The sequence below is a fragment of the Kluyvera genomosp. 2 genome (genome assembly GCF_036759865.1).
Taxonomy (GTDB): domain Bacteria; phylum Pseudomonadota; class Gammaproteobacteria; order Enterobacterales; family Enterobacteriaceae; genus Kluyvera; species Kluyvera ascorbata_B.
In genome coordinates this window covers 55,380-100,916 of sequence record NZ_JAPKIA010000010.1, presented here as the reverse complement: position 1 = coordinate 100,916, position 45,537 = coordinate 55,380, and the positions used below count along the sequence as shown (strand labels likewise).

Below are 45,537 nucleotides of genomic sequence, written 5' to 3'. Positions count from 1 at the left end.
GCGCAGCGCCCCCGGCAATGCGCCGGATGGCGGCGTAAACGCCTTATCCGGCCTACGAGCTGTGAACCTGTAGGCCGGGCAAGCGCAGCGCCCCCGGCTATGTCGTTACGGGCGTTCGCCCTTCGCCAGACGCGCGTTGATATCGGCAATTACCCCCGGCAGTTCCACCAGCGAATCCACTACATAGTGCGCCCCGGCGGCATACAGTTTGCTGGCCGCCAGTTCGCGGCGGCTGGCAATCTCTTCTGGCGACATCGCCTGATACGCCTCCCAGGTGGCACCAAATTCATTACCCGATACCGCCAGACCCACCGTCCACATCCCGGCGTTAAGCCCTTCGGTAATACCCGGCGCAGCGTCATCGACCTTCACACAGTGGGCAACGGCATCAATCCCCAGGGTAATCACGTTTTGCAGCGCCATCCACGGCCCTGGGCGCCCACCCGCCGCAAGGTCATCCGTCGCCACCCAGTGATCGGGGCGATAGCCGTGCCCGGCGGCGGCGGGGACCAGCCGCTCCATCACCGCGCGCGGGTAGCCGGAGCAGGAACCAATTTTAATCCCCTCTGCACGAAGCGCGGCGATCGTATCGATAACCCCGGCAATTGGTGCGGAAAAATCGACAACTTTGGCAATTTGTAGCGGCATAAAGGCGGCGTAAATGGCATCAATATCTGCCGCCGTCATCGCGCGGCCAAATTTCGCCTGCCAGCGCGCGTCCACCGTCGGTAATTTGCCTAGCGCTTCAATATGTTGCCACTTTCCCAGCCCCATCGGCACCCGGGCCTCAGCGAGCGTGATCTCGACATCAAACGCCTGATGAAAAGCTTCGACAAAAATCTGCGTCGGCGCGAAGGAACCGAAATCGACGGTGGTGCCCGCCCAATCGAGAATAACAGCGTTAATACGATTCATGATGGCTCCTTATTTCGTCCAGTACATGGCATTACGAATGGCGGTAAGCAGGGCGGAAATATCGGCATCGTACACCTCGCCAATGTTGCCGATACGGAAGCAGTCGCTCTGTGACACCTTGCCGGGATAGATAACAAACCCCTGATCTTTCAGTCGGCTATAAAATTCTTTAAAGCGGTACTGTGGGTTCTCGGGTGAATAGAACGCGGTGATGATCGGCGAATGCAGCGCATCGTCCAGCAGGGTGGTAAAGCCCAATTCCCGCATACCGGCAACCAGGCGGTGCTGGTTTTGCTGATAGCGCTGAAAACGCGCCGCCACGCCGCCTTCTTCCGCCAGCTCCTTCAGCGCCTGGGCAAAAGCCAGTACAGTATGGGTGGGCGAGGTAAAACGCCACTTGCCGTGGTTATCTTCCATGCAGCGCCACTGGGCGTAGAGGTCCAGCGACAGCGAGCGGGAGCGGCCTTTGCAGGCGGCAAGTTTTTCCGCGCGGGCAATCACGAAGGCAAAGCCCGGTACGCCCTGAATACATTTATTGGCGGAGCTGATCAAAAAATCGATATGCAGTTCAGCGATATCCATGGGAATGCCGCCAAAGCTGCTCATGGCATCAACGATATAGGTTTTGCCGTATTGCTGCGCCAGCGCACCCACTTCCGCAATCGGGTTGAGCATGCCGGTGGTGGTTTCGCTGTGTACCATTGCGATATGGGTGATCGCCGGGTCAGCATTGAGGATCGCGTCGATCGCCTGCGCATCCGGGCGGGCGACTTCACCGCAGTCATAGGCATGGTGAGCGATGCCCATCAGGTTTGCCATTTCTACCATCCGCGCGCCGTAGGCACCGTTGCTGACAATCAGCACCTTGTCCTTTGAGCTCAGCGCGCTGCCCAAAACCGCTTCGACGGCATAGCTGCCGCTGCCTTGCAGTAATACGGAAGTGTAGCCTTCAGACGCTGTTGCCAGCGCGGTCAGCTGCTGGCGGATCTGCTCCACCACGCCGATATTGTAGTCATCATCCCAGGTACAGCTATCGAACAGCATCGCTTCTTTCACGGTGCGTGAGGTGGTCAATGGGCCAGGAGTCAGCAGCAGATAGTTACGCGAAGTCATGTTATTTACCTTTGGTCTATACCAGATTTGTTATTATCATGACGATCTTCCTTGCGATGGGTCAAAGGAAAAATCGTGTTGCAACAAAAAATTCATCTGCGTCTGTATAATGGCGGCAACAAAATTGGAAACGAGCAAGCATGAAATCTCTCCCCGGCGATCTCCCGCAGTACCAGCTCATCAAGGCGCAGCTTCAGGCACGCATTCAGAGCGGCGCGCTGAAAAGCGGCGATAAGCTGCCGTCTGAACGTGAACTGTGCGCGATCTTTAACACCACGCGCATTACCCTTCGCGAAAGCCTGGCGCAGCTAGAGGCCAGCGGGCTTATCTGGCGCGCCGATCGCCGCGGCTGGTTCGTGACGCCCGAACGTCTGTGGCTTGATCCGACTCAGAACACCAACTTCCATAAGCTGTGCCGCGAGCAGGGGCGGGAGCCAAAAACGGCGCTGCTGAGCGGCGCGTTAACCACCGTGCCGGTAGAGGCAATGGAGCCGCTTCAGCTCCAGCCGTTCGATCAAATTTATCTGTTGACCCGCCTGCGTTCTGCTGACGGTCGTGCGGTTTGCTATTGCGAAAACCATTGCCTGCCGGCCCGGGTACCGGAGCTATTGCAGTACGATCTCAACGGCAGCCTGACCGAGGTATACGAGTCACACTACAACCTTGTCTATACCAGTATGCATCTGTCGTTCTATCCCACCGCGATGCCCGCGCAGGCCGCGCAGGCGCTGGGGGTGATGGAAGGGCGCCCGGCGCTGCTGCTGCGCCGCCTGAACTACGATCAGTACGGTCGTGTGCTCGATCTGGATATCGAATACTGGCGCCATGACAGCCTGCGCATTGAGGTCGATACGCACTAGCGCCATCCGGCATTTCACAGATTTATGCCGTCATTCATCGTTTTGTCACATTAGCCGTTTAGCGTAAAAAGCAAATCTGGTATAGGCCAGAAAAATGCAACGAACGCTATGAGGCTATTACGATGAAACTTACCCGACTTGCTTTGCTGTCTGTTTTTGCCCTCGCCAGCGCCCCATCCTGGGCGGAATCGGTGGTGACGGTTTACTCTATCGACGGCTTACACGACGGTGATAACAGCTGGTACCAGGCGCAGTTTGATGCGTTCACCAAAGCCACCGGCATTACCGTGCGTTACGTTGAAGGCGGCGGTGGTGTGGTGGTTGAGCGTCTGGCGAAAGAGCACACCAACCCGCAGGCTGATGTCCTGGTGACTGCACCGCCGTTTATTCAGCGTGCTGCTGCCGGCAAGCTACTGGCCAACTTCAAAACCGACGCCGCTGCTGCCATTCCGGGTGCCAACGACTTCTATTCACCGCTGGTGAAAAACTACCTGAGCTTTATCTACAACGAGAAGCTGCTGAAAACCGCGCCGGCCAGCTGGCAGGATCTGCTCGACGGTAAGTTCAAGAATAAGCTCCAGTACTCCACGCCGGGCCAGGCCGCAGACGGCACCGCGGTGATGCTGCAAGCCTTCCACAGCTTCGGCAGCAAAGACGCCGGTTTTGACTATCTCGGCAAGCTGCAGGCTAACAACGTTGGGCCATCCGCCTCAACCGGCAAGCTGACCGCGCTGGTCAATAAAGGTGAAATCTACGTCGCTAACGGCGACCTGCAAATGAACCTCGCGCAGAGGGAACGTAACCCGAACGTGAAGATCTTCTGGCCCGCCAATGACAAAGGCGAGCGCAGCGCGCTGGCGATTCCTTACGTCATTGGTTTAGTCCAGGGTGCGCCGCAAAGTGAAAACGGCAAAAAACTGATTAACTTCCTGCTCAGCAAAGAGGCGCAGACCAGCGTCAGCGCGTTGTCCTGGGGAATGCCGGTGCGTAGTGACGTGACGCCGAGTGATGCGCACTACAAGGCCGCCACCGCTGCGCTGGAAGGCGTACAGAGCTGGCAGCCGAACTGGGACGACGTGGCCGTCTCGCTGTCGGCGGATATTTCCCGCTGGCATAAAGTGACCGAAAGCGAGTAATTCCGATGTTGATGAAAACGACCGCTATTCCCGCCCCTGTTGCTCAAGGGGCGTCGGGGATTGTCCTCGACTCGCTGCGCGTGGCGTATCACGGCAACGTGGTGCTTAAACCGCTCTCTTTGACCATTGAACCCGGCGAAGTGCTGGCGCTGATTGGCCCTTCCGGTTCGGGAAAAACCACGGTACTGCGCGCGGTGGCAGGATTTGTCCAGCCTGCGGGCGGTCGTATTCTTATCGGTGACGCGGACGTCACGCATCTGCCGCCCTATCAGCGGGGTCTGGCGATGGTGGTACAAAACTACGCGCTGTTCCCGCATATGAAGGTAGAGGATAACGTTGCTTTCGGCCTGCGCGCGCAGAAGCAGCCGAAGGCCCTGATTAAAGAACGGGTGACCGAGGCGCTAAAAACCGTTGGTATGAGCGAGTATGCCACCCGCTATCCGCATCAGCTGTCCGGCGGCCAGCAGCAGCGCGTGGCCATTGCCCGTGCGATTGCCGTGCGCCCGCGCGTGCTGCTGCTGGACGAGCCGCTTTCAGCGCTGGATGCGCAAATTCGCCATAACATGGTGGAAGAGATTGCCCGTCTGCACCGCGAACTGCCGGAGCTGACCATTCTCTACGTGACTCACGATCAGACCGAAGCGCTAACTTTGGCCGATAAAATCGGCATCATGAAGGACGGCTCCATGATTGCCCATGGTGAAACCCGGGCGCTGTACCAGCATCCGCCGAATCGCTTTGCCGCCGAGTTTTTAGGCCGCGCGAATATTCTCAGCGCCACCTCGCTTGGTGCGGGTGAAACGCCGGGGCTGGTGGATGTGAGCTGCGGCGGCGCGATCGTTCGCGCGTTCAGCCAGGGCAGCCATCATGGGCATCATAAACTGCTGTGCATTCGCCCGCAGCACCTGAGCCTGACGCCGCGCTCGGCGTGCAGCAATCGCTTTAACGCCACGTTGCAATCGGTGCACTGGCAGGGGGATTTAACCCACCTGCTGTGCGACGTAGCCGGTGAGGCGGTGCGGATAGTCATGACGCACGTGAATCCGCTACCGCGCCCCGGCGATACGCTGGCGCTGTGGTTCGAACCGGATGATGCCGTCCTGATCGAGGTATAGCCATGTCGCTTTCATTCACGCTCGATAAACCGGCGCGTCGCCTGCGCCCGCTTCTGTGGCTGCTGCTGCCGTTGTTTGTGCTGGCAACGCTGTTCTTCTGGCCTTTGTCGCTGATAGTGGACCAGGCGCTGCGCGATACCAGCGGCCAGCTCGGCCTGGAGACATTCTGGCAGGTGGTTGACTCAAAACGCTTTGTGGGGGCGCTGCTCAATACGCTGCAAATTGCCTTTTTCGCCACCGCTGGCTGCCTGTTGCTCGGCAGCGTAATGTCTCTGATTCTGGTGTTTATTCCTTTCCCCGGTAGCGAACTGATTAGCCGGGTGGTGGATACCTTTATCGCGCTGCCTACTTTCCTCATTACCCTGGCATTCACCTTTATCTATGGCTCGGCGGGGCTGCTCAACGGCTTGCTGATGCGGCTGTTCAGTTTTGAACTGCCGCCGGTTGATTTTCTCTACTCCCTGCAAGGGGTGATTCTGGCGGAAATTACGGTGTTTACGCCGCTGGTGATGCGCCCGCTGATGGCGGCGCTGCGGCAAATCGACAAAAGCCAGCTGGAGGCTGCCAGCATTCTGGGCGCGCGTCCGCTGCGGGTTATTGCCCAGGTGATTTTCCCGGCGGCGCTGCCAGCGCTAATGGCCGGCGGCAGCCTGTGTTTGCTGCTGACCACCAATGAGTTCGGCATCGTACTGTTCATCGGCGCAAAAGGGGTGAATACCCTGCCGATGATGGTCTATAGCAAAGCGATTCTGGAGTCAGACTACGGCGTCGCTTGTACGATCGCATTAATCAACATTGTGCTGTCGCTGGGGCTGTTCTCCCTGTATCGCCTGGCGGCCTCGCGCACCGGTATAAGGAGCTAACCATGCTGATTTGGTCACGCAAAGGGCGTGCGGCGGCAGGTGCTGTCGCCACCGTGCTGTTTACCGCGTTCTTCTTGCTGCCGTTGGCGGTGATTCTGATGTCGAGCCTTAGCCAGCAGTGGAACGGCATTCTGCCGAGCGGTTTTACCCTGAATCACTTTGTGAACGCTCTGCGCGGCGCGGCGTGGGACGCGCTGCTCGCCAGCCTGACGATCGGGTTTTGTGCCAGCCTGTTTGCGCTGCTGTGCGGCGTCTGGGCCGCGCTGGTGCTGCGTCAGTACAGGGAAAAAACGCAAAAGTGGCTAAGCATGATGTTCTATCTGCCGAGCGCCATCCCATCGGTGTCCGTGGGGCTGGGGATTCTGGTGGCCTTCAGCCAGGGGCCGCTGCAGATGAACGGTACGCTGTGGATTGTGCTGACGGCGCACTTTGTTTTGATTTCTGCTTTTACCTTCAGCAACGTGTCGACGGGGCTGGCGCGGGTGTCCGCCGATATCGAAAACGTCGCCTCAAGCCTGGGCGCTTCGCCGTGGTATCGCCTGCGTCACGTCACGCTACCGCTGCTGATGCCGTGGATGGTTTCCGCGCTGGCGCTGAGCTTATCGCTGTCGATGGGGGAACTGGGCGCGACGATGATGATTTATCCGCCTGGCTGGACCACGCTTCCGGTCACCATATTTAGCCTGACCGATCGCGGTAATATTGCCGACGGTGCGGCGCTGACGATTGTGCTAGTGGCGATGACGCTGCTGTTGATGATGAAGCTGGAGCGCATCGCGAAAAGGCTGGGGCAAAAATAAAAAGGTAGGCCGGATAAGGTGTTTACGCCGCCATCCGGCAATCTGCACAGATTCCGCCGGATGGCGCTCCGCTTATCCGGCCTACAAAAAGGTTCCCTCTCCCCTAGGGAGAGGGTTAGGGTGAGGGGTTAACTTAGAACCACGCCTCAAACATACCGCCCACGTTCAGCGAATCCAACTGCTCGTCTTCAGTGCCGTTCACCCTCGCCGTACGCTTGTTATCAACCTGACCGCCGGTCACGTAGAAGCGCAGCATCGGGCGGAACTCCGGGCCCATGCCGATGGCGATGTTTTGCGACAGCGTCAGCTTCCAGCCGTGGTTATCCCCGCCCTGGTCGTAATCAACGCGCTGATAGCCCGCTTCCAGCCAGGTGGAGTGCACGTCGTTCCAGAAATACATCGGGCGGATAATCGCGCCGTAGTTTTTACGGTTATCGGTTTTGTCCTTGCTGTTGTCGTAGTCGTGGAAGGCCAGCAGATATTCGACCTGCGCCTGCTGGGTAAACTTATAGTTCCCCTCGAAGCTGGCGTAGATGGCGGTCAGACCGTCGGTTTTGTTGTAAACGCTGTTATCCGCGTTATCGGAGTAGCGCAGGATCACTTTGTTGACGCCGCTGTCGTCACTGTTGGTGTGGCTCAGCAGCAGGCCTCCCTGCCAGGCATCAAGCTGCGCGTCGTTATCCACCGCTTTGGAATCAAAGCCGTAGTTGGCGTACACCTCAACGTCGATTGGCCCGGCTTTGATGTTATGGGTTTTGGTCGTCAGCGCGTAGTGGCCGTTATCGCCGGTATCCGAACTGCCGGTACAGGTAATGCGTGATGGGTTGGTTTCATCGGCCATCACTTCCGGGCTACAGGATTTCACCTGCGATACGGCCGCGACGTCAAACTGCACGCCGCCAATATCAAAGTTTTTCACCCCGGCACCCTGACCGTCGTGGTTCATCCAGAAGTAATCGTTAATACCCTGCTGCGGACGCTGGTGGAAGTCGCGACCGGCCCAGATATAGGCGTTCGGGTTCGACTCCAGCACGTTGGTGACGCCGACGTAGGCCTTTTTCAGGTTCACCTCGTCGCTCCAGTGATCGAACATCACGTTGATATCCCAGATGGCGCCTTTGCTGCTCTTAAAGGCTTTGGTTATCTGGAATTCACCGCCGTTGCTTTCGTTGCCGAGACGGCCAATCGCCGAGGCGCCGTTGTAGGAGCCGTCGACGCCGACGTATTTCTGATCGCCGGTCTGGAAGTGGGCGCCGTAGCGCGCGTAGCCGCTGAATTTAAGGCCGAACGGGACCGCCATATCCGGCGACTGGGCGGCGGTCTGTGGGTTGGTTTCCAGGTCGACCTTTTTCGCGGCGGCGGCGTCCATTTTGGCCTGGCGGTCGGCCAGCGCTTTATCGACGGCCTTGGCCACAATGGCGTCGATTTGTTCCTGAGTAAATTCTTGCGCCAGGGCTGAAGAAAGCGGGCAAAGTGCGGCCACAACCGCCATGGCTAATGGAAGTTTTTTAACAGTTTTCATGGTTATCTCAAATTAATTAATTATATTTTCAGACAATAACCATCCCGTTTCGGTGCAATATAAAAGACGCCACCAAAACAAGCTGATTTTATTTTTATCTCGTAGAGGCACAGTTAAATAATTATCGTCAGTAATATCTCCGTAGTCAGGATAATTAAAAGTTAACGTTGATAAAGGTGAATAATCTCTTCCGAAAGTTCGCGCGCCAGCAGGGAGTTCATCAGATGATCCTGCGCGTGCACCATAATCAAGGTCATTGGCTGGCGGGCTTCGCCGGCATCCTGCTCAATCAGCTGGGTCTGCCTCTGGTGCGCCTGGCGAGCGTAGCCGTCGGCCTCACGCAGCAGGTTTTTGGCTTCCGTTATTTCGCCTTTTCGCGCGGCGTGCAGCGCTTCAAAGCACAGCGATCTGGATTGACCGGCGTTAATGATAATTTCCATTACCGCATCTTCTAACCTAACCATAATAGGTCCCCCTGACTCGTGAAAGTCATCGTGTAATAAAGGGTTAAAGATAAATGATTACGTAATATTAAATATTTCTTATTCAGCTAGCGGTTTCGGCCAGCGGTGCAGTCGATCTTAATTTCTGTTCTTCTGTTTTCATTAATGAACGTTCATAGGCGCGGAGGAACGGTAAATACATTGCCGCCGAAACGAGCATACAAATAATACACATGATGACCGGACTTAACGCCCAGTTCGCGGCCCAGGATGCGCCAATCGGTGCTGGCGTGGTCCACGGCGTCAGAGAAACGACCTGCGCCAGCCAGCCGAGGCGGGTCGCGGTATAGGCAAGAATCGCGTTAACCATAGGAATGCAGACGAACGGAATAAACATCATCGGGTTCATAATAATCGGCGCGCCGAACAGAATCGGTTCGTTGATGTTAAAGAAGCTTGGTACGACGCCCATTTTGCCAATGGTCCGCAGATGCGCGACGCGGCTACGCAACAGCAGGAATGCCAGCGGCAGGGTGCAGCCTACGCCGCCAATCAGCAGATAGTGATCCCAGAAACCTTGCAGGTAAACGTGCGGCAGCACGGTGCCAGCGGCCAGCGCGGCCTGGTTGGCGGAAAGGTTGGCCATCCAGAACGGGTTCATGATCCCGGTAACAATCAGCGATCCGTGAATCCCGGCAAACCAGAAGATCTGGCACATCAGTACCGACAGCAGAATCGCCGGCAGGGAGTCAGAGGCGGAAACCAGCGGTGCCAGCACGTGCATAATCGCCTGTGGCAAAATCATGCCGGTCTGCGCTTCGATAAACAGGTTCAGTGGGTGCAGGGTGCCGATGACCACCAGCACGGGAATCAGGATCTCGAACGAGCGCGCCACGCCGGTCGGGACTTCTTTCGGCAGGCGAATCGTGACGTTATGCTGCTTCAGCCAGGCGTACACGCGGGTGGCGTAAATGGCGGTAATCAGCGCGGTGAAGATCCCCTGACCGGAGAGGTACTGGGTGGAAATCTTACCGTCGGCGTACGGCGCGGCCACCAGCAGAAACGCCATAAACGCCAGCAGGCCGGACATCACCGGGTCGAGGTTAAACTGCCGGCCGAGGCTCGCGCCAATCCCCACGGAAATGAAGAACGTCATCACGCCCATGCTGAGGTTAAACGGCAGCATCAGCTGATCGCGGTACTGCGTGGAGAAGTCGAGCCAGCCACGCGCGAAGCCGTTGGTGGTATCCGGGGAGAACGGCGGGAAAATAAACACCAGCATAAATGAGCCGATGATCATAAACGGCAGCGCGGCGGTAAAGCCGTCGCGAATGGCGATGACGTATTTTTGTTGCCCAAGACGGCCGGCCAACGGGGTAATGGATTGCTCAATCACGGCAACCATTGACTGATAAAGAGAACTCATCTGGAAACCCTTTTAGTGCGTCGCGGAAATCAGCGACAGAGCGTAATCGAGTACCTTGTCACCCCGTTGCATGCCGTAATCCATGGTATCAATCGGCTGGACGGGAATATTCTGGGCGGCGGCCTTATCAGACAGGGTTTTTAACATGTACTTCACCTGCGGGCCCAACAACACCACCTGATACTGCGGGTACTGGATATCAAATTCGGACACGCCGTAGGCATCAATTTTCACCGGCAAGTCCCGTTCTTTCGCGGCTTCCACCATTTTTCTGACCAGCATGCTGGTCGACATTCCGGCGGAGCAGCACAGCATAATTTTGTACATCGATAACCCTCCTCTAAATGTAAAAAGTTGTTGCGAGTTTGATTTGATATGAAACTGAAACCGGTTTCTATTCATAAAAACAGGATCTGTGATAGCCATCAATTTCTCCTGCTTATGAGGCTAATTATTTCGTCCTGGCTCACAAAAATTCGCCGTTTTGCGTTCATATGGACATCATATGGATAATCGGTTTCCACGAAAAAAGAGAAACGGATATACTGGGAGATGGAATCATTTAAGCCGTTGCGGTGCAGTGGTTTTTTGCGGCAGGCAGTACGCTTTTTCAGGGGAGAAAGATGTCTACAATCAACGATGTATCACGTCTGGCCGGGGTATCTAAGGCCACGGTTTCACGTGTGTTGAGCGGTTCACGAGGGGTAAAGGAAGCCAGCCGGCTGGCGGTGCTGCGGGCCGTTGATGAGCTGAACTACCGGCCAAATGTGATTGCCCAATCGCTGCTGAGCCAGTCGACCGGCTGCATTGGCGTTATCTGTGCGATGGAGAATATCAACCAGACGACCGGGTATCTGTATGCGCTGGAAAAACAGTTCAGCCAGCATCAGAAACATTTGCTGCTGCGTTTTGCCAACACGCGTACGGGGGTGATGTCGGCGTTGGACGAGCTCTCCGGCGGCCTGTGTGACGATGTGCTGATTATCGGCGCGCGTTTTCCGCTGGAGATCGAAAGCGACAACGTGGTGTTGATCGACTGCCCGGAGGCCGATACGGCCAACAGCATTCAGTTTGACCACGTGTTTGCGGCGGAAACCGCCTGCAACTACCTCGCCAGCCAGGGACGTCGGCAGATTGCGCTGATTCAACCTCAGAGCTGTGGTTTTGCCGACGACGTGCTGCTGGGCTACAAACACGGGCTGGAGAAAAACTTCCTGCCGTTTAATCGCAACCTGGTGTTTATGGACAGCGTCTCGTCCACCGTAGCGCTGCAAGAGCTGCTGAATAATGCCGGTATCGTCAGCTTTAATGCCCTGCTGGTGGCTGACGATCAAGAGGCGCAGCGGGTTATTCCGCAGCTTATGGCCTTCAACAGGCGGGTGCCGGAGGATGTGATGGTCTTTAGCCTTGCCGGTTCGCTACATCTGCCGGGGATCCCCACCATCCCGGCGATTGAATATTCCATGGACGCTATTGCTGCGCGGATTGTCCACTGGCTGGAAGAGAAAACGCAGACGTCCGTCCACACCGCGTTTCGCGGCGATCTCATTCTCCCGGGCGTTCGCCAGCGCTAACTTTTACCGCCCGCCGCGCTGTCGTCGGCGGGCCATTTCCGGCTCCCTCTTTTTGCCACCCCGCTCACAATATAAAAATAACTCATACCCACCCCCGGATTTTCGAACCAGACAGCGCCGGGCGACTGCCTTAACGTGAGTTGAACGTTCAGCCAATAACATAAACCAGAACATTCATACCTCCCTTTAAGGAAGTGACCCTATGAGTCTCTCTACCGGTGTAGATGTAAAAGCGTGGATTGATGCCCGACCGATCTCGCGCTTTCAGTGGAAAATTCTGTTTCTCTGCTTCGTTATTATTATGCTCGACGGCTACGACGCCGCCGTCATGGGCTTTATTGCGCCTGCGCTGCTGGAAGACTGGGGCATTAGCCGCGCGGCGCTGGGGCCGATTCTCGGTGCGGCGATGTTTGGCGTCGCGCTGGGCGCGCTGATCGCCGGGCCGATGGCCGACCGCTACGGGCGTAAGCGTATTCTGCTGGCCTCGGTGGCCCTGTTTGCCGTCTTCAGCCTGGCGGCGGCGATGGCGCAAACGCCGACTCAGCTGGCGCTGCTGCGCTTTCTTACCGGGCTGGGGCTGGGGGCGGTGATGCCAAACTGTGTGACGCTGGTGGCGGAATACATGCCGGAACGGCGTAAAGGGCTGATGATTACGCTAATGTACAGCGGGTTTAACGTCGGCTCTGGGCTGGGCGGATTTATCGCCGCCGCGCTGTTGTCCCACTACAGCTGGCACTCGGCGCTGATTTTTGGCGGCGCGCTGCCGCTGCTTGTACTGCCATTTATGATGGTGATGCTGCCGGAATCGGCGATGAACATGGTGGCACGGCGGGTGCCCACGGCCGACATTGCCCGCGTGCTGAATCGCCTGGGCGGCCAGTTTGCTGCCAACACGCTGTTTACACTCAGTACGCCGGAAATTTCCCGTCATGCAAAGGTGATTCAGCTGTTCCGCGGCGGCTACGCGCGCGGCACGGTGGCGCTGTGGTTGACCTACTTTATGGGCCTGTTTGTGATTTATCTGCTGAACGGCTGGCTGCCGACCATTCTGCGCTCTGGCGGGCTGTCATTACAGCAGGCGGCAATCATCACCGGCCTGTTCCAGCTTGGCGGCCCGCTGGGCGGTATTCTGGTCGGTTACCTGATGGATCGTACGTCGGCGAAAGGGGTGATCGCGGCGACCTATTTCCTCGGCTGTCTGTGCCTGCTGTCGCAAGGGCTGATGGACTTTGGCTCTGCGGCGCTGTCGGTGCTGATTTTCATCAGCGGGATGTGTATCAACGGGGCGCAGAACGGCCTGCAGGCTTATTCACCGGCCTATTACCAGACTGAAATTCGCGCGACCGGCGTAAGCTGGATGCACGGTATCGGTCGTACCGGGGCGATTTTAAGCTCCACCTTAGGCGGGGTGATTATGCTGGCGGTGCCGGGGCACTCGTCGATTTTCCTGGTGCTGGCCTTACCGGCCTGTCTGGCGGCGGGCTGCATTCTGTTACACCGCATGAATTCGCGTAACGTGGCGCAAGCGCCGCGTGTGGCGGGCGATGTCGCGTTATCGCAGACCGCCTCTCATCGATAAGTGGAGTCAACCATGGCCAGAATTATTGGCGGAATCGCCGTCTCTCATACCCCGACCATCGGTTTTGCGGTCGATAATCATAAGCAGCACGATGCGGCGTGGGCGCCGATCTTTGAGAGCTTCGAGCCGTTGCAACGCTGGCTCGACGAGAAAAAACCGGATGCGCTGGTGTATATCTTTAACGATCACGTGACCGCCTTTTTCTTCGACCACTACTCCACGTTTGCGCTGGGGATTGATAATGAATACGGCGTGGCCGACGAAGGCGGCGGCCCGCGCGGCCTGCCGCCCATCAAAGGCAATGCCGCGCTTTCAAGGCATATCGGCAGCAGCCTGATGGCCGATGAGTTTGATATGTCGTTCTTTATGAACAAAAAGCTCGACCATGGTCTGTTCTCGCCGCTGTCGGCGCTGCTGCCGTGGCAAAGCGGGGAATGGCCGACCAAAGTGGTGCCGCTGCAAATTGGCGTGCTGCAATTCCCGGTGCCGAGCGCGCGGCGTTGCTATAAGCTCGGCCAGGCGCTGCGTCGGGCCATTGAGAGCTTTCCGGAGGATATCAACGTCGCCATTGTGGCGACCGGCGGTCTGTCGCATCAGGTGCACGGCGAACGCTGCGGCTTCAACAACCCGGAATGGGACGCGCAGTTCGTCGATATGTTGGTGAACGACCCGGAATCGCTGGCCGAGATGACGCTGGCGGAGTATGCTGAACTGGGCGGCATGGAAGGGTCGGAGGTCATCATGTGGCTGGTGATGCGCGGTGCGCTATCGGCCAACGTCACGGAAACCTGGCGCGACTACTACCTGCCATCAATGACCGGCATCGCCACTCTGATTCTGGAAAATAATGCGCGTCAGCCGCCGGTGGATACGCTGACGCGGCATCGCCAGCACATGGCGCGCCAGCTGGCGGGCGTCGAAAAGCTGCCCGGCACTTACCCGTTCACCCATGAGCGCAGCCTTAACGGGATGCGGCTGAATACCTTCCTGCATAAACTGACGCAGCCCGCGTGGCGCGAGCGCTTCCTGCATGCGCCGCAGGCGTTGTACGACGAGGCGGCGCTGAGTGAGAAAGAACAGCAGCTGCTGACGGCGCGCGACTGGCGAGGCCTGATTCAGTACGGCGCCAGCTTCTTCCTGCTGGAAAAAATGGGCGCGGTGATCGGCGTGTCGAACCTGCATATTTACGCGGCGATGCGCGGGCAAACGCTGGAAGAATTCCAGAAAACCCGTAACCAGCAGGTGACCTACTCGGTGGCGGGTATCCAAACCCCGGCCAACTAGCATTGTGCGGCGTTTATGCCGGGTGGCGGCTGCGGCTTACCCGGCCTGCTTTTTTGTAGGCCTGATAAGCGTAGCGCCATCAGGCGCAGGGGGCCGCTACCCGTTGACGGATAACGTTCACCAGCGCCTGGGTGGCGGGCGAGGGCAGGCTGCCCTCGCGGAAGGTCAGCCCGATTCGCCGTTGCGTATTGGGCAGCTTCACCGGCAGTACGGTCAGCAGATGGTTGTCGATTTCAAATCGCATCTGGCTGGCGGAAACGGCGGCCAGCAGCGGTGAGTCGAGCAGCAACCCGCGCACCATTGCCGCATCGCCGGTTTCCACCACCGGCAGCGGTTGCGGCAGGCCCAGTGCGGTAAACGCTTTGTCCAGCAGGTGCCGCGCCGGAGCGTTACTGCGCGGCAGCACCCACTGCGCGTTGGCCAGCTGGCTGAGCGGATCCGGATGGCTGAGCAATGGGTGATCGTTGCGCACCAGGATCAGCATCTCTTCTTCAAACAGCGCCTCGCAGGTCAGCTCCGGCAGGGCGTCGTGCTGGCGCAGCGCGCCGATAATAAAATCAATATTCCCCGCCCGCATGTCCGACACCAGGGACTCATACGGACTCTCATTGGTCAGGACCCGAATGCCGGGATGCTGCGCCAGAAACGCGCCGATGGCGGCGGGCAGCAATTGCGTGCGGCTAAGCGGAAGCGCCCCAATACGTACATTTCCCACCAGAACGCCGCGTCTTGCCGCCAGATCGTCCCAGATGTGCGCCAGTTCGTTCAGCGCACGGCTGATGTTCGGGTACAGCGCATCGGCGGCGGGCGTTGGGCGAACGCCTTCCGGCGTGCGGCGAAACAGCGCAAATCCGGCCCCTTTCTCCAGAATCTTCAGCGCCGCGCTGATCGCGGGCTGCGTGACGCCAAGCTGGCTGGCGACGGTCTGGGTATGATTGATGTGATAGAGCTGGATAAAAATCTCCAGCCGCCGGGTGTTAAACAGCCAGCCGGGATCGGGCAGTTCTTTATGCGGAACGGCGCGCTCTTTTAGCCGGTGCATCAGTGCCGGAATGGCCTGTAAATCGCCTATCGCCCGCAGCGCGCGCGGCAAAATGCATTTGCCGTATTCGGTCAGCACCATGCCGCTGTAATGGCGTTCAAACAGCGTCACGTCAAGCGTCGCTTCCAGATCGCGAATGGCGCGGGTAATGGCCGACTGAGTGCGGAATAAATCGTCGGCGGCGCGGGAGACGCTCCCGCGGCTGGCAACCTGGCAGAAAAATCGCAACTGCATGATATTCATGTCTTTGTTGTGTTTTTTATTCATCGAGCCTGTGGTCGCCTCTTGCCGGGTGATTTGTCATCAACATAAATAAAAATCATAGCCTTCGCAAGTTAACGAATTACCCGCGGCGTTGTGGACATGACAAGCTGGAAAAAAACCAAGAAGGAAGCCCACATGTCTACTCTGATTACCCCAAAAAGCGCCCTTGTCGTCAGTGCTCACTCGGCGGATTTCGTCTGGCGCGCGGGCGGCGCTATTGCACTGCACGCAGAGCAAGGCTACCAGGTGCATATTGTTTGCCTGTCATTCGGCGAGCGCGGCGAGTCTGCGAAGCTGTGGCGCAAGGGCAATATGAACGAAGAGAAAGTGAAGCAGCATCGCCAGCAGGAAGCGCAGGCAGCGGCCGATATACTCGGTGCCAGCGTGGAGTTTTTTGATATTGGCGACTACCCACTGCGTGCCGACAAAGAGACGCTGTTCCGCCTGGCGGACGTCTATCGCCGCGTGCAGCCGCACTTCGTTCTGACACACTCGATGCACGACCCTTACAACTACGATCACCCGCTGGCCTCCAATCTGGCTCAGGAAGCGCGCATTATCGCCCAGGCCGAAGGCTATCGCCCCGGCGAGCCGGTAGTGGCCGCGCCGCCGGTGTACTGCTTTGAGCCGCATCAGCCGGAGCAGTGCAACTGGAAGCCGGACGTTCTGCTGGATATCACCCGCGTGTGGGAGAAAAAGTACCGCGCTATCCAGTGCATGCAGGGACAAGAACACCTGTGGGAGTACTACACCCGTGTGGCCCTGCAGCGCGGCGTGCAGGCGAAGCGCAATATCGGTATTACCGCCGCGCGTGATATCAGTCATGCGGAAGGTTTCCAGAGCATCTTCCCGCGTGTGACGGGAGATCTGTCATGAGTTTACTTAATAAAAAAGGCCTCGCCATTCGCCATATTCCGCGTACCGACGGCAGCAAACTGCGCCAGTTTGCCGCTGCGGGGGTGGCGACAATTCATGAATCCCACGAACGCCAGGGGCTGATGAACCCGGATATTCGGCCGATTCAGCAGGACGTAAGCCGCGCGGGCAACGCCGTGACGGTGCTGGTGACGCCGGGCGATAACTGGATGTTCCACGTCGCTGTTGAGCTGTGCCAGCCGGGCGATATTCTGGTGGTGGCGCCGACCTCGCCCTGCGGCGACGGTTTTTTCGGCGATCTGCTGGCAACTTCGCTGCAGGCGCGCGGCGTGATTGGCCTGGTGGGCGATATCGGTATTCGCGACTCGCAGACGCTGCGCGAGATGGGCTTTGCGGTATGGTCGCGCCAGGTGTACGCCCAGGGCACGGTGAAAGAGACGCTCGGCTCGGTGAACGTGCCGCTCACCTGCGGCGGGCAACTGGTGACGCCGGGCGATGTGGTGGTGGCGGATGATGACGGTGTGGTGGTGGTGCCGCACGCGCTGGCCGACACGGTGCTGGCAAGAGCACAAAGCCGTATCGCCAATGAAACGGCCAAACGCGATCGGATGCGCAACGGTGAGCTGGGGCTGGATATCTACACCATGCGCCCGCGGCTGGCGGAAAAAGGGCTACGCTACTTCGACTCGCCCGAAGACGTGAGGGATTAACATGTCTCAGCGCAGAATTCCCTGCTTATGGATGCGCGGCGGCACGTCAAAGGCGGCCTGCTTTCTGGCGTCTGACTTGCCTGCCGACGCGAAACAGCGCGATGCCGTACTGCTGGCGGTGATGGGATCGCCGGACGTCAGGCAGATTGACGGCATTGGCGGCGCCGACCCGCTCACCAGCAAGGTCGCCATTATCCAGCGCTCAATGCGCCCGGACGCCGATGTGGATTATCTTTTTGCCCAGGTGAACGTCGATCGCGCGGTGGTCGACTACGGCCAGAACTGCGGCAATATTCTCGCGGCGGTGGGGCCGTTTGCCATCGAACGCGGGCTGGTGCCGTTAACTGCGCCGGTGACTCAGGTGCGGGTGCATATGGTGAATACCGGGCAAATTGCGGTGGCGGAGGTGCGTTGCTCGGCGGAAGGGGTGGAATACGGCGGCGAAGCGCGCATCGATGGCGTGCCGGGCACCGCCAGCCCCATCATTCTCAACTTCCTGGATATTGCCGGTTCAACCTGCGGCGCGCTGCTGCCGACCGGCAACGTGATTGACCGCTTTGACGGCGTCGACGTCACCTGTATTGATAACGGTATGCCGGTGATCCTGTTACGTGCCAGCGATCTCGGGATATCGGGTTATGAAACCCGCGAGCAGCTTGACGCCAATAACGAACTGAAACAGCGGCTTGAGTCCATCCGCCTTCAGGCCGGGCCGCGCATGAATCTGGGTGATGTGGCCCAGCGCAGCGTACCAAAAATGACGCTCATCGCCGAACCGCGCGACGGTGGGGCCATCACCAGCCGCACCTTTATTCCTCACCGCTGCCATGCGTCGATCGGTGTATTCGGCGCGGTTAGCGTGGCCAGCGCCTGCCTGCTGCAAGGCTCGGTGGCGCAGGGGCTAGCGAAGGTGGCTGACGCGCGTGAACTGATGGTCAGCGTTGAACATCCAACCGGTGAGTTTAGCGTGGCGCTTCAGCGTGGCGATGACGGCGAGCTGGCGGGCTGCGGGCTGCTGCGTACCGCCAGGCTGCTGTTTGCCGGCGACGTATTTATTCCGGCTGCAAAGGAGTGACAATGAGACATATTGCGTTTATCGGTTTTGGCGAAGCGGGGACCATTCTGGCAAGCGAGCTGGCGCATCAGCATCGCGTTGTCGTGTGGGATTGCAAGCTCCGCGGGGGCGACCGTGAGGCCATGCTGGCAAAAGCCGAGCGGGCGGGTGTTCAGGCGGCGGGGTCGCTGGCGGAGGCGCTTGACGGCGCGGCGTGGGTGTTTTCGACCGTCACCGCCGGCGCCGCGCGGGAAGTGGCATTGCACAGTGCGGCACTCATGCAGGCCGGACAATATTTTCTCGACCTTAACTCCGTTGCACCGGATACCAAACGGCAGGCGTCTGAAGCCTTTGCACCCGGTGTTTACGTGGACGTTGCGGTAATGGCCCCCGTTCCCCCGGCGCGGATGAAAACCCCGCTGCTAGTGGGCGGCCCGCAGGCGCAGGTGGTCACCGATGTGCTTAACCAGCTCGGGTTTAACGCCCGCTACGGCGCTGATGCGGTAGGCAGCGTCTCGGCGATCAAAATGTGCCGTAGCGTGATGATTAAAGGGCTGGAGGCGCTGACCACCGAATGCCTGTTTGCTGCGCGAGCCTACGGCGTGGAGGCGGAAGTGCTGGCCTCGTTGCACGCCAGTTTTCCTTCGCTGGGCTGGGACGCTGCGTTTCCGGGCTACCTGATAAGCCGCGTCGCCGAGCACGGCGTGCGTCGTAGTGAAGAGATGGAAGAGGTGGTCAAAACCCTGCGCGATGTGGGCGGTGAAGGGCTGATGAGTCAGTCGACATCCCGCGTTCAGCGGGGGGTGCCGCAACAGATGCAGGCATACGGGCTTGATTATGCCGGGCTTGAGCCGTTCAGCTGGCAGCGGCTGGCGGATACGCTTAAGGGGCGGTGATACATGAGGCAGGCCTGATAAGCGTAGCGCCATCAGGCAATATTACCGCACATTGCCGGATGGCGGCTTCGCCTTATCCGGCCTACGATTTCAAGGTTATTTTGTCGGGCACTGAATGTCTTTAATCGCCTTTTCATAGGCCGCGCGGTCGTTCTTATCCAGCGCCCGCGTTGCGCTCTGCACCGCCGTTTTGTTGACAGCGGAGTCCAGAATCCGGTTGGCAAACTGGGTGTCGCTCAGCCCGGCGTGGGTCGGGCAGTTTTGCTTCACGTCTTTCACCACCTGCTGCTTTTGCTGCTCGAACTTCAGCCCTTCGAGCGGCGAAGCGACTACCGGCAGCGCCAGGCAGGCGGCCAACGAAATCGCGATACGGATTGTCTTCATCTCGGATGTCCTTATGTTGATACGCACCGTTAACTATAGCTGTATCCGTTATTTTGCGCCGCCGCTTCCAGCTACAGGTAGACGTTGCATCCATCCATCGAAATCCTCCGTGGTGGCTCGCAAAGAGGCGAAAACACGGCGGTGACTCGCCTGTGTCGGGCGTAGAGTGCGTCTATTCGCTTTTTGGGTGACGATGGAACGCCATGACGACGCGCGCAGCTTCAACGCCGCACGATGCGGTTTTTAAACAATTTTTGTGCCACCCGGAAACGGCGCGTGATTTTCTCGCCATTCACCTGCCGATATCGCTACAGGCGCTCTGCAACCTGCAAACGCTCAGGCTGGAATCTGCGAGTTTTGTTGAACCGGATCTCCGCGCGCGTTATTCCGACGTGCTATGGTCACTGCAAACGACGGCGGGTGACGGTTACATCTACGTGGTGATTGAGCATCAGAGTTCGGCGGATGCGCACATGGCGTTTCGGTTGTTGCGCTATGGATTATCGGCCATGCAGCGGCATCTGGATGCCGGGCATAAAGACTTGCCGCTGGTGATCCCGATGCTGTTTTATCACGGTCTGCAAAGCCCTTATCCCTTTTCATTGTGCTGGCTGGATGAATTTGCCGATCCCACGGTAGCGCGCCGTTTGTATAGCTCGGCATTTCCGCTGGTTGATATCACCGTGGTGCCGGATGATGAGATTATGCAGCATCGCCGCGTGGCGCTGCTGGAGCTGGTGCAGAAGCATATTCGCCAGCGCGATCTGTTCGCGTTAGTCGACCAGATTGCCCAGCTGCTGGTTACGGGATGTGCTACTGACAGCCAAATGAAAGCGTTGTTTAATTATCTGCTGAGATCGGGAGATGCGGTTCGTTTTCACGAGTTTCTCCAGGCGACGGTTGAATGTGCACCAGAACAGAAGGATAAGATAATGACCATTGCAGATAGGTTGCGGGAAGAGGGGCATTGGGAGGGAGTGCAGCAGGGGGTACGTCAGGAGGCGTTACGCATTGCTCAAACGATGCTGGAAAACGGTATTGACAGCGCCATGGTTCAACTTATCACCGGTCTTTCCGCCGACGAACTGGCTGCTCTTCGTCACTAAATTTTAACCCGATAACCGACGTTATCGGGCCATTTCACTACACCGTTTTCACCCTGCGTCGCGAATCCAGCGAAATCAGCACCACCGAGGATAAAATCAGCAGCGTGCCCAGCCAGTCTGGCAGGGTAAAGCTGATGCCGAGCAGCAGCAGCGATAAAAACGCGCTGCTGAGCGGTTCGGCACAGCTGAGAATGCTGGCTTTCGGCCCGCCGATCATCTGTGCGCCTTTCAGGTACAGGCTGAAGGTGAGAGACGTGCCGATCACCACCAGGTAGAAAAAGGCCAGCAGCAGGTTACCGGTAATCACGATATGGGTGCCCTGACCGGCGTAGAACGGCAGCAGCATTGCGCCGCCGAGCAGCATGCTCCAGCCGACGATCGGCAGCGTACCGTAGCGGGCAATCAGCGTTGAGGGATAGGTGGTGTAGAAGGCGGCGGCAAAGGCGGAAGCAATCCCCCAGAACAGCGCCGCGCCGGAGATAGACAGCGAGGTGGGGTCGCCGTGGGTCACCAGCAGAAAAGTCCCGATTAGCGAGGTGGCGATAGCGGCGAAGACAAACGCGCCCGGTCGTGCCTTACGCACGATGGCAAACCAGGCCACGATGATCGTCGGCGATAAAAATTGCAAAATGGTCGCGGTGGCGGCGTTCGATTTTTCAATCGCCAGCAGGAAGGTCAGCTGCACGGTCATTGCGCCTACCAGCGAAAAAATCAGCAGGCTGAAGGTATCTTTGCGGTTGCGGAAGAGGCGAAAAATACCGTCGCCGTGCAGGAAAGAGAAGGTGAGGAGAATAAAACCGCCGGAGAGCAGGCGGATCATCGTCAGAAACGGCGACCCCATCTGGCTATGTTCCATAATGTACTGCGCGCAAACGCCGGAACTTCCCCACAATATCGCGGCAATTAAGACGTTAAGCATCCCTTTTCTGGTGGCACCCATTTTCCTCAACCCTGTCATCGTATTTTGTTGTGACGGGCATCATAGCATGGTGGAAAGCTTGCCCCCAGCGGCGTGCCGGGGGCAAAAGGGTTAGCTGAGATCGACGTTTTTGCTGCCGAACAGCCAGGTCAGCAGGAAGCCGCCAAGGTAGGCGACGGCGAGGCCCGCGGCGTAAACCGCCATCCCCGCATAGATGCCGCTGTTTGAGGTCATCAACGGGATGGCCACCAGGCCGGACGGACCGAAGACCGTATTCAGGCCAACCGGCAGCCCCATCCAGGCGACAAGGCCAATGAAGAAGCCGCCGCAGGCACCGCCGAGGCAGGCGGTGATAAACGGCTTCATACGCGGCAGCGTCACGCCATAAATCAGCGGTTCGCCCACGCCGAGCAGGCCGGGAATGATCGCTCCTTTAATCTGCGTACGCAGCAGTGAGCCCTGCTTCGCCCGATAGTACAGCGCCAGCGCCGCGCCTACCTGGCCCGCCCCCGCCATGGCCAGAATGGTAAACAGCGAGTTGAAGCCCTGCGCTTCCATCAGCGCAAAATAGACCGGCACAAAGCCCTGATGCACGCCAAACATCACCGCCAACAGGAACAGACCGGCCAGCACCGCAGAGCCGAACGGGTTACCGTTGAGGTGCAGGAACAGCCAGGACATCCCGGTAAACAGATAGCCGCCAATAGGCATAATGACCACGAAGGTAACCGCGCCCATGATCAGCAGCGTCACTGCCGACGTGAGGATCATGTCGAGGTTGGCGGGCATGATGCGGCGCACCTGTTTTTCGACCCAGGCGCCGATAATTGAAGCGATCAGTACGCCGATGATGTTCCCGCGCGGGTCAATGGTGTGGCCGAAGAAGTCGGAGATTCCGGAGTAGAAGCCCACCGCCGCTTTGGGGTCATAGCCCAGAATAAACAGCGCGGCGATAATCGCCCCGTTCACGCCCGAACCGCCGAACGCTTTCTGCGCGTTATAGCCAATCAGAATGCTCAGGAAGGTAAACATGCCCTTACTGAACACTTTCATGTAGCTGATGATATCCACCAGCGTGGCGTTCGGATGCGCGTTCTCCAGTACGAACAGCTGTTCGGCCAGGGTCGCAAAGCCGAGCAGCAGGCCTACGGCAATAAAGCCAGGGATCAGCGGCGTAAAGATGGTGGCAAACTTGGCGAGGAATTTCTGTACGCTGCTGGTTTGCTTACCCTTGAGCTCCTGCTTTTTGGCATTCGCGATATCGGCCAGCGATGCACCAGAGTCAGCTTCATGCGCTGGCGTTTGCGGGGCCTCTTCCAGCATCAGGTTCATCATTTCTGAAGCGGTCTGCGCTTTGCCCGGGCCGAGGATAATCTGGAACTGCTCGTTGCTGACCACCACGCCCATGACGCCTTCGACCTGGCGGATGGCGGCGACGTCAGCATGGTCCTCATTGCGCAGCGTCAGGCGCAGACGGGTCATACAGTTACCCGCCTGCACGACGTTTGGCGCCCCGCCTACCAGGGTGAGAATGCGGGCTATCATCTCTTTATTTATTTTTGCCATTCTACGAACCCTCGTCAGTGGGAGGCGTGTTGAAGCGCTTTGCGGATAAAACCGTTGTTGTCGGCCAGCAGCTTTTTGGCGTCGTCGGCGCTCAGATTCGCCAGCACCATCACGATGGCGGTTTTGCAGTGGCGGCCGCTGGCATCCAGCGCCGTCTGCGCGGTCTGGCGATCGCACTCGGTGGCTTCCATCACGATGGAAATCTGTCGCTCAATCAGCTTGGCGTTGGTGGCCTCTACGTCGACCATCAGGTTGCTGTAGACCTTGCCGCTGCGGATCATCGAACCGGTAGTGATCATATTCAGCACCAGTTTTTGCGCCGTGCCTGCTTTCAGACGGGTCGAGCCGGTCACGACTTCCGGGCCAACAACCGGCGTAATGGCGATGTCGGCGCGCTGCGCCATCTCGCCGTGCGGGTTGCAGCTGACGATAGCGACCAGCGCATTTTGCTGATGCGCGTATTCCATTGCTCCCAGCACGTACGGCGTGCGGCCGCTGGCAGCGATACCGACCAGCACGTCATGCTCGTTAAAGCCCAGCGTACGTAAATCTTCCGCGCCCTGTGCGGCGTTATCTTCAACGTTTTCAACCGCTTTCAAAATGGCGGTGTGGCCACCGGCAATCAGGCCGACAACCTGCTCAGGACGGGTGCCGAAGGTGGGCGGGCATTCGCTGGCGTCAAGAATACCCAGACGGCCAGAGGTGCCAGCGCCGATGTAAATCAGTCGGCCGCCGTGACGGAAAGCATTCGCCACGCTATCAACCAGCTGCGCTATCTGCGGAATATACGGGGTGATGGCGTGAGCAACCTGCTGATCTTCGTTGTTAATGACCGTCAGCATCTCTTCAGTGGAGAGGGTGTCAATGTTAGCGCTGTTTGCGTTGCGTCGTTCAGTCAGCAATTTGCTCAAGTCAATACTCATAGGAAACCTCATCATTCACAGTGGCGAGCAGTATAAGGAATTAATTATTCCATTCATGTGAAGGTTATCACGATTAGAGGCACGAGGTAATCATGATTTACAGCGGTGGCGGGGAGTTTTGAGGTAATAAAATTGGAATATTTTATTACCTCTGTGAATTTTAGGGCGCGGTGCGCGGTTTAAGAAGCCCGAAAAACAGCGCAATTGCGTAGGAAATCGCCATCGCGAGACTCATTTTCAGCATGGTTTCACCGCCCAGTCCTGCCAGCGGCGTGGCAATGCCTCCGCAGACGAACATCAGCGTACCCATCAGCGCCGACGCGGTACCCGATTGCGCGCTGCTGACCGCGCTCATGGCTTCCGCACCGGAGACGGTGCTGATCCCGCTCATAAACGACACCGTGAAGAACAGGCCAATCAGCGCCATGACCGGCTGTTGCTGCCAGGCGAGCAGTAGGGTGACCAGCGCGCACAGCACCGCCAATAATAAACCCCGGCGCAGCAGCGTTTCCGCGGCGACGCGACGCGCCAGTTTTGAAAAGATCAGGGCGGCAATAATCAGCCCAATCCCGTTCAGGCCAAACAGCAGGCTGAACTGCATCGCGCTCATGCCGTATTCGCTCTGAATGACGAAGGAAGAGGAGCCAATGTAGGAAAACAGCCCGGCCATCATAAAGGCCTGAATCAGGCAGTAGCGCATAAAGCGGCGGTTTTTGAGAACCGGCGTTCCTTTCGGCTGCGTCGCTGCATCGGGGCCGTTGGCTGGCAGGGTTTCATGCAGTACGACAAGGCTTAAAAGCAGCAGCACCGCGCCGATTCCCGCCATCGTCCAGAACAAAATTCGCCAGTCAAACGCGGTGATAATATAGCCGCCGAGCACCGGCGAAAGCACCGGCGCAATGCCGTTAACGGTCATCAGCAGGGCGAAGAACTGAGTGAGCAGCGTGCCCTGATAGCGGTCGCGGGCGATCGAGCGTGATAGCACTGAACCACCGGCACCGGCGAAGCCCTGCAAAAAGCGCCAGGCAATCAGCAGATGAATATCGTGGGTGATGGCGCACATAGCCGACGAGAAGATAAACAGCAGCAACGACAGCGCCAGCGGCTTGCGGCGGCCAATGCGGTCGCTGAGTGGGCCAAAGAACAGCTGGCCGAGGCCAAGACCGAGCAGCGCGGCGGTAAGCGAGAGCTGGGTTTGCGTGCCGGTAGCGTTTAGCTGTTCGGTGATTTCCGGCAGCGCCGGGAGATAAAAGTCGGTACACAGTGGGCCAATAGCGGTTAGCAGACCCAGAACCACGACCCAGGAGGGGGAGATGCGCGGCATGAAAGCTCCTTTTATTTTTCATAATCAATGAGGGGAACGGTGCTGGCTGCACCCTCACCCCGGCCCTCTTCCTGGAAGGGAGAGGGGGAAAACCCGCGCCGGTATTTACCTACGACGCCAATCGGTTCCCTCGCCCCTTTGGGGAGAGGGTCTTGTAGGCCTGATAAGCGCAGCGTCATCAGGCATCGCGGGCACATTGCCGGATGGCGGCGAAACGCCTTATCCGGCCTGCACCCCGCCGCCCAGCGACTGCCAGAGCGTAATACGGTTCGCCAGATCCGTTTCCTGTAAGGCAATCAGCGTCTGCTGCGCTGACCACAGGGTGCGCTGCGCCGTCAGCGCGGTCAGGTAATCGCCAACGCCCGCCTGGTAGCGTTTCATCGCCACGTCCAGCGTCTGCTGCTCCGCCGCCACGTATTGCCTCTGCGCATCAAGCTGTTCGCTCAGCGTCTGGCGACGCGCCAGCGCATCCGCTACGTCCTTAAACGCGCTCTGAATCGTTTTTTCGTAGGTGGCGATTAGCCCCTTTTTCTCCGCCTCGGCGTAGCGAAGTTGCGCCAGATTGCTGCCGCCGGTAAACAGCGGCAGCGAAATAGACGGCGCGAAGGACCACACGCTCATGCCGTGGCTAAACAGTGAAGATAGCGCATCGCTGCCTACCCCGGCGCTGGCGGTGAGTGAAATGGTCGGGAAGAAGTTTGCCCGCGCCGCGCCGATATTGGCGTTGGCGCTCTTCAGATTGTGCTCCGCTTCCTGAATATCCGGGCGCGTTAGCAGTACGGACGACGAGACGCCCGCCGGGACCAGTGAAATGGTGTTGGCGGCCAGGCTCTCCAGCGTACCCGGGAGCAAGGCATCCGCTACGGTGGTGCCGGCCAGCAGGTTAATGGCGTTTTTATCCTGCATCACCAGCGTTTGGTAGCTGGCGACGCTGGCGCGCGCCTGCTGATAAACGCTCATCGCCTCACTCACGTCAGTGGCCGCCGCGGTGCCAATTTGCTGCTGACGCTGGACGATTTTCAGCGAGTCGGCGGCGCTTGCCATGGTTTGCTGCGCCAGCGCCAGGTTGCTGTTGTCCGCCGCCAGCGTCACCCACGCGGTGGTGAGCTCGGAAATCATCGTCAGACGGGTGTTCTGCGCGGTGAATTCGCTGGCAAGCCAGGTTTCACGAGCCGCGCGGGACAGACTCTGATTACGACCAAACAGATCCAGCTCGAAGCTGGAGACCGCGCCGTCGGCCTGCGCGGTGGTGCTCACCCCGCTCGCCAGCGTGCGGCTGCGGGTATTGCTGAGTTCGGCGTTAACGGTCGGCATTAACGACGCGCGGGTTTCGCCGTACTGCGCGCGAGCGGCGTCAATATCGGCAATGGCTTTTTGCACATCGCGGTTGCTGCTGAGCGCCTGGCTCACCAGCTTTTGCAGGCGCACATCGTTCACCACCTGCTGCCAGTTACCGACCACGGCGGTCGCTTCACCGTGGCTGCCCGGCAGCGTCGCCGGGATAGGCGCGTCCGGGCGCTGATAGTTGGGGTCCATCGACACGCAGCCCACGCTCAGAAGCGCAATAAATAAAACGGATAAACGGAACATAACTTACTCCAGACGGCTGCGTTTACCGGCGAACAGACGTTTCACCAGCACAAAGAACAGAGGAACAAAGAAAATTGCCAGCAGGGTTGCCGTAAGCGTCCCGCCGATAATCCCGGTACCGATGGCAATACGGCTGTTAGCACCCGCACCGGTCGCCACTGCTAGCGGCATGACCCCGGCGATAAACGCCAGCGAGGTCATGATGATCGGACGCAAACGGGTCTGCGCTGCACGCAGCGCAGCGCGGGAAAGCGAATAGCCCTCCGCCACCGCGGCTTCGGCGAACTCGACGATCAGAATGGCGTTTTTCGATGACAGCCCGATGGTGGTTAATAGCGCCACCTGGAAGTAGACATCATTGCTCAGGTCACGCATCCATGCGGCCAGCGCCGCGCCCAGCAGGCCGAGCGGGATAACCATGATGACCGAAATTGGCACCGACCAGCTTTCATACAGCGCCGCCAGGCACAGGAACACCACCAGAATGGAAATGGCATACAGGCTCATCGCCTGGCCGCTGGCCAGTTTTTCCTGCAACGACAGTCCGCTCCAGGCCCAGGTGGAGCCCGCCGGCAGGTTATTGGCCAGGTTTTCCATGGTGGTCATCGCGGTACCGGAACTGGCGCCGGTGGCGTTTTCGCCCTGGATTTCATAGGCCGCCGCGCCGTTGTAGCGCACCAGGCTTTCCGGGCCGTATTCCCAGCGGGTCGTGGCAAAAGCGGAGAACGGCGTCATGCTGTTATCGCTGCCGCGCACGAACCATTTTCCGAGATCGGACGGTGAGGCGCGAGAGTCGCTATCGCCCTGGATATAGACTTTTTTCACGCGTCCGCGGTCGATAAAGTCGTTCACGTAGGTACCACCCCAGGCGCTGGAGAGCGTTGAGGTGACGTCGCTCAGCGACAGCCCCAGCGACACGGCTTTGTTGTTATCGATATCCACCTGTAGCTGTGGTGTTTGCGGCATATCGTTGGCGCGCACGGCGTGCAGAGTGGCATCCTGATTGGCTTGGCCAATCAGCTGATCGCGCATTTTCAGCAGCTCGGCACGGTCGGTGCCGCCGCTGGCCATCAGTTCAAAGGTAAAGCCGTTGCTTTGGCCGAGGCCGTCCACCGACGGTGGCGTCATCGCAAACAGCGTGGCATCGCGAATCGCCCCCAGCTCTTTGGTGGCGCGTAGGGCAATGGCCTGCGCGGTATTTTCCGCGCCTTTACGCTCGGACCAGTTTTTCAGTGAGACGAAGGCCATGCCGGCGTTCTGCCCGCTGCCGCTAAAGCTAAAGCCGTTAACCGTGAAGATAACGTCGGTGTTGGCTTTCTCTTTGTTGAGGAACCAGTCGGTTACCTGCTTGCTGACCTCGGCGGTACGTGAGTTTGTGGCCCCAGCGGGCAGAGTGTACTGCACCATGATCTCGCCCTGGTCTTCCACCGGCAGGAAGCTCCCCGGCAGTTTCCACATCGCCAGCGCCATGCCGCCGCAGATGGCTAAATAGACCACCATAACCAGCCCGGAGCGGCTCAGAGTATTGAGCACCCGGTGCTTGTATTTACGTTCAGTAGAGGCATAAAAGCGGTTAAATGCGCCGAAAAATCCTTTTTTGTGCGGCGGCGTATGTTGCAGGATTGAGCCGCACAGTGCGGGCGTAAGGGTTAACGCCACCACCACGGAGAGCATCATTGCCGAGATAATGGTGACCGAGAACTGACGGTAAATCACCCCGGTGGAACCGCCAAAGAAGGCCATCGGCAGGAACACGGCGGACAGCACCAGCGCAATGGCGACCAGCGCTCCGGAGATTTCGCCCATCGATTTTTCGGTCGCTTCCCGGGCGGGTAGCCCTTCGTCGCGCATAATACGCTCGACGTTTTCTACCACCACGATGGCGTCATCGACCAGCAGCCCTATCGCCAGCACCATGGCGAACAGCGTCAGGGTATTGATCGAATAGCCGAACAGCGCCAGCACACCAAACGTGCCGAGCAGCACCACCGGCACCGCTAGCGCGGGGATAAGCGTCGCGCGGATGTTTTGCAGGAACAGATACATCACGCAGACCACGAGGAAGATGGCCTCAAACAGCGTTTTCACCACATCTTCGACGGAGATCTTAATAAATTCAGTGCTGTCTTTCGGGTATGCAACATCGTAGCCCTGCGGCATGTTGCGTTTGTACTCGTTGATTTTATCCTTCACCAGCGTCGCGGTGCTCAGGGCGTTAGCCCCCGGCGCTAACATTACCGCCATACCGGCGGCCGGGTGGCCGTTCAATTTGGCGACAGCGGTGTAGTCTTCGCTGCCCATCTCGACGCGGGCGACGTCACCGACGCGCACCACCGCGCCGTTGGACTGGCTTTTAATGATGATGTCTTTGAACTGGTCGACGGTTTGCAGACGCGACTGCGCGCGCACGGTGGCGGTGAGCTGCTGGGTATCCGGCGACGGTAGGGCGCCGATTTTACCGGCGGAAACCTGCACGTTCTGCGCTTCAATGGCGCTTTGTACGTCGGACGGCATCAGCGAATAGGAGGCCAGCTTCGCCGGGTCCATCCAGATGCGCATGGCGTATTCCGCGCCGAACACTTGCAGGCTGCCGACGCCGTCGAGACGGGCCATCGGGTCCTGCATATTGCTCACCAGCCAGTCGGCGATGTCGGAGCTGCTGGCTTTATCGGTTTTGTCGTAAACCCCCATGATAAGCAAGAAGTTGCTCTGGGATTTCACCACCGTCACGCCGGACTGCTGCACTTCGCTCGGCAGGCGGGACTCGGCCTGCTGCACTTTGTTCTGCACCTGCACCTGCGCGGTATCCGGGTCAGTCCCTTGCTCAAAGGTGACGTTGATACTGACCGAACCGTCGGAGCTGCTGGTGGAGGTGAAGTAGAGCAGGTTATCCAGCCCGGTAAGCTGCTGCTCAATGACCTGGGTGACGCTGTTTTCCAGCGTTTGTGCCGACGCACCGGTGTAGGTGGCGGAAATTTTAATCGACGGCGGCGCAACGTCCGGATACTGCGCGACCGGCAGCGTTTTGATAGCCAGCATCCCGGCCAGCATAATCAGGATGGCGATAACCCAGGCGAAGACCGGGCGACGCACGAAGAAACGGGCAAACATCAGGCGTTTCCTCCGTTAGCTTTCACTTCAACCGGTTTCACCTGCTGGCCGACGGCGACTTTCGCCGTCCCTTCGACGATCAGCTTATCGCCCGCTTTCAGGCCATTGAGCACCAGCCATTTGTCGCCATAGGTGTCGCCGGTTTCCAGCGCACGCTGCTCGACCTTGTTGTCGGCGGTGACCACCAGCGCGGTGGCGTTGCCCTTTGCGTCGCGGGTGATACCCTGCTGTGGCGCCAGAATGGCATCGTTCATGATGCCTTCATCCACTTTGGCTCGTACGAACATACCCGGCAGCAGCTGATGATGCGTATTGGGGAACACGGCGCGCAGGGTCACCGACCCGGTGGATTCGTCGACGGCGACTTCGGTCAGCGCCAGGCGGCCTTTTTCGCCGTAGGTGCTGCCGTCTTCAAGCTGCAGGGTGACGCCGAGCGTATCGCTATTGGCCGCCAGCGACTGCTTACGCAGACGCAGCAGGTCGACGCTGGAGCGGGTAAGATCGACGTACATGGTATCCAGCCCACGAATGGTTGCCAGCGCCGTGGTTTGCTCGGCGGTGACCAGCGCGCCCGGCGTGACGGAGGAGATACCGATGCGCCCGGCAATAGGGGCGCTGACGGTGGTCCAGTTAAGGTTAATGCGCGCGCTCTCGAGCGCCGCTTTTTTGGACTCGACGCTGGCTTTGTCCTGCGCGCAGGTCGACTGCGCGTCGTCGGCGTCCTGGCGTGAAACGCCGTTATCCTTGACCAGTGCCGCATAACGCTGCGCCTTCTGGCAGTCGGCGACAACCAGCGCCTGCGCCTGCTTCAGCGCGGCGGCGGCTTCATTGTAAGCGGCGCGGAAGCTGGCTGGGTCAATCTGGTACAGCGCCTAGCCTGCTTTAACGTCATCGCCCTCATTAAAAAGCCGTTTCTGGATGATGCCGGAAACCTGCGGGCGAACTTCCGCGCTGGCGGCGGCGGTCGTGCGTCCGGTCAGCGAGCTGACCACAGAAACGGGCTGGCTTTTTAATGTAACGATGCCGACTTCCTGCGCCGGACGTTCTGGAGAGGCGGTGGGGGCATTATCGCATCCGCTCAGGAGAAATAATGCCGCGATGGTGGTTGTGATGTATTTCATATTTTTCTCAGGGTGAACGACACCCTTCTCGCCCAATAGGGGGGAGAATGACAGGTGCGAAAAAGCCTGCGTCTCCGGAGGTCCGGAAACAACAAAAGGGGGATGAAATATCCCCTGGTTTCTAAATGAAATTAATTATTTTGCAGTGACGAGCATATTAATAATTTCCTGATAGATTTTTTCCATTTCGTCAGAGGCCACCTGTTGGGGGATCTGACGACGATAAATGGTGCCTTCCACCATCACCGCCATGACCTCGACGCAGCAGCGAATACGCGTTTCGCTCAGCGCGGGATAGGCTTTGCGCAGATGCTCGCAGGCGTTGTTAAACATGCGCTCATCGGCCTCTTGCAGCCAGGCGGCAACCTGCGGATTACGGGTGGCTTCAGCGGACATCTCCAGCATCAGCGCATCGTCATCTTCACTCAGCGTCATGCGCCACGCCAGCATGTGCGGCATCAGATGGGTCTGGGTTTTGCCTTCCATCTCGGCGATGCGGTGGTCGATAATCCGGCGGATCATCTCTTCAATAATGGCATCTTTGTTACTGAAATAACGGTAGATTTGCCCGACGCTGAGCTTCGCTTCAGCGGCAATTTGCGACATGCTGGCAGCGTGAAAACCGCTGTTGCGAAAGCAGCGGCGGGCAGCGGCGATGATATCGTCCTGGCGGGCTTTTTGCCTGGCTTCCAGCTTGCTGGTCATGCGCGTCTCCGTGAGGGTTAAGAGTGAGAATGATCGTTCTCATTTCTGCCCATTATACGTAGCTCGCGCATGATGAGAAGCATTTTCTTCATGCCATTTTTTCTTTTTTAATTGGTACAAAAAATAATGGAGAAAAAAAGAATTTTTTGTGAAATAAATAAGGGAAGACAATAAAAATAATGGAGAAGATATGCCTTTTGTTATTAAAGAAATTATTACGCAGGAAGATAAAGACGAGTTAATCACCGGGCTACGTGCCTATAACCGCCAGTTTATCGATGCCACCGGATGGGGCGATATTTGCGTATACCTGCGCGATGAACAGGAAGTGATGCGCGGCGGCCTGATAGGCCAGCGTAAAGGCGACTGGCTCAGCATCGACTATCTGTGGGTGTGTGACACCGTGCGCGGTGAAGGGGTCGGCAGCGAGATTATCAAGCGTGCAGAGGATCTTGCGCGCGAGAAAGGCTGCAAATATGCGCTGGTGGATACCATTAGCTTCCAGGCGCTGCCGTTTTATCAGAAGCAGGGTTATACGCTGAAAACGACGCTGGACGATTTCCCGCTGACGGGAATGCAGCGCCATTACCTGACGAAAACGCTGTGAGCGTTGCCGGATGGCGCTGCGCTTATCCGGCCTACGGGACGGTGCGGGGGGATGGTGTTTATCCGGTCTACAAAACGGAGTAGGCCGGATAAGGCGTAGCCGCCATCCGGCATCGGCTACTCGCGCCCGGTTTTCAGCGGCGCTTCTTTTAACAACCACGACAGCGCGAAAGCCAGCACCATAATGCAGGCCGCCATCATAAACGCCGCGTGAATCGCCGAACCGAATGCGGTGAGGTAATCCGTGCGAATGGCCTCAGGAAGCTGGTGAATGGCCACCGGGTTCATCCCCGGAGGAATAGCCGCCCCTTCCGGTAACAGGCTGGTCAGCCGTGATTGCAGCACCGAGGTAAACACCGCGCCAAACAGCGCCACGCCAATGGAACCGCCAATCGAGCGGAATAGCGTGACCCCGGAGGTGGCGACGCCGTAGAGGTTCGCGCTGACCGAGTTTTGTACCGCCAGCACTAGCACCTGCATCACCAGCCCAAGACCCATACCCAGCACGGCGGTAAACAGATACAGCTGCCAGGTCGGCGAGGTCAGGGTAATCCGCGTTAGCAACAGCATGCCAATAAAGCCCATCAGCGTGCCAACAATGGGATAGAGGCGATATTTTCCGGTACGGCTAATCGCTCTACCGCTGATAATCGAGGTCAGCAGCAACCCGCCCATCAGCGGAATTAATTGCAGCCCGGCCTCGGTTGGCGTGGCGTTCTTCACCACCTGCAGGTAAAGCGGCAGGAAGGTGATCGAGCCAAACAGCGACATACCGATGATAAAGCCAATCAAGCTGCACAGCAGGAAGCTACGATTGCGGAACAGCGACAGCGGGATTATCGGCTCCCACGCCAGCCGTTCCTCATAAATAAACCCGGCAATGCCGATAAGCCCAAAGGCGAGGATGCACCAGAGCTGCGGGTCGCTCCAGGCGCGAACCGTGCCGCCTTCGGTCGTAAACAGGATGATGCTCACCAGCGCCATCGTCAGGTACAGCGCGCCCAGCCAGTCGATTTCATGCTGGCTGCGTTTGTTGCTGGAGTGGAATACGGCACCGATGACAAACAGCGCGAACAGCCCCAGCGGCAGGTTGATGTAGAAAATCCAGCGCCACGAGGCGTGCTGGACAATAAAGCCGCCAATCAGCGGGCCGATAACCGTCGCCAGGCCAAACACGCCGCCGAATAGCCCCTGATAGCGCCCGCGTTCGGCGGGCGGAATGACGTCGGCCACGGCCGCCATGCTAATGACCATCAGCCCGCCGCCGCCCAGTCCTTGCAGCGCACGCATGAGTACCAACTGGGTCATATTTTGCGCCAGCCCGCACAGTGCGGAACCCACGAGAAACAGCACGATCGCGATTTGTAGCACCCGCTTGCGGCCAAACAGATCGCCAAACTTGCCGTACAGCGGTACCACAATCGTGGAAGTCAGGATGTAAGCCGTGACCACCCACGACAGCTTGTCGAGGCCGCCCAGCTCGCCGACAATGGTCGGCAGCGCGGTCGAGACAATGGTCTGGTCGAGCGCGGAGAGCAGCATCACCAACAGCAGCGCGCTGAACAGCAAACGGATTGAGGTGACGCCAGTCGGTTGCACGGGCTGTGCGTTCGTCGTTGTATCGGACGCCATCATGTTCTCACTTGAAATTAATTAAATGCATAATTAATATTTATTGAAGATCGTTAAGTGGTCAAGGGATCCCGTTTCTATGCCAGCACAAAAAGACAATCTCAAACCGCGTAAGCCTGGGCGTCCGCGCGGCAGTAAGCCGAATACCGCGAACCGCGAACAGCTTATCAATATTGCGCTGAGTCTGTTTTCTCAGCAGGGCATTGCGCGCACGTCGCTGAACGCGATTGCCCGGGAGGCGGGAGTCACGCCGGCGATGCTGCACTACTACTTCAATTCACGAGAGCAATTGCTCGATGTGATGATCGAAGAGCGGTTTTTGCCGCTACGCGCCAGAATCAGCGGTGTGTTTGGCGATTATCCCGATGAACCGGTGAAGGCGCTGACTGAAATGGTCAGAACGCTGGCGGCCATCGCGGCGCAGTATGAATGGTTTGCCCCGCTGTGGATGCAGGAAGTCATTGGCGAGATGCCGGTGCTGCGCCAGCATTTACACGAGCGTTTTGGTGACGACAAATATCACGCCACGTTGGCGATGGTGAAACGCTGGCAGGCCGAGGGGAAAATCAACCCGCACCTGAGCGCGGAGCTGCTGTTCACCACGCTATTAAGCTTGGTGCTGGTGCCGTTTTCCCGGATGCGTAACGACGAACGATTGGCGAGGCTGACACCAGAGCAAATTGTCAGCAACGCGCTTGCGGTGCTGTTGCAGGGGATTGGCCCGGCGTCGTGTGGTTCGTCGGCCCGATAAGCGGAGCGCCATCGGGCACGATACGGCACATTGCCGGATGGCGGCATAAACGTCTTATCCGGCCTACCTGAGGCTGAACTGGTTACTTTCCGCCAACGCTTTAAACCACAGTCCGTTGCGCTTAATCTGCCGCTCTCCGGTTTCAAGATCGAGACGGTAGAACCCGTAGCGGCGCTTGAACGAATTAAGCCACGACCAGTTGTCGATGAATGTCCACTGATGCACGCCGAAACAGTTTGCCCCGTCGGCGATCGCGCGGTGTAGCTGCACCAGATGCTCTTCCATCAGGCCAATACGGAAACCATCGTCAATCACGCCGTCCGCCTGCACCGGGCCTTCGGATTGCAGATCCATCGCGATACCGATTTCGGCGAGATACCACTTAATATTGCCGTAATTGTCGCGGATATTGGCGGCAATGTCGTAAATTGCCTGCGGGTGAATTTCGTTGTTATCGCGGTACGGATTGAAGCGGCCGTGCGGGTCTACGTAGTTTTCGAAGTAATACTCCGGCGAGAAATAGTCGAGGGTGTACGGCGTTTCGCGCGCCTGTACGCGACGCGGCACGTAGTAGTTCACGCCGAGGAAGTCGATGCGCGAGTCGGTAATCAGCGAAACCTCTTCTTTGCTGGTTTCCGGCAGGCAGTTATGTAGCGCCAGCAGTTCACACAGTTCCTTCGGGAACTGGTGTTTCACCAGTGGGTCGAGGAAGCTGCGGTTGAACAACAAATCGGCGTACCACGCCGCTTTTTTATCTTCCGCTGAGTCGCTGCGGGTATAGGATGGCGTCAGGTTCAGCACCACGCCGATTTCACCCGGCAACTGCTGTTCACGGTAGCATTGCACCGCTTTCGCGTGTGCCAGCATGATGTTGAACGCCACCTGCGCGGCCAGCTTGCCGTCCTTTTTGCATGGGTAGTGGAAGTCGTACAGATAGCCGCCTTCGACCGGCACAATCGGCTCGTTGAAGGTGATCCAGTATTTTATTTTATGGCCGAACAGGCGAAACGCCGTGGCGGCAAAGCGGGCGAACAGATCGGTAACGTGTTTTGACTCGAACCCACCGTAGCGATTTTGCAAACCCTCCGGCATATCAAAATGATAGAGGTTGACCATCGGTTCGATGCCGTTGGCGATCATTTCGTCGAAATAGGCGTTATAGAAGCGTACCGCTTCTGCATTCGGTTCACCGGTTTCCAGATCGTCAATCAGACGGGACCACTGAATGGAGGTGCGAAATGAATTGAAGCCAATATGCTTCATCAACGCGACGTCTTCTTTGTAACGATGCAGCGTATTGCAGACCGTCCCGGGACCAATTTCCCGGTAGAAACGCTCCGGCTGCGCGGCGTGCCAGCTGTCCCAGATAGAACGATGAGGCTTGCCTTCTGCGCCTTCAGTTTGCGGGCCAGAGGCGGCCGCGCCCCAGAAGAAGTGGTTTGGAAACGCATAAGTGGTCATTTAATCTCCTGAAAAATAAAAAACTGCGCCGCTGGCGGCGCAGCAAATCGCTACTCAGCCTTCACCTGAATGGCTTTAATAAAAACATAACCCCAATCACCAGGGAATTTCCCCAGGCTAATGGTGTTTTCACCCTGTTTAAGATGCACCGACAGAGTTAAGCGCTGGCCGTGTTCGTCGGTTTGCGGAAACTCAATCTGAATCGGTTTGTCACTGTTGATTTGCACCGAGTTTTTCTTAGTGCCCCATTTTGCATTGAAGTCGAGGTGCAGCTGGTAATGGCCGTCCCACGGCGCGACAACCTGCCAACTGACTTTATCGCCATCGTTAGCAAAGGGACCGAGGAAGCCATCTTCACCGGTTGTCAGTTCATTTTCCGCGCTCTTGATCACCGTTTTCTGGCTCTGCGAAAGACCCAGTGGCTGGCTGTCAAAATGGCAGAAATCCGCGGGCGCTGGTGCCGTGGCGGTCGTGACGTCAACGGTCATCGTTTTGCTGCTTTTCAGCAGACCATCGTCGGCGGTAAACGTCAGTTGGTAGGTGCCCGGCGTCGGGAACCAGGCGCGCGTAGCGGCCTTATCCGCATGGCAGAAATGCGCGCGTTTTTTACCGGTGCTGGTCCATTTCTCGCTGACCTTGCGTGACGGCAAATTGTCATCCTGCCACTGCGCATTGAGGCTCAGCCCGTTATTTTGCGTAGTGGTTGCCTTGTCGCTAAGCGTAATGACCGGTGCGTGGTTTTTCTGCGTATGGGTGACGCCAATAACATTGGATGGCGTGGACTGTCCCGATTCATTTTTTGCGATAACCCGGTAGTAATAGGTTTTACCAAGCGTGAGCGAGGCATAGTCATCGCTGAACAGATCCATGGTTGCCGGGTTCCATTCCTGCATGCCATCAGAAATATTGTGCCCAACGACGGTCCACGGACCGGTTTTCGACTCCGCGCGTTCTACGTCATAGCTGCGGCCGACGGCGGCACCCATCCAGTTAATGGCGAACGGCGAAGTCGTTGCGCGCAGCTTCGGCGCATCCGGCGCAGGCAATGGGGCCATTTTTTCCTCTCCCGCCATTTGCGCGGCAGCGGTGCGCACCAGGTTAACCACCGCCGTTTCCTGATTCCCATCCCCCTGCGGGAAGCCTGGCAGATGGTAGCTATAGTGGCCGGTGTACTCTTTATGCCAGTAGAAACCGCCGTCGTGACGATGGCCGCGGAAGCCCCATATGAATCCTCCCGCCGCTTTGGCGCCGTTGACCTCGGTATGCACAATTGACTGCATTATGTCGTTCAGTGCTTTGCTATCGAGCAGGCCAAACTCACCGACCAGATACACTTTCTTGCCGCCGATAGCGGTCAGGTCTTTCTTCACCTGATCCGGATGGTTATTACCGGCGTTGGTGTAGTAGTGGTTGCTGACGATATCGACATTGGGATCGTTTACGGAGAACGCGTTGATTTTCTTATAAGTACCGTCAACGACCAGCTGATGCGGCGCGAGTTTTTTAATCCATGCTGCCGTCTGCCTGAGGAATTCTTCATTGGTATCCTCCAGTTCGTTGCCGGTTTCCCAGGCCATAATGGCTTTTTCGTCATAGTAAGGGCGCCCGGTAATGGTGTTGGTCCGGGTAATCACCTGACGAATCACATCGAGATACGCTTTGTAGGTCTGGCTGTCTGTGCGGTAAAAATCTTCCGGTTTTTCATGGTAGAAGGCCGCCAGTTGCTCCCGACCTCCCCACCACCACCAGTGATCGATAAACGGCAAAATCAGTCGCAGACCCTGTTTGTCAGCTTCAGCAATCATGTTGTCGTATACCACCATCGCCTTCTCATTCAGGCGTGGCATACCGTCCGATGTTGTCGGAGCCAGGATGTGCGTTTCGCGCTCGCAGGCTTCATCGCTCTCCTGCTGTACGGAAAGTACATAGACGCGCTGGGCTTTTGCTCCCGTTTGCACGATGGCTTTAATCCAGTTCTCCTGTTCCTCCGGCGTCGGCCATTTAAAGTACTGGCCCCAGCCGCGCGGATCGGCTTTACACACGCCGCGGGCGTCGTTTTCAATACGATGCAGCTCCGGTGCGTGAATGCCGGCGAAGCGGAATTCTTGCTTGCCGTCCATTAGCTGTGCGCCCTGGCGCGTGATAAAGTTTTCAAAGTGCGATTGCTGTGCCGCCATGGCACCCGCGCTGCTTAGCGAGGCAATAACGAACATCAGCAGTGACTTTCTGACGGGCATTTTCATCGTCTCTCTCCTTAGAACCAGACTTCCGCCTGCACGCCAAAGTTCACCGTGTCGGTGTCGCCACTGCGGCTGTATCCACCAGCATCGATAGTGTTGGTATTCCAGTTGTAGTTACCATCGAGCGCGTCGGAAACACCTTTATCCCATTTGGCGTAAGTGACAAAGAAGCGAAGCTGTGGGCGGCTCCAGAAGCCAGAGTCGAAGGTCAGCGTTGGCGCAACGGTGATTTTAGTCAGCCCGCCTTTGCCTTTACCGTTGACGCCCTTGTAGTTGTCATCATCGAGGTACTCATATCCCAGCTCGTACTGCATGGCGAAGTTTTTGGTGATTTGATGATACGGACGAATTCCGGCAACCCAGCTGGTGCGGCCCCAGCCGTTGTCGTCGCTGCTCCACCAGCGGTAGTTTTTATCCTTCTGCAAGTAGGCAAAGGTTGAGACTTCGACGTTCCCCATAGATGCCAGGCTGTCGAGCACGATACGCCATGACTGGGTGTCTTCAAGATTGGCCCAGCCCCAGCCGTTTTTGCCCAGCGAGTCGCCTGCCGCCAGACCGCGTCCATATTGCATCACCAGTTTGGAATAGCCGCCCGTCAGACCCCAGAAACCGTCAAAGTTATAGACGCCGGTTACGCCGTAGCCTTTCTCTGCGGAAGTCGGGTGGTTTTCGTTGCGGTTCATGCGGTGGCCGATCAGCTCAAGATCCAGACCTGTGCCGGCGATCTTTTTAAACCACAGGTTAAGCGAATAGTCGTCCGGGTAGCCCTGATCGCCTTTATCGACAGGGTAGGCTTTGGTTTCATCGGTCGGTGAGAAGGCGTAAACCCCGGCGTCGAAGCGCGCGAAGCCCAAATCCATGTTGTCGAAGCCACCGCCGGTCCCGTTGTACTGAATGTACTCCCAGTCAAACTGGTGGCTGGAGGTGTTGGAGCTGCTGTAACGTTTGCCGCCCCAGAAGGTCATTTCCGGTGCGAAGTCGAGGTTGCTTAGCTCGGCATACCCTTCCCGGAACTGCACGTCGTGGCCATCGTCATCCTGGCAGTTCCAGTCAGAGGTGCATTTGCTCTGGTGAGTGATATTGGCCTGAATTTTTGCCACCGCACCGGAGTCAGACTTCAGGGTAACGGTCGGTATCAACTCAATTTTGGTGTCTTCTTCGTTGCCCAGACGCCATTTCCCGTCCGGCATCAACCCGACGGAATCGACGCGGTTGCCATCCGAGTTTGCCAGGATGCCAGAGCGCATATAGCCGTGGAGCTGAAAGTCATATTTTTCTGCATGTGCCAGACCGCTTGTGGCGATGTTGATCAGTATAGCCAGAGGTATCAATCGGTTAAGTCGTTTCATTGTTCGTTTTTCCCTTTTATTTTTGTACGCAATAGCGCTTTTGTTAATGCGATGGGAAATTTACGGTTCAAAAATGGAAATGTACATCCGTAAACGGAAAGCGCTTTCCATAATTGCCGGATCAAATCACAGATCCGGAGATTGTTCACTTGAAAGCGTGATGTTGATCGACTTTTTCTCTCAGAGCTAAAAAAAAGCCAGCGCTTGCATGGCGCTGGCAAGAGAAAAACTGTGAAAGAGATCGATTAGCGGGATTCAGATTCCGCCAGTTGCCGTTCATAAACGTTGAAAAACGGACGGTATATCATCCACGCATTGAAGAAGGCGAACAGGCACATAAACATATTTTTCCAGCTGCCGTTTGCCGACCAGGCCGCACCCAGCGGTGAAGGCATTGACCAGGGTAGCATTGCCACGGCGCGATCGAGCACGCCAAGGTGTGTCAGATACCAGGCAAGGCAAGCGTTAATCAGTGGAACACCAATAAAGGGTATTAAAAATAGTGGGTTAAGTATGATCGGAAAGCCGAAAAGAATCGGCTCATTAATATTAAATAGCGAGGGGATCAGGCCAATTTTACCTACGCTTTTGAGCTGGCGAGAACGGCTGCGCAGCGCCATAAACACCAGCGGCAGCGTAGAGCCAATACCGCCAATGAGCAGATAAAAATCCCAGAACCCCTGCAGATAAATATGGGGTAGTGGTGTAATTCCATTCGCGAGTGCCTGCTGATTTTCAAACAGATAAGTCATCCAGAATGGATTCATGATGCCGGTGACGATAAGCGCACCGTGGATCCCGACAAACCACAGTACGTTGCAGATAAGCAGGGAGATCAACAGCGCGGTCAGCGTATCGGATGCGATGATCAGTGGACGCAGCGCTTCGCTGATGAGCTCCGGCAAAATCATGCCGGTATTCAGCTTCAGCCCGGCATTCATCACCGTGATGGAGAGCATGATCACAAGCAGCGGCGCCAGCAGCTGAAAGCCGTTGCGGGTCATGATCGGCACTTCATCCGGCAGGCGAATACACCAGCCTTTGCGGTAAAAAAATCGAATCACCTCGACGGAATAAAAACTTGAAACTAAAGCGCTAAATATTCCCATGCCGCCAAGAAACAGGTTGCTGCCGCCGTTATCTTTGAAGCCAATGAACAGCAGAAAAGCTAGGCATCCAGTCAAACCGGACAGCCGCTCCGGGAGCTGATACTGCTTGCCCAAGCTGGCGCTGGCACCGAAGGCGATGATCAGCGCAATCAGGCCGATTGTTAGCTCAAAAGTGGGCAGCAGCATCGGGCGGATGGCCTGATACCAAGCGCCGCTAAGGGCAAACGGCGGGAAGATCAGTGGCACCATCAGGCTGCCTACGATGACAAAGGGCATGGCCAACGCAAAGCTGTCGCGCATGGCGGTAATGTGCTGGCTGCGGGTTAAAAGATTGGCGAAAGGCGTCACGCGTTGCTCAATCAGCGTTACAGCAACATTCATAAACTGAATGTTCATGGCGAACCTTATATCGAACGGAGGTGACGGGATCATCGCCTACATCCCCGCAAAGTGAAAGCCTGCATCCGGTGATCGCGCTCACATTTAATGGATTCATAAATGGAAAGCGCTTTCCGTTTTGTTTCCTCCTGATTATAGTCCGCTCATCGTTATGACTCAGTCAGGAGTTTTCCATGAAGAAAATCATGCTTTGCTGTTCCGCTGGGATGTCTACCAGTCTGCTGGTTAAAAAAATGGTGGAAGAGGCGGGTAAACGCGGTCTGGACGTCGATATCAAGGCTTTTGGCGTGGCTGAATTTGAGCAGCAGGTCGGCCATTATCAGGTCGTGCTGTTGGGGCCGCAGGTGAAGTACATGCAGAAAGATTTACAGCAGAAAGCCAACGCCTACGGCATCAAAGTCGAGCCTATCAACATGATGGATTACGGCATGCAGAAAGGTGGTGCGGTTTTAGATTTTGCCCTGTCATTAATAAATAACAATAACTAAGGGATAAAAAATGAGCTCTCTGTACGCGAAATTAATCAGCGTGATTGAACAGAAAATCACGCCGATGGCCGGAGCCATTGGCCAGCAAAAGTACGTCACGTCTATCCGTGACGGCTTTATCCTCGCACTGCCGTTTATGATCGTCGGTTCATTTATGCTGGTGTTTATCTTTCCGCCGTTCTCGCCGGATACCAGCTGGGGCTTTGCCCGTGCCTGGCTGCAATTTTCACTCGATCATCGTGAAAGTCTGATGCTGCCGTTCAATTTCAGCATGGGCATTATGACGCTATTTATTTCTGTCGGGGTCGCCGCCAGCCTGGCGCGACATCATGAGTTGGACCCGCTGACCTCCGGAATGCTGTCGCTCATGGGCTTTTTGTTGGTGGCTGCGCCGCTGAAAGATGGGCAGATTTCTGTGGCCTATTTTTCCGGTCAGGGCATTTTTACCGCGCTGCTGGTGGCGATTTACACCACCGAGCTGTATGCCTTCCTCCGTCGCCACAACATCACCATTCGCCTGCCGCCCGAAGTCCCTACTGGCGTAGCGCGCTCGTTCGAGATTCTGATCCCCGTGCTGGCGGTGGCGCTGACGCTCCATCCGCTGAACCTGTTTATTGAAGCACAGCTGGGGATGATCATTCCCGAAGCGATCATGTCGCTGGTTAAACCGCTGGTGGCTGCATCGGATACCTTACCGGCGATTCTGCTGTCGGTGCTGGTGTGTCAGATTCTGTGGTTTGCCGGGATTCACGGGGCGCTTATCGTCACCGGCATCATGAACCCGTTCTGGATGGCAAACCTGTCGGTTAACCAGGCCGCGATGGCCGCGGGTACCGCCATTCCGCATATCTACGTGCAGGGCTTCTGGGACCACTATCTGTTGATTGGCGGCGTGGGTTCTACGCTGCCGCTGGCCATTTTGCTGATGCGCAGTAAAGCGGTGCATCTGCGCACCATTGGCCGTATGGGGGTGGTCCCGGGGCTGTTCAATATTAACGAACCGATTCTGTTCGGTGCGCCAATTATTATGAACCCGCTGTTCTTTATTCCGTTTGTACTGGTGCCGATGGTTAACGCCACGCTGGCCTACTTCGCTCTTGATTTCGGGTTGGTTTCCCGCGTGGTGTCGATGACACCGTGGACGACGCCAGCGCCGATTGGCGCCTCGTGGGCCGCTAACTGGTCGTTCAGCCCCATCATTATGTGCCTGATTTGTATGGCAACAGCGGCCGTCATGTACTTTCCGTTCCTGAAGGCTTATGAGAAACAGCTGCTTTCACAGGAAAGTCACGAAAGCGAAACGGCAGGCCGCGTCGGGCAATCTGAAACCGCATAATCCGTTGAGAGAAAAAGTGAGAACGTCATGGAATTAGAAGAGCAGGTAATGGGTATTATCATCAACGCCGGGCAGTCGCGCAGCCTGTGCTACGAAGCGCTTAGCAGCGCCAAAGCCGGCGACTTTGCCGATGCGGATGAAAAGATGCTACAGGCGCAGCATTTTGCTCGTGAGGCGCATCTTGTGCAAACCCAGCTTATTGAAGCCGATGAAGGCGAGGGAAAAACCAAAATGACGTTGGTGATGGTACATGCGCAGGATCATCTGATGACTTCCATCCTGGCAAAAGAGCTGGTTGGCGAGCTGATCGAACTCTACCGCTCCCGCCGCTAAGTCCCTGCCTCCCCGGCCGTTTGTGCCGGGGAGTTGGCGAATACCTGTACGCATTTATGTTACTATAGGGAGAAAACCGTAATACAGACGACACCATGCCTACTATTGATGATGTTTCAAAGTTAGCCAACGTTTCTCGAGCCACCGTTTCGCGCGTGCTGACGGGAACCCGTGGCGTTCGTGAAGAGAGCCGCGAGGCCGTATTACGCGCGGTAGAAGAGCTGAACTACCGCCCCAGTTTTGCCGCACAAAACCTGGCTAGCAATACCTCCAGCTACGTCGGTATGGTGCTGCCTGCCAACGAGGCCGGGTTTAGCGCGACGCTGTTGCCGCAGCTGTCTCAGGCGGTAAAATCGCTGAATAAATCGTTGATGATCCAGTACGTGAACGATGCTGCAGAACAGCAGGCTGCAGTGGAAAGCCTGCAGCATCAGTGCGTTGCCGTGGTAACGCTCACCCGCAGCAGCGGTGACGTTGCCAGTAACGTGATTGCTTTCGACGAGTTTTCTACGAAGGGCAGCGCTGGCCAGGGCTATAACTACGCATTTGCTACGGAAAGCGCCTGCCGTTACGTTCTGGGTAAGGGGCACCGCAATATTGCGCTGTTGATGGACAATGAAAATGATGTCGCCAGCAGACAGATGCTTGATGGCTATCGCAGCGTGTTGCAAAACTACTCCCTGCCGTTTAATCGTCAACTGTTGGTGATGGCCGACAACAACATCGAGCAGGCGCTGCTGACGCTGATTAATAGCTTTACGAAATATACGGCGATTATCGCCAAACGTGACTGCTATGCCGCCGAAGCAATGCGCTTATTACGCGAGTTTAATATTGCCATCCCGCAGGAAGTGTCGTTGGTGAGTCTGGAAGATTCGCCGTTGGCACCGCTACTCTACCCGCCGCTGACATGTATTGCCTATCCCGTTGAGCAGCTGCTTGAGAACTGTGTGCAGCGGATTCGGGCGTTAATTGACGGCCATTCGCTGTTTGTTCCCGAGGGGCGTGCGTTTACCGGTCGTCTGGTCGCCCGTTCGTCGGTTGCGGATATTAGTTAATATGAGTAATACGCGGTGAGTATTATTATTCTCACCGCGTGGCAACAATGAGTTATAAAAATAAAGCCGAAATATTTAATGCGTAAAATCTTAGTTAAATATTAGATCTCGACCTCCTGCGCCATATCATATTCAATTAATGCCCATGCGACCGGCTTGCCCTGGTAATAAGGCATAACATCCCCTCTACGCAGGCTAACAACGGCGGAAATGGTCGGATCGGAAAGCTTCCAGTTGCCGCCCTGCGGGCTGTACTGTCCGCTGTTGCGGATGATGCCCAGCGGCTTGCGGTCGGTGTTTTCCTGAGACGAGTAAGAAGAAAGTACCGAGAGCGTGTAATGACGATTGTCTATCTTCATAACGTGATAATCCAAAAATGAATACACGTTATACAAAAGCGACAATTTATTGATACAACTTAAAAACGTGGTGAATTATTCATATAGTGAATAAATAATGGCGTTTTATTGCAATAAATTTTTGTTTTAGCCAAAATAAGCGCCCATACTGGTTAAAAAATATTCTAAATGATTAAGCACCTGATTAATTTACTC

General features: G+C 57.1%; 40 protein-coding genes and 2 pseudogenes (1 of these 42 cut by a window edge). 20 read left to right on the top strand and 22 right to left on the bottom strand.

Annotation, left to right across the window (positions count from 1 at the left end):
• Positions 1 to 105: 105 nt before the first annotated feature.
• Together phnX and phnW are read right to left on the bottom strand one after the other, a co-directional pair.
• Positions 106 to 915: a phosphonoacetaldehyde hydrolase gene (gene phnX / locus V6942_RS12685; RefSeq protein ID WP_182966660.1), complete on the bottom strand. Its 810-nt coding sequence runs from the start codon at positions 913 to 915 to the stop codon at positions 106 to 108.
• 9 nt (positions 916 to 924) lie between these two features.
• Positions 925 to 2,028: a 2-aminoethylphosphonate--pyruvate transaminase gene (gene phnW, locus V6942_RS12680; protein ID WP_333501318.1), complete on the bottom strand. Its 1,104-nt coding sequence runs from the start codon at positions 2,026 to 2,028 to the stop codon at positions 925 to 927.
• A gap of 140 nt (positions 2,029 to 2,168) precedes the next feature.
• On the opposite strand from phnW, the gene phnR reads away from it, so the two are divergent.
• The 5 genes from phnR to phnV all read left to right on the top strand — a co-directional run bounded on the left by phnR (position 2,169) and on the right by phnV (position 6,802).
• Positions 2,169 to 2,888: a phosphonate utilization transcriptional regulator PhnR gene (phnR, locus tag V6942_RS12675; protein WP_106924837.1), complete on the top strand. Its 720-nt coding sequence runs from the start codon at positions 2,169 to 2,171 to the stop codon at positions 2,886 to 2,888.
• Between the two features lie 122 nt (positions 2,889 to 3,010).
• Positions 3,011 to 4,024, top strand: a complete 1,014-nt coding sequence (phnS, locus tag V6942_RS12670) for a 2-aminoethylphosphonate ABC transporter substrate-binding protein (protein WP_333501317.1) — start codon at positions 3,011 to 3,013, stop codon at positions 4,022 to 4,024.
• A gap of 5 nt (positions 4,025 to 4,029) precedes the next feature.
• Positions 4,030 to 5,139 (top strand): 2-aminoethylphosphonate ABC transport system ATP-binding subunit PhnT, encoded by a 1,110-nt coding sequence (gene phnT, locus V6942_RS12665; RefSeq protein WP_106924839.1) that lies wholly within the window; start codon positions 4,030 to 4,032, stop codon positions 5,137 to 5,139.
• Positions 5,140 to 5,141: 2 nt separating this feature from the next.
• Positions 5,142 to 6,002: a 2-aminoethylphosphonate ABC transporter permease subunit gene (gene phnU, locus V6942_RS12660; protein WP_106924840.1), complete on the top strand. Its 861-nt coding sequence runs from the start codon at positions 5,142 to 5,144 to the stop codon at positions 6,000 to 6,002.
• A 2-nt stretch (positions 6,003 to 6,004) separates the two neighbouring features.
• A complete protein-coding gene (gene phnV / locus V6942_RS12655; RefSeq protein ID WP_333501316.1) occupies positions 6,005 to 6,802 on the top strand; it encodes a 2-aminoethylphosphonate ABC transport system, membrane component PhnV in 798 nt (265 codons plus the stop codon).
• A 133-nt stretch (positions 6,803 to 6,935) separates the two neighbouring features.
• Here phnV and V6942_RS12650 read toward each other — a convergent pair whose 3' ends face one another.
• The 4 genes from V6942_RS12650 to V6942_RS12635 all read right to left on the bottom strand — a co-directional run bounded on the left by V6942_RS12650 (position 6,936) and on the right by V6942_RS12635 (position 10,520).
• Entirely contained in the window at positions 6,936 to 8,324 is a 1,389-nt protein-coding gene (locus V6942_RS12650; protein ID WP_106924842.1) for a carbohydrate porin, read from the bottom strand.
• Positions 8,325 to 8,485: 161 nt separating this feature from the next.
• Positions 8,486 to 8,788: a PTS lactose/cellobiose transporter subunit IIA gene (locus V6942_RS12645; protein WP_333501315.1), complete on the bottom strand. Its 303-nt coding sequence runs from the start codon at positions 8,786 to 8,788 to the stop codon at positions 8,486 to 8,488.
• A gap of 82 nt (positions 8,789 to 8,870) precedes the next feature.
• Positions 8,871 to 10,193: a PTS sugar transporter subunit IIC gene (locus V6942_RS12640; RefSeq protein WP_106924844.1), complete on the bottom strand. Its 1,323-nt coding sequence runs from the start codon at positions 10,191 to 10,193 to the stop codon at positions 8,871 to 8,873.
• Between the two features lie 12 nt (positions 10,194 to 10,205).
• Positions 10,206 to 10,520: a PTS sugar transporter subunit IIB gene (locus V6942_RS12635; protein WP_106924845.1), complete on the bottom strand. Its 315-nt coding sequence runs from the start codon at positions 10,518 to 10,520 to the stop codon at positions 10,206 to 10,208.
• 296 nt (positions 10,521 to 10,816) lie between these two features.
• On the opposite strand from V6942_RS12635, the gene V6942_RS12630 reads away from it, so the two are divergent.
• The 3 genes from V6942_RS12630 to V6942_RS12620 all read left to right on the top strand — a co-directional run bounded on the left by V6942_RS12630 (position 10,817) and on the right by V6942_RS12620 (position 14,630).
• Positions 10,817 to 11,767 (top strand): LacI family DNA-binding transcriptional regulator, encoded by a 951-nt coding sequence (locus V6942_RS12630; protein ID WP_106924846.1) that lies wholly within the window; start codon positions 10,817 to 10,819, stop codon positions 11,765 to 11,767.
• A 202-nt stretch (positions 11,768 to 11,969) separates the two neighbouring features.
• The gene (locus V6942_RS12625; protein WP_333501314.1) at positions 11,970 to 13,346 is read left to right on the top strand and encodes an aromatic acid/H+ symport family MFS transporter; all 1,377 of its coding nucleotides are present in this window, start codon (positions 11,970 to 11,972) and stop codon (positions 13,344 to 13,346) included.
• A 12-nt stretch (positions 13,347 to 13,358) separates the two neighbouring features.
• The gene (locus V6942_RS12620) at positions 13,359 to 14,630 is read left to right on the top strand and encodes a gallate dioxygenase (RefSeq protein WP_333501313.1); all 1,272 of its coding nucleotides are present in this window, start codon (positions 13,359 to 13,361) and stop codon (positions 14,628 to 14,630) included.
• Positions 14,631 to 14,709: 79 nt separating this feature from the next.
• Here V6942_RS12620 and V6942_RS12615 read toward each other — a convergent pair whose 3' ends face one another.
• Positions 14,710 to 15,939, bottom strand: a complete 1,230-nt coding sequence (locus V6942_RS12615) for a LysR family transcriptional regulator (RefSeq protein ID WP_333501312.1) — start codon at positions 15,937 to 15,939, stop codon at positions 14,710 to 14,712.
• Between the two features lie 132 nt (positions 15,940 to 16,071).
• On the opposite strand from V6942_RS12615, the gene galB reads away from it, so the two are divergent.
• Genes galB through V6942_RS12595 form a run of 4 tightly spaced genes read left to right on the top strand, consistent with a single transcriptional unit; the run spans position 16,072 to position 19,472 of the window.
• Positions 16,072 to 16,812: a 4-oxalmesaconate hydratase gene (gene galB / locus V6942_RS12610; protein WP_106924849.1), complete on the top strand. Its 741-nt coding sequence runs from the start codon at positions 16,072 to 16,074 to the stop codon at positions 16,810 to 16,812.
• The gene (locus V6942_RS12605) at positions 16,809 to 17,522 is read left to right on the top strand and encodes a 4-carboxy-4-hydroxy-2-oxoadipate aldolase/oxaloacetate decarboxylase (protein WP_333501311.1); all 714 of its coding nucleotides are present in this window, start codon (positions 16,809 to 16,811) and stop codon (positions 17,520 to 17,522) included. The genes galB and V6942_RS12605 overlap by 4 nt, the downstream gene beginning before the upstream one ends.
• Position 17,523: 1 nt before the next feature.
• On the top strand, positions 17,524 to 18,597 hold the full coding sequence (locus tag V6942_RS12600) for a 4-oxalomesaconate tautomerase (RefSeq protein ID WP_182929772.1): 1,074 nt from the start codon (positions 17,524 to 17,526) through the stop codon (positions 18,595 to 18,597).
• A 2-nt stretch (positions 18,598 to 18,599) separates the two neighbouring features.
• Entirely contained in the window at positions 18,600 to 19,472 is an 873-nt protein-coding gene (locus V6942_RS12595) for an NAD(P)-dependent oxidoreductase (protein ID WP_333501310.1), read from the top strand.
• A gap of 96 nt (positions 19,473 to 19,568) precedes the next feature.
• On the opposite strand, the gene V6942_RS12590 is transcribed toward V6942_RS12595, so the two are convergent.
• On the bottom strand, positions 19,569 to 19,856 hold the full coding sequence (locus tag V6942_RS12590) for a YicS family protein (protein WP_106924853.1): 288 nt from the start codon (positions 19,854 to 19,856) through the stop codon (positions 19,569 to 19,571).
• A 203-nt stretch (positions 19,857 to 20,059) separates the two neighbouring features.
• On the opposite strand from V6942_RS12590, the gene V6942_RS12585 reads away from it, so the two are divergent.
• Positions 20,060 to 20,962, top strand: coding sequence for an Rpn family recombination-promoting nuclease/putative transposase (locus V6942_RS12585; RefSeq protein WP_333501309.1), 903 nt, complete (start codon positions 20,060 to 20,062; stop codon positions 20,960 to 20,962).
• 37 nt (positions 20,963 to 20,999) lie between these two features.
• Here V6942_RS12585 and V6942_RS12580 read toward each other — a convergent pair whose 3' ends face one another.
• The 8 genes and pseudogenes from V6942_RS12580 to V6942_RS12545 all read right to left on the bottom strand — a co-directional run bounded on the left by V6942_RS12580 (position 21,000) and on the right by V6942_RS12545 (position 32,221).
• Positions 21,000 to 21,902, bottom strand: a complete 903-nt coding sequence (locus V6942_RS12580; protein ID WP_182929776.1) for an EamA family transporter — start codon at positions 21,900 to 21,902, stop codon at positions 21,000 to 21,002.
• A gap of 90 nt (positions 21,903 to 21,992) precedes the next feature.
• Entirely contained in the window at positions 21,993 to 23,447 is a 1,455-nt protein-coding gene (gene murP / locus V6942_RS12575; RefSeq protein WP_106924856.1) for a PTS N-acetylmuramic acid transporter subunit IIBC, read from the bottom strand.
• Positions 23,448 to 23,461: 14 nt separating this feature from the next.
• Entirely contained in the window at positions 23,462 to 24,370 is a 909-nt protein-coding gene (gene murQ, locus V6942_RS12570) for an N-acetylmuramic acid 6-phosphate etherase (RefSeq protein WP_106924857.1), read from the bottom strand.
• 160 nt (positions 24,371 to 24,530) lie between these two features.
• On the bottom strand, positions 24,531 to 25,694 hold the full coding sequence (locus V6942_RS12565; protein ID WP_333501308.1) for a multidrug effflux MFS transporter: 1,164 nt from the start codon (positions 25,692 to 25,694) through the stop codon (positions 24,531 to 24,533).
• Between the two features lie 219 nt (positions 25,695 to 25,913).
• The gene (locus V6942_RS12560; RefSeq protein WP_106924859.1) at positions 25,914 to 27,284 is read right to left on the bottom strand and encodes an efflux transporter outer membrane subunit; all 1,371 of its coding nucleotides are present in this window, start codon (positions 27,282 to 27,284) and stop codon (positions 25,914 to 25,916) included.
• A 3-nt stretch (positions 27,285 to 27,287) separates the two neighbouring features.
• On the bottom strand, positions 27,288 to 30,395 hold the full coding sequence (locus V6942_RS12555; RefSeq protein WP_333501307.1) for an efflux RND transporter permease subunit: 3,108 nt from the start codon (positions 30,393 to 30,395) through the stop codon (positions 27,288 to 27,290).
• Positions 30,395 to 31,516 (bottom strand): annotated as a pseudogene (locus V6942_RS12550) (efflux RND transporter periplasmic adaptor subunit). The gene V6942_RS12555 and the pseudogene V6942_RS12550 overlap by 1 nt, the downstream one beginning before the upstream one ends.
• Before the next feature lie 135 nt (positions 31,517 to 31,651).
• On the bottom strand, positions 31,652 to 32,221 hold the full coding sequence (locus V6942_RS12545) for a TetR/AcrR family transcriptional regulator (protein WP_106924861.1): 570 nt from the start codon (positions 32,219 to 32,221) through the stop codon (positions 31,652 to 31,654).
• A 190-nt stretch (positions 32,222 to 32,411) separates the two neighbouring features.
• On the opposite strand from V6942_RS12545, the gene V6942_RS12540 reads away from it, so the two are divergent.
• Positions 32,412 to 32,828, top strand: a complete 417-nt coding sequence (locus V6942_RS12540; protein ID WP_182929780.1) for a GNAT family N-acetyltransferase — start codon at positions 32,412 to 32,414, stop codon at positions 32,826 to 32,828.
• 116 nt (positions 32,829 to 32,944) lie between these two features.
• Here the strand turns inward: V6942_RS12540 and V6942_RS12535 are convergent, their stop codons facing one another.
• The gene (locus V6942_RS12535; protein WP_106925175.1) at positions 32,945 to 34,459 is read right to left on the bottom strand and encodes an MDR family MFS transporter; all 1,515 of its coding nucleotides are present in this window, start codon (positions 34,457 to 34,459) and stop codon (positions 32,945 to 32,947) included.
• Between the two features lie 79 nt (positions 34,460 to 34,538).
• Here V6942_RS12535 and V6942_RS12530 point away from each other — a divergent pair, with 79 nt between their 5' ends.
• Entirely contained in the window at positions 34,539 to 35,210 is a 672-nt protein-coding gene (locus tag V6942_RS12530) for a TetR/AcrR family transcriptional regulator (protein ID WP_333501306.1), read from the top strand.
• A gap of 63 nt (positions 35,211 to 35,273) precedes the next feature.
• On the opposite strand, the gene V6942_RS12525 is transcribed toward V6942_RS12530, so the two are convergent.
• The 4 genes from V6942_RS12525 to V6942_RS12510 all read right to left on the bottom strand — a co-directional run bounded on the left by V6942_RS12525 (position 35,274) and on the right by V6942_RS12510 (position 41,765).
• A complete protein-coding gene (locus V6942_RS12525) occupies positions 35,274 to 36,671 on the bottom strand; it encodes a glycoside hydrolase family 1 protein (RefSeq protein WP_106924864.1) in 1,398 nt (465 codons plus the stop codon).
• Positions 36,672 to 36,721: 50 nt separating this feature from the next.
• Positions 36,722 to 38,914, bottom strand: a complete 2,193-nt coding sequence (locus V6942_RS12520) for a CBM35 domain-containing protein (protein WP_106924865.1) — start codon at positions 38,912 to 38,914, stop codon at positions 36,722 to 36,724.
• A gap of 11 nt (positions 38,915 to 38,925) precedes the next feature.
• Positions 38,926 to 40,260, bottom strand: a complete 1,335-nt coding sequence (locus tag V6942_RS12515) for a maltoporin (protein ID WP_106924866.1) — start codon at positions 40,258 to 40,260, stop codon at positions 38,926 to 38,928.
• A 245-nt stretch (positions 40,261 to 40,505) separates the two neighbouring features.
• A complete protein-coding gene (locus tag V6942_RS12510) occupies positions 40,506 to 41,765 on the bottom strand; it encodes a PTS sugar transporter subunit IIC (RefSeq protein WP_106924867.1) in 1,260 nt (419 codons plus the stop codon).
• A 176-nt stretch (positions 41,766 to 41,941) separates the two neighbouring features.
• Between V6942_RS12510 and V6942_RS12505 the strand changes: the two genes are divergently transcribed.
• The 4 genes and pseudogenes from V6942_RS12505 (at position 41,942) to V6942_RS12490 (ending at position 44,983) form a co-directional block, all read left to right on the top strand.
• Positions 41,942 to 42,256: a PTS sugar transporter subunit IIB gene (locus tag V6942_RS12505; RefSeq protein ID WP_106924868.1), complete on the top strand. Its 315-nt coding sequence runs from the start codon at positions 41,942 to 41,944 to the stop codon at positions 42,254 to 42,256.
• 10 nt (positions 42,257 to 42,266) lie between these two features.
• Positions 42,267 to 43,592 (top strand): PTS sugar transporter subunit IIC, encoded by a 1,326-nt coding sequence (locus tag V6942_RS12500; protein WP_182929783.1) that lies wholly within the window; start codon positions 42,267 to 42,269, stop codon positions 43,590 to 43,592.
• A gap of 24 nt (positions 43,593 to 43,616) precedes the next feature.
• Positions 43,617 to 43,925, top strand: a pseudogene (locus tag V6942_RS12495) (PTS lactose/cellobiose transporter subunit IIA); the annotation flags it as partial.
• 95 nt (positions 43,926 to 44,020) lie between these two features.
• A complete protein-coding gene (locus V6942_RS12490) occupies positions 44,021 to 44,983 on the top strand; it encodes a LacI family DNA-binding transcriptional regulator (protein ID WP_106924871.1) in 963 nt (320 codons plus the stop codon).
• Between the two features lie 101 nt (positions 44,984 to 45,084).
• On the opposite strand, the gene V6942_RS12485 is transcribed toward V6942_RS12490, so the two are convergent.
• Complete coding sequence (locus tag V6942_RS12485) at positions 45,085 to 45,342, bottom strand: hypothetical protein (RefSeq protein ID WP_106924872.1); 258 nt, start codon at positions 45,340 to 45,342, stop codon at positions 45,085 to 45,087.
• 168 nt (positions 45,343 to 45,510) lie between these two features.
• On the opposite strand from V6942_RS12485, the gene V6942_RS12480 reads away from it, so the two are divergent.
• A protein-coding gene (locus tag V6942_RS12480) for a hypothetical protein (RefSeq protein ID WP_106924873.1) crosses the window boundary here: on the top strand, positions 45,511 to 45,537 show its start. It continues 963 nt past the right edge of the window; 27 of the gene's 990 nt are visible here — the first part of the coding sequence; the start codon lies at positions 45,511 to 45,513; the stop codon falls past the right edge of the window.

Bases quoted from the DNA above. Each gene is read 5' to 3' on its own strand.
- phnX (WP_182966660.1), bottom strand. From the start codon at position 915: ATGAATCGTATTAACGCTGTTATTCTCGATTGGGCGGGCACCACCGTC.
- phnW (WP_333501318.1), bottom strand. From the start codon at position 2,028: ATGACTTCGCGTAACTATCTGCTGCTGACTCCTGGCCCATTGACCACC.
- phnR (WP_106924837.1), top strand. From the start codon at position 2,169: ATGAAATCTCTCCCCGGCGATCTCCCGCAGTACCAGCTCATCAAGGCG.
- phnS (WP_333501317.1), top strand. From the start codon at position 3,011: ATGAAACTTACCCGACTTGCTTTGCTGTCTGTTTTTGCCCTCGCCAGC.
- phnT (WP_106924839.1), top strand. From the start codon at position 4,030: ATGTTGATGAAAACGACCGCTATTCCCGCCCCTGTTGCTCAAGGGGCG.
- phnU (WP_106924840.1), top strand. From the start codon at position 5,142: ATGTCGCTTTCATTCACGCTCGATAAACCGGCGCGTCGCCTGCGCCCG.
- phnV (WP_333501316.1), top strand. From the start codon at position 6,005: ATGCTGATTTGGTCACGCAAAGGGCGTGCGGCGGCAGGTGCTGTCGCC.
- V6942_RS12650 (WP_106924842.1), bottom strand. From the start codon at position 8,324: ATGAAAACTGTTAAAAAACTTCCATTAGCCATGGCGGTTGTGGCCGCA.
- V6942_RS12645 (WP_333501315.1), bottom strand. From the start codon at position 8,788: ATGGTTAGGTTAGAAGATGCGGTAATGGAAATTATCATTAACGCCGGT.
- V6942_RS12640 (WP_106924844.1), bottom strand. From the start codon at position 10,193: ATGAGTTCTCTTTATCAGTCAATGGTTGCCGTGATTGAGCAATCCATT.
- V6942_RS12635 (WP_106924845.1), bottom strand. From the start codon at position 10,520: ATGTACAAAATTATGCTGTGCTGCTCCGCCGGAATGTCGACCAGCATG.
- V6942_RS12630 (WP_106924846.1), top strand. From the start codon at position 10,817: ATGTCTACAATCAACGATGTATCACGTCTGGCCGGGGTATCTAAGGCC.
- V6942_RS12625 (WP_333501314.1), top strand. From the start codon at position 11,970: ATGAGTCTCTCTACCGGTGTAGATGTAAAAGCGTGGATTGATGCCCGA.
- V6942_RS12620 (WP_333501313.1), top strand. From the start codon at position 13,359: ATGGCCAGAATTATTGGCGGAATCGCCGTCTCTCATACCCCGACCATC.
- V6942_RS12615 (WP_333501312.1), bottom strand. From the start codon at position 15,939: ATGAATAAAAAACACAACAAAGACATGAATATCATGCAGTTGCGATTT.
- galB (WP_106924849.1), top strand. From the start codon at position 16,072: ATGTCTACTCTGATTACCCCAAAAAGCGCCCTTGTCGTCAGTGCTCAC.
- V6942_RS12605 (WP_333501311.1), top strand. From the start codon at position 16,809: ATGAGTTTACTTAATAAAAAAGGCCTCGCCATTCGCCATATTCCGCGT.
- V6942_RS12600 (WP_182929772.1), top strand. From the start codon at position 17,524: ATGTCTCAGCGCAGAATTCCCTGCTTATGGATGCGCGGCGGCACGTCA.
- V6942_RS12595 (WP_333501310.1), top strand. From the start codon at position 18,600: ATGAGACATATTGCGTTTATCGGTTTTGGCGAAGCGGGGACCATTCTG.
- V6942_RS12590 (WP_106924853.1), bottom strand. From the start codon at position 19,856: ATGAAGACAATCCGTATCGCGATTTCGTTGGCCGCCTGCCTGGCGCTG.
- V6942_RS12585 (WP_333501309.1), top strand. From the start codon at position 20,060: ATGACGACGCGCGCAGCTTCAACGCCGCACGATGCGGTTTTTAAACAA.
- V6942_RS12580 (WP_182929776.1), bottom strand. From the start codon at position 21,902: ATGGGTGCCACCAGAAAAGGGATGCTTAACGTCTTAATTGCCGCGATA.
- murP (WP_106924856.1), bottom strand. From the start codon at position 23,447: ATGGCAAAAATAAATAAAGAGATGATAGCCCGCATTCTCACCCTGGTA.
- murQ (WP_106924857.1), bottom strand. From the start codon at position 24,370: ATGAGTATTGACTTGAGCAAATTGCTGACTGAACGACGCAACGCAAAC.
- V6942_RS12565 (WP_333501308.1), bottom strand. From the start codon at position 25,694: ATGCCGCGCATCTCCCCCTCCTGGGTCGTGGTTCTGGGTCTGCTAACC.
- V6942_RS12560 (WP_106924859.1), bottom strand. From the start codon at position 27,284: ATGTTCCGTTTATCCGTTTTATTTATTGCGCTTCTGAGCGTGGGCTGC.
- V6942_RS12555 (WP_333501307.1), bottom strand. From the start codon at position 30,395: ATGTTTGCCCGTTTCTTCGTGCGTCGCCCGGTCTTCGCCTGGGTTATC.
- V6942_RS12545 (WP_106924861.1), bottom strand. From the start codon at position 32,221: ATGACCAGCAAGCTGGAAGCCAGGCAAAAAGCCCGCCAGGACGATATC.
- V6942_RS12540 (WP_182929780.1), top strand. From the start codon at position 32,412: ATGCCTTTTGTTATTAAAGAAATTATTACGCAGGAAGATAAAGACGAG.
- V6942_RS12535 (WP_106925175.1), bottom strand. From the start codon at position 34,459: ATGGCGTCCGATACAACGACGAACGCACAGCCCGTGCAACCGACTGGC.
- V6942_RS12530 (WP_333501306.1), top strand. From the start codon at position 34,539: ATGCCAGCACAAAAAGACAATCTCAAACCGCGTAAGCCTGGGCGTCCG.
- V6942_RS12525 (WP_106924864.1), bottom strand. From the start codon at position 36,671: ATGACCACTTATGCGTTTCCAAACCACTTCTTCTGGGGCGCGGCCGCC.
- V6942_RS12520 (WP_106924865.1), bottom strand. From the start codon at position 38,914: ATGAAAATGCCCGTCAGAAAGTCACTGCTGATGTTCGTTATTGCCTCG.
- V6942_RS12515 (WP_106924866.1), bottom strand. From the start codon at position 40,260: ATGAAACGACTTAACCGATTGATACCTCTGGCTATACTGATCAACATC.
- V6942_RS12510 (WP_106924867.1), bottom strand. From the start codon at position 41,765: ATGAACATTCAGTTTATGAATGTTGCTGTAACGCTGATTGAGCAACGC.
- V6942_RS12505 (WP_106924868.1), top strand. From the start codon at position 41,942: ATGAAGAAAATCATGCTTTGCTGTTCCGCTGGGATGTCTACCAGTCTG.
- V6942_RS12500 (WP_182929783.1), top strand. From the start codon at position 42,267: ATGAGCTCTCTGTACGCGAAATTAATCAGCGTGATTGAACAGAAAATC.
- V6942_RS12490 (WP_106924871.1), top strand. From the start codon at position 44,021: ATGCCTACTATTGATGATGTTTCAAAGTTAGCCAACGTTTCTCGAGCC.
- V6942_RS12485 (WP_106924872.1), bottom strand. From the start codon at position 45,342: ATGAAGATAGACAATCGTCATTACACGCTCTCGGTACTTTCTTCTTAC.